Annotated in this window: 43 protein-coding genes (1 of these 43 only partly in view); 19 read left to right on the top strand and 24 right to left on the bottom strand. The window is 40.5% G+C overall.

The window, feature by feature from the left end; translation table 11 throughout:
* Window positions 1-140: 140 nt before the first annotated feature.
* The 3 genes from BUC07_RS06570 to BUC07_RS06560 all read right to left on the bottom strand — a co-directional run bounded on the left by BUC07_RS06570 (window position 141) and on the right by BUC07_RS06560 (window position 2,523).
* Entirely contained in the window at window positions 141-1,052 is a 912-nt protein-coding gene (locus tag BUC07_RS06570) for a dihydroorotate dehydrogenase (protein WP_073167505.1), read from the bottom strand.
* Window positions 1,040-1,822: a dihydroorotate dehydrogenase electron transfer subunit gene (locus BUC07_RS06565; protein ID WP_073167502.1), complete on the bottom strand. Its 783-nt coding sequence runs from the start codon at window positions 1,820-1,822 to the stop codon at window positions 1,040-1,042. Before BUC07_RS06565 ends, BUC07_RS06570 begins: the two co-directional genes overlap by 13 nt.
* Before the next feature lie 335 nt (window positions 1,823-2,157).
* Window positions 2,158-2,523: a helix-turn-helix domain-containing protein gene (locus BUC07_RS06560; RefSeq protein ID WP_175552478.1), complete on the bottom strand. Its 366-nt coding sequence runs from the start codon at window positions 2,521-2,523 to the stop codon at window positions 2,158-2,160.
* A 916-nt stretch (window positions 2,524-3,439) separates the two neighbouring features.
* Here BUC07_RS06560 and BUC07_RS06555 point away from each other — a divergent pair.
* The gene (locus BUC07_RS06555; RefSeq protein ID WP_175552477.1) at window positions 3,440-4,495 is read left to right on the top strand and encodes a metallophosphoesterase; all 1,056 of its coding nucleotides are present in this window, start codon (window positions 3,440-3,442) and stop codon (window positions 4,493-4,495) included.
* On the opposite strand, the gene BUC07_RS06550 is transcribed toward BUC07_RS06555, so the two are convergent.
* Together BUC07_RS06550 and BUC07_RS06545 are read right to left on the bottom strand one after the other, a co-directional pair.
* Complete coding sequence (locus BUC07_RS06550; RefSeq protein WP_073167492.1) at window positions 4,472-7,363, bottom strand: TolB-like translocation protein; 2,892 nt, start codon at window positions 7,361-7,363, stop codon at window positions 4,472-4,474. The two genes, BUC07_RS06555 and BUC07_RS06550, sit on opposite strands and share 24 nt — an antisense overlap.
* Before the next feature lie 97 nt (window positions 7,364-7,460).
* Window positions 7,461-8,162 (bottom strand): DUF975 family protein, encoded by a 702-nt coding sequence (locus tag BUC07_RS06545; RefSeq protein WP_073167488.1) that lies wholly within the window; start codon window positions 8,160-8,162, stop codon window positions 7,461-7,463.
* A 175-nt stretch (window positions 8,163-8,337) separates the two neighbouring features.
* Here BUC07_RS06545 and BUC07_RS06540 point away from each other — a divergent pair, with 175 nt between their 5' ends.
* The gene (locus tag BUC07_RS06540; RefSeq protein WP_073167486.1) at window positions 8,338-9,294 is read left to right on the top strand and encodes a helix-turn-helix domain-containing protein; all 957 of its coding nucleotides are present in this window, start codon (window positions 8,338-8,340) and stop codon (window positions 9,292-9,294) included.
* 7 nt (window positions 9,295-9,301) lie between these two features.
* On the opposite strand, the gene BUC07_RS06535 is transcribed toward BUC07_RS06540, so the two are convergent.
* The 4 genes from BUC07_RS06535 to BUC07_RS06520 form a co-directional block, all read right to left on the bottom strand.
* Window positions 9,302-10,540, bottom strand: a complete 1,239-nt coding sequence (locus BUC07_RS06535; RefSeq protein ID WP_073167483.1) for a tetratricopeptide repeat protein — start codon at window positions 10,538-10,540, stop codon at window positions 9,302-9,304.
* A gap of 111 nt (window positions 10,541-10,651) precedes the next feature.
* Entirely contained in the window at window positions 10,652-12,070 is a 1,419-nt protein-coding gene (locus tag BUC07_RS06530) for a M56 family metallopeptidase (RefSeq protein WP_073167479.1), read from the bottom strand.
* Window positions 12,063-12,449: a BlaI/MecI/CopY family transcriptional regulator gene (locus tag BUC07_RS06525; RefSeq protein ID WP_073167475.1), complete on the bottom strand. Its 387-nt coding sequence runs from the start codon at window positions 12,447-12,449 to the stop codon at window positions 12,063-12,065. Before BUC07_RS06525 ends, BUC07_RS06530 begins: the two co-directional genes overlap by 8 nt.
* Window positions 12,450-12,557: 108 nt before the next feature.
* Window positions 12,558-13,247, bottom strand: coding sequence for an energy transducer TonB (locus BUC07_RS06520; protein WP_073167552.1), 690 nt, complete (start codon window positions 13,245-13,247; stop codon window positions 12,558-12,560).
* Window positions 13,248-13,540: 293 nt separating this feature from the next.
* Here BUC07_RS06520 and BUC07_RS06515 point away from each other — a divergent pair, with 293 nt between their 5' ends.
* Window positions 13,541-14,647, top strand: a complete 1,107-nt coding sequence (locus BUC07_RS06515) for a gamma-glutamyl-gamma-aminobutyrate hydrolase family protein (RefSeq protein ID WP_073167472.1) — start codon at window positions 13,541-13,543, stop codon at window positions 14,645-14,647.
* Between the two features lie 40 nt (window positions 14,648-14,687).
* Here the strand turns inward: BUC07_RS06515 and BUC07_RS06510 are convergent, their stop codons facing one another.
* The 7 genes from BUC07_RS06510 to BUC07_RS06480 all read right to left on the bottom strand — a co-directional run bounded on the left by BUC07_RS06510 (window position 14,688) and on the right by BUC07_RS06480 (window position 26,021).
* The gene (locus tag BUC07_RS06510) at window positions 14,688-17,198 is read right to left on the bottom strand and encodes an AsmA family protein (RefSeq protein ID WP_073167468.1); all 2,511 of its coding nucleotides are present in this window, start codon (window positions 17,196-17,198) and stop codon (window positions 14,688-14,690) included.
* An 85-nt stretch (window positions 17,199-17,283) separates the two neighbouring features.
* Window positions 17,284-17,901: a transposase gene (locus BUC07_RS06505; protein WP_073167465.1), complete on the bottom strand. Its 618-nt coding sequence runs from the start codon at window positions 17,899-17,901 to the stop codon at window positions 17,284-17,286.
* 127 nt (window positions 17,902-18,028) lie between these two features.
* Window positions 18,029-19,270: a competence/damage-inducible protein A gene (locus tag BUC07_RS06500; RefSeq protein ID WP_073167461.1), complete on the bottom strand. Its 1,242-nt coding sequence runs from the start codon at window positions 19,268-19,270 to the stop codon at window positions 18,029-18,031.
* Between the two features lie 55 nt (window positions 19,271-19,325).
* Entirely contained in the window at window positions 19,326-19,730 is a 405-nt protein-coding gene (locus BUC07_RS06495; protein ID WP_073167458.1) for a HEPN domain-containing protein, read from the bottom strand.
* Window positions 19,727-20,044, bottom strand: a complete 318-nt coding sequence (locus BUC07_RS06490; protein ID WP_073167455.1) for a nucleotidyltransferase domain-containing protein — start codon at window positions 20,042-20,044, stop codon at window positions 19,727-19,729. Before BUC07_RS06490 ends, BUC07_RS06495 begins: the two co-directional genes overlap by 4 nt.
* A gap of 103 nt (window positions 20,045-20,147) precedes the next feature.
* Complete coding sequence (locus tag BUC07_RS06485; protein ID WP_073167452.1) at window positions 20,148-21,383, bottom strand: M48 family metallopeptidase; 1,236 nt, start codon at window positions 21,381-21,383, stop codon at window positions 20,148-20,150.
* Between the two features lie 207 nt (window positions 21,384-21,590).
* Entirely contained in the window at window positions 21,591-26,021 is a 4,431-nt protein-coding gene (locus BUC07_RS06480; RefSeq protein WP_073167449.1) for a T9SS type A sorting domain-containing protein, read from the bottom strand.
* Between the two features lie 173 nt (window positions 26,022-26,194).
* Between BUC07_RS06480 and BUC07_RS06475 the strand changes: the two genes are divergently transcribed.
* From BUC07_RS06475 to BUC07_RS06465, 3 genes are all read left to right on the top strand, one after another.
* Complete coding sequence (locus BUC07_RS06475; RefSeq protein ID WP_073167446.1) at window positions 26,195-26,959, top strand: ThuA domain-containing protein; 765 nt, start codon at window positions 26,195-26,197, stop codon at window positions 26,957-26,959.
* Window positions 26,960-27,070: 111 nt separating this feature from the next.
* Complete coding sequence (locus BUC07_RS06470) at window positions 27,071-27,352, top strand: transporter suffix domain-containing protein (protein ID WP_073167442.1); 282 nt, start codon at window positions 27,071-27,073, stop codon at window positions 27,350-27,352.
* Window positions 27,353-27,432: 80 nt separating this feature from the next.
* Window positions 27,433-28,584, top strand: a complete 1,152-nt coding sequence (locus BUC07_RS06465; protein WP_139279495.1) for a formylglycine-generating enzyme family protein — start codon at window positions 27,433-27,435, stop codon at window positions 28,582-28,584.
* A 51-nt stretch (window positions 28,585-28,635) separates the two neighbouring features.
* Here the strand turns inward: BUC07_RS06465 and BUC07_RS06460 are convergent, their stop codons facing one another.
* Window positions 28,636-29,223, bottom strand: a complete 588-nt coding sequence (locus tag BUC07_RS06460) for a porin family protein (protein WP_073167439.1) — start codon at window positions 29,221-29,223, stop codon at window positions 28,636-28,638.
* 219 nt (window positions 29,224-29,442) lie between these two features.
* Here BUC07_RS06460 and BUC07_RS06455 point away from each other — a divergent pair, with 219 nt between their 5' ends.
* The 13 genes from BUC07_RS06455 to BUC07_RS06395 all read left to right on the top strand — a co-directional run bounded on the left by BUC07_RS06455 (window position 29,443) and on the right by BUC07_RS06395 (window position 41,797).
* Window positions 29,443-30,222: an NIPSNAP family protein gene (locus BUC07_RS06455; protein WP_073167436.1), complete on the top strand. Its 780-nt coding sequence runs from the start codon at window positions 29,443-29,445 to the stop codon at window positions 30,220-30,222.
* 248 nt (window positions 30,223-30,470) lie between these two features.
* The gene (locus tag BUC07_RS06450; RefSeq protein WP_073167433.1) at window positions 30,471-31,517 is read left to right on the top strand and encodes a galactitol-1-phosphate 5-dehydrogenase; all 1,047 of its coding nucleotides are present in this window, start codon (window positions 30,471-30,473) and stop codon (window positions 31,515-31,517) included.
* 13 nt (window positions 31,518-31,530) lie between these two features.
* A complete protein-coding gene (locus BUC07_RS06445) occupies window positions 31,531-33,240 on the top strand; it encodes a DUF5060 domain-containing protein (protein ID WP_083578136.1) in 1,710 nt (569 codons plus the stop codon).
* A 168-nt stretch (window positions 33,241-33,408) separates the two neighbouring features.
* On the top strand, window positions 33,409-34,026 hold the full coding sequence (locus BUC07_RS06440; protein ID WP_073167427.1) for a TetR/AcrR family transcriptional regulator: 618 nt from the start codon (window positions 33,409-33,411) through the stop codon (window positions 34,024-34,026).
* A 71-nt stretch (window positions 34,027-34,097) separates the two neighbouring features.
* Window positions 34,098-35,387, top strand: a complete 1,290-nt coding sequence (locus tag BUC07_RS06435) for a TolC family protein (RefSeq protein ID WP_175552476.1) — start codon at window positions 34,098-34,100, stop codon at window positions 35,385-35,387.
* A gap of 126 nt (window positions 35,388-35,513) precedes the next feature.
* Window positions 35,514-36,413, top strand: a complete 900-nt coding sequence (locus tag BUC07_RS06430; protein WP_073167546.1) for an HlyD family secretion protein — start codon at window positions 35,514-35,516, stop codon at window positions 36,411-36,413.
* 71 nt (window positions 36,414-36,484) lie between these two features.
* The gene (locus BUC07_RS06425; protein ID WP_073167422.1) at window positions 36,485-36,859 is read left to right on the top strand and encodes a four helix bundle protein; all 375 of its coding nucleotides are present in this window, start codon (window positions 36,485-36,487) and stop codon (window positions 36,857-36,859) included.
* 63 nt (window positions 36,860-36,922) lie between these two features.
* Window positions 36,923-37,843 (top strand): ABC transporter ATP-binding protein, encoded by a 921-nt coding sequence (locus BUC07_RS06420; RefSeq protein ID WP_217652655.1) that lies wholly within the window; start codon window positions 36,923-36,925, stop codon window positions 37,841-37,843.
* A gap of 34 nt (window positions 37,844-37,877) precedes the next feature.
* The gene (locus BUC07_RS06415) at window positions 37,878-38,252 is read left to right on the top strand and encodes a four helix bundle protein (protein ID WP_073167416.1); all 375 of its coding nucleotides are present in this window, start codon (window positions 37,878-37,880) and stop codon (window positions 38,250-38,252) included.
* A gap of 35 nt (window positions 38,253-38,287) precedes the next feature.
* Window positions 38,288-39,061 (top strand): ABC transporter ATP-binding protein, encoded by a 774-nt coding sequence (locus tag BUC07_RS06410; RefSeq protein WP_073167413.1) that lies wholly within the window; start codon window positions 38,288-38,290, stop codon window positions 39,059-39,061.
* 89 nt (window positions 39,062-39,150) lie between these two features.
* The gene (locus BUC07_RS06405; RefSeq protein ID WP_073167408.1) at window positions 39,151-39,501 is read left to right on the top strand and encodes a four helix bundle protein; all 351 of its coding nucleotides are present in this window, start codon (window positions 39,151-39,153) and stop codon (window positions 39,499-39,501) included.
* Between the two features lie 13 nt (window positions 39,502-39,514).
* Window positions 39,515-40,621 carry an ABC transporter permease gene (locus tag BUC07_RS06400; protein ID WP_073167403.1) on the top strand — a complete coding sequence of 369 codons (1,107 nt, stop codon included), beginning with the start codon at window positions 39,515-39,517 and terminating at the stop codon, window positions 40,619-40,621.
* Window positions 40,622-40,678: 57 nt separating this feature from the next.
* A complete protein-coding gene (locus tag BUC07_RS06395) occupies window positions 40,679-41,797 on the top strand; it encodes an ABC transporter permease (protein WP_073167400.1) in 1,119 nt (372 codons plus the stop codon).
* Between the two features lie 255 nt (window positions 41,798-42,052).
* Here the strand turns inward: BUC07_RS06395 and BUC07_RS06390 are convergent, their stop codons facing one another.
* From BUC07_RS06390 to BUC07_RS06360, 7 genes are all read right to left on the bottom strand, one after another.
* Window positions 42,053-42,547: a YtfJ family protein gene (locus BUC07_RS06390; RefSeq protein WP_073167397.1), complete on the bottom strand. Its 495-nt coding sequence runs from the start codon at window positions 42,545-42,547 to the stop codon at window positions 42,053-42,055.
* A gap of 118 nt (window positions 42,548-42,665) precedes the next feature.
* Complete coding sequence (locus tag BUC07_RS06385; RefSeq protein WP_073167394.1) at window positions 42,666-44,342, bottom strand: hypothetical protein; 1,677 nt, start codon at window positions 44,340-44,342, stop codon at window positions 42,666-42,668.
* An 18-nt stretch (window positions 44,343-44,360) separates the two neighbouring features.
* Window positions 44,361-45,311 carry a CsgG/HfaB family protein gene (locus BUC07_RS06380; protein WP_083578134.1) on the bottom strand — a complete coding sequence of 317 codons (951 nt, stop codon included), beginning with the start codon at window positions 45,309-45,311 and terminating at the stop codon, window positions 44,361-44,363.
* Between the two features lie 36 nt (window positions 45,312-45,347).
* Window positions 45,348-46,076: a hypothetical protein gene (locus BUC07_RS06375; RefSeq protein ID WP_073167387.1), complete on the bottom strand. Its 729-nt coding sequence runs from the start codon at window positions 46,074-46,076 to the stop codon at window positions 45,348-45,350.
* Between the two features lie 56 nt (window positions 46,077-46,132).
* Entirely contained in the window at window positions 46,133-46,762 is a 630-nt protein-coding gene (locus BUC07_RS06370) for a hypothetical protein (RefSeq protein ID WP_139279494.1), read from the bottom strand.
* Between the two features lie 30 nt (window positions 46,763-46,792).
* On the bottom strand, window positions 46,793-47,386 hold the full coding sequence (locus BUC07_RS06365) for a DUF6252 domain-containing protein (RefSeq protein WP_139279493.1): 594 nt from the start codon (window positions 47,384-47,386) through the stop codon (window positions 46,793-46,795).
* A 15-nt stretch (window positions 47,387-47,401) separates the two neighbouring features.
* On the bottom strand, window positions 47,402-47,701 hold the final stretch of the coding sequence (locus tag BUC07_RS06360; protein ID WP_083578133.1) for a T9SS type A sorting domain-containing protein. The gene runs 1,002 nt beyond the window's last position; the window shows 300 of its 1,302 coding nt (coding positions 1,003-1,302); its start codon lies off the right edge, out of view — the gene reads right to left on this strand; its stop codon occupies window positions 47,402-47,404.

Raw genomic sequence — 47,701 nt, 5'->3', positions numbered from 1 at the left:
GAACCAAGCAGCATTTAAAGAAAAGCGTATTAAATTTCTTGAGAATCAACTCGCACAATTAAACAACGTTGCATGATTGTGTATAAGGTAGGTTAAAAAGGTTTGAAGAAAAGAAATGAAGAATCAAAAAAAGAGAATGTTTACATTTGTAAACCGCCAATTAAATCAGTGATATTGTTTAATCTATGCTCTTCGAGGTATTTTTTCATGCCTTCAATGATTTCAAGGGGGATGAACGGATCTTTAAATAATCCGGTTCCAACCTGAACGGCCGATGCACCGGCCAGCAAAAATTCAATGGCATCGGCAGTGTTTATAATTCCGCCAATGCCAATTACCGGAATTTTTACAGCCTGCGCAACCTGCCAAACCATTCGCAGTGCAATTGGTTTAATTGCAGGGCCTGAAAGTCCCCCGGTTATGGTTGAAAGAAGAGGTTTACGTGTAGCCGAATCAATTGCCATTCCCAAAAAAGTATTTACCAGTGACACACTATCGGCTCCCTGGCCTTCAACAGCTTTTGCAATTTCGGAAACATCGGTAACATTTGGCGAAAGCTTGACAATTAAAGTTTTGTCGTACACTCTTCGGACCTCCCTGGTAACAGCTTCCGCCCCCGGGCAGGTAATTCCAAAAGCCATTCCGCCTTCCTTTACATTGGGGCAGGAAATATTTAATTCAATTGCCGGAATTTTGTCCAGTTCGTTAATCTTTTCGGTTAATTCAATGTATTCTTCTACGGTAGAACCATTTACGTTTACAATAAGCGGCGTGTTGTAATCCTTTATTTTGGGGTAAGTAGTTTCAATGAAATAATCAACTCCTTTATTTTGCAGGCCAACAGCATTTAACATCCCTGAGGCTGTTTCAGCCATTCGCGGATATTCGTTGCCATCGCGATTGCGCAGAGTTGTTCCTTTCAGGAAAATCCCTCCCACCTGCGAAACATCATAAAAATCATTAATTTCCTCTGCAAATCCGCACGTTCCAGAAGCGAGCATTACCGGATTTTTTAAATTCAGTTTATGTATTTTTCCACTTAAATCTGCCATTTCAAATCATTAATATTAAACACCGGACCGTCAGTGCATACACATTTGTTACCATGTTGAGTAGGTTCAATACAGCACAAGCAAACGCCAAAGCCACAAGCCATCAGGTTTTCGAGCGATACTTCACAAAAAACACCTGCTGCCTTTGCTTCTTTGGCAACTGCTTTCATCATTGCATCAGGGCCGCAGGCATAAACTTTATCGTAAGCATTCAGTTTTTCCCGGAAAACAGGATGGTGGGTAACAAAACCTTTAGCTCCCAGCGTACCATCTTCAGTTGTAAAATGTAAATTTGCAAATTTTTTATACTCATCAACCTGAATATGGTCTTCAGCACTACGTGCGCCCAGGATTATATCTACATTATCTGTTTTTAACTTCGATTCTTTTGCCAGAAACAGAAGTGGTGCAACTCCGCTACCTCCTCCAACAGCTAGTATTTTCTCATTTGCCGACGGAATAGTAAAACTCTTACCAAGCGGATAAATAAGGCTGATTTTATCTCCTTCGTTAATCTCAGTGAGTACTTTTGAACCTCTGCCCAGAATTTTTACAATAAGTGATAACGTGTTGTTGGAATAATCGACTTCGAAAACCGAAAACGGACGGCGCAGGAATATTTCTTTCGCATTTTTGATGTCAACATTGACAAACTGCCCCGGGGAAATATCGGGTAAAGGCCCGGGAGCGGCCAGCTTTAAAAGAAAATTGGATTGATTTAGTTTTCTATTTGAAATTACAGTAAAATCACCTACTGCCTTTTTGCCCATATCCTAAATATTTACCTGCAAAGATAGCTTTATTTTATTTTCAGAAAATTTGAAATTGAAGAAACTTAATAAAAAAAGGACCGCTAACTGGTAACGGTCCCTCTTCTGTAAATGTAATTAAAAATCTTAGGGCTTGTAAATCGAGAAATCAATATATTTAAATTATCATCTCGTCATTGTTTAAGGACACTACAAATGTAAAACAATATTTTGAAAACTGTTTATTTTTGTAACATTTTGTTTTGTGTTTTACAACATAATATTTCAAATGTAAATAAAAGGTCTCTGTTTCCATGGGTAAAGGAAAGAAATCAAAATATGAATAATTAAGATAATTAATTGGGAGTATAAGATGTAAAAGTTCCGTCAGAATGAAGCAATATCACCTTTTCAATCTTATTTTTAAATTGATTGCCAGTGATTTCAGCATCAATATTATTTGAGGTATTATCATTCCTTGTGGAGGTAGTTTCAATTGAACTGTTAGATGTTCTATTGAGCATGTCTTCTTTGCCTGTAAGCAGCCAGCGGGCGTTTACATCTGGAAATGTAAGCAGAAATCTTTCGATAAAAACAGCCCCTGGTTTATTTCTGCCATTTAATATATGCGAAACATTTGAACGCTGAACATCAAGTAAATCAGCTAATTCGCCAGCTGATATACCTTTGTAATCAATTATTTTTTTTATGCGATCTTTCATTTCTGCATTGCACATTTAACCTATACAAATGTAATTATATATATTTTTATTTCCTAAATTTTTCCTGAATATTTATTTAATGCTGTTTGATTAAATATTTCCCTTTGTTCTTCTCATATTTAAATAAGCTCTTGATATACAATTAGTAAACTTAAAATATCAAAACCTGTAATTAACTTTAATTAAATATTTGTTTTATTCTGGCAACCAATTATTTAAGTTAAGAAAATAAGTGTTTTAAGTGCTGAAAGTAACCACAAATGTATATTATCTATAAACTACTTTAAATAAACAAATTTAATTGGTTGGAATAATGAGTTTTATGATATTAAATTTTGGCAATTGCGTTTAATTGCCTTTCAAATAAAAGTGGAATTGGGCTTTGTACTTGCATGTTTTTCTGAAAGATTAAAAATAATTTTTGTGATGCACATTTGTATCATTCAAACCTGTTACATGCCCACAATAAGTTTACAATTAAACACAGACTCCCATTTGTTTACTTCATATTCTCTTCAAAAATGTTAATACGAAGAATAAAAGAATCAGGATGATTCTTTTATTAATTCAATTTATCCCAAATATCCGGAATGGTCAATTCAGCCCCTTTCATCATTTTTCTTTGGCCTGTTTACGTATATTTGTACGGTTAAATGAAAATATTCAATTCTCGCGAATTTAAAAGTACTCCTATTTGAGTTCAAATAATTGACTTATAACACAATAATAGATTGAAAGGAGATTCGTTCACAAGTAAAATTTAGTTTAAAACAGCATGCGGTCATTTCAAATACTTTATATTCTATTTTTTATCATTTTTTATTTATTGTTGGCCGGAGGATCAATAAAAAATCTAACTGTAATTTTTTTGCAGAATAAAAAAAGATTGCTCAAGCGTTTATTATGGTTTTTGAATGTGATAATTATTTTAGGATTTATTTCATTGTATATCTACCCCAACCAACCCCGAAATGCCACCAACTACCCCATTTATTTTTACTTTAATGCCATCCTGTTTACCATTTTTATTTTCAATATTCCAAATGCGCTGGCTTTTGTACTGCATTGGTTTTTTGAAAAGAAATCAATAATAATTTCGCTGGCAGGTTTCGTAATTTCAGCAGGATTGGGTATTAGTTTACTTTATGGTGTTGTAATTGGAAAACAAAATTTAACTGTAAAAGAAGTTACTTTGACTTATCGAAACCTGCCGAAAAATTTTGATAATTATCGGATCGTCCAGTTTTCGGATTTACACATCGGAGGAATGTTAAAATCGAATACAATCCTGAATAAGACTAAAACAAAATTTGAAAGAATGGATCCTGATCTACTCTTATTTACAGGGGATCTGGTTAACAATTTCCAAACGGAGACCAACGGTTTTCTGCCGGTTTTAAAAGATATGGGTGACCTCAGTCTTTCCTATTCTACATTAGGAAACCACGATTATGGTGACTATACCGATTGGGATTCACCTGAAGAAAAGCTATCCAACCTCGAGGGAATTATTTCGGTTTTGAATGAAACCGGGTTTACGCTTTTAGAGAATCAGCATACAGTAATAAAAAAGGGAAATGATTCCATTTTTCTGGTAGGGGTTGAAAACTGGGGGCATCCGCCGTTTCCGCAGTATGCCAATCTGGAAAAAGCATTACAGGGAGTGCCTGAAGAAGCCTTCACAATTTTAATGACGCACGATCCGGCCCACTGGGAAAGCCAGGTTAAAGGCAAAAAGAGTATTGAATTAACATTGTCGGGGCACACACACGGATTGCAATGGGGCCTAAAGCCAGCAGGTATTTCTTTTAGTCTGGCCTGTCTCACAAGTAAATACTGGGGCGGACTTTACCGAAACGGCGCATCGGTGCTTTATGTAAATACAGGGTTAGGCACAATTGGAATCCCCTGGCGGCTCGATATGCAGCCCGAAATAACGGTTTTCACGTTAAAAAGAGGAGAAATCGATTGAAAAAAGAAAATCGAAATAAACATCTTTCACTTCGGGAATCCATGATGCCCGGAAGCCGATATCTGCCGGCGCATAAAACCTGAAAAAATTAACATCCGAAGTAATTTCGGTACCAAAGGAAGTGATGTCTTTCACAAAGGTTCCGGTAATTTCCCCGTTGTGATAGAAATTTCCTTTCAGCCGCGAGAGGTCGCCAAACAATGCCATTTTTACGCGTCGAACATACAATAATCCTCCCAGGTTCCAATCGGGATAAAAAAGCGGAAATTTATAATCAACACCCAAAGTTGACAAGCCCGTGGTATTTATTTTCCCCCAGTTGCGTGCATACCTGACCATGTCGGAAAACCCAAGCGAGCCGTCATTACTTGTTTTTTGCGTTCCGCCATACAGTTTTATTCCATGTGAATTTAATAATCCCGGTGCATAAATTACCGATTCCAAAGCCCACATATTTCCCGGATTTAGTGAGCCAGCTACTGAATGCCGGTAAGCACCATCGAGCACAAAGCCAAAATCAGGATACATGTCATGGTAACTTTTCCGTAAAAGCTGGTGGTAGTAGAACCGGTAACTTAACGTGTGGAAATTTCCGACGTTAAATTTGTCGGGAGTTGAATTGTGCCTTTTATACGATGTGAAATTGTATTGTAGTTCAGGCTGAAGATACCGGTTATACTTGCCTTTGCTCAAATTAAAAGGAAAGCGAATTCCTGAACCTGCACGCAATTCTCCCCACGTAAATTTCTGAGAGGTTGTATCCTGGCTGATAATATTTCCATTCCTGTCGGTGGTTTGTTCAATTTGTAAGTATTTCGATCGCCTGTTTCCGTTGGTCAGTTCAAAATCAATTTTTGGGTACCAGCCCTTATACGTGTAATTTCCGTAAAACTGACCGGATTCTTCAGCATAATCCCATTTGTAGCCCAAAACCGTTTCGGCAGTTCCCAGTTTATTTTGCGACATCAGGCTGACTCCCGGCGAAATATCGTACGCTCCGGCATCGATAAAAAGCGGGGCCCAACTGTGAAAATTAAACAAATGGGCAGCTTTGCTGTATTTCTTTGAATCATACGAAACCGAATCTGTGGCGCTGAAATCAGGTTTCCCAATCTCCTGTTCCGATAAAGCCTCGGCCAGCTGATATTCACCTTTTTTTACTTCTGAAAGCGGAGTTGCATTTTCGGACTCGGCCGGAATTGAAATCAAACGAAAACCATCAGCAGTGTAATCGCTTACAACTATTTTTGAACTATCTGCCGAAACAGCCGGCGATTCAATCCCAAAACGCGGTTCATAAACTTGTTCAACCACCTGGTTTGAAAAGTTATACCTGTACAAACTGTTCTTCGCAGAAAAAGAACTGACAAAATACAAGTAATCACCCGCAGGAACCAAATGCTTCAAATCGCCCAAATCTTCATCCAGCAGTTGTACCATTTCATTTTTTTGAAAATTGACTTTTGCCAGTCGTTTTCCTTCTGCTGAAAGTGTTACGGCGGCAACTTCATTGTCGTTGATCCACACCGGTGAAAAAAAGTAGTTGTTTTCACTGGTTTGAAAACGCTCAATTAATTCGCCTTGCGGAACCGAATAAACTGAAAGGTAATAGTTGTTTGAAAAATCGGTTTCCACCACCACCAGTTTCTTTTTATTTTTTGAAAGTGCCGGACTGAAACTCTTAAATTCAGGTTTTAATTCGAGTAGCCTGCCTGTTTTTAAATTATACAACCTCAATAACGATTTTCCGCTGTGTTCCCACCTCAAATCCGGTATTTGCTCCGACCAAAGAATCCATTCACCGGAATACGAAACCGATTCATTAAAAATAGGCCCGGGCTTGAAAATTTTTTCTTCATTGCCGTTCAGATCAATTTTGCTGAAAGAAGGAATTTCATCATACGAAGTTTTATAAGAAATCAATGTTGAATCATTTAACCAATGGTTGTAGTTATAGCTTGCAAAATATTTTGGCTGAGAAGTTACAGGCTCAAATTCAGATGGTTCGTAACGCTCATCAGAAACAATCCAATCCGATTGCAGATTGTTGAAAACCGATTTGTAGAGCGTTTTCTTTTTCAATCCGGTTTCTTTTTTAAGTACCTGGTTTACCGGAAAAAGAGAAAACGGCTTATTTCCCACTCTTGTTAAAACTTTCTCCCACAGGTCGGTGCCATATTTGGCGCGTGCACTTCCCACCATGTAGTAACCCAGTTTGTAATGGTTGGGCACAAAATCGCGATACGAACCTAAATAGGCTTTGTCGTAACGAAACACGCCTTTCTCAACTACTTGTGCGCGATGTTCCATCAAAAATGAAGGAAATCGTCCGCGGCCATAATCACTTAATGCTGTTTCAGTAACAACTGCATCGCCTTCAATAATCCACCAGGGCAGGTATCCGCCAAAAATCAGCGCAGTCCCCTGCTGGCCGAGTACAGCTTTTACAATTCCGGGAAGCAAACTGTTCACTTTATCCACCTGAACCACATGGCGGAATTCGTGCAGTGCCAGCTGTTCGAGCCAGTCCTGCGGATAAATTCCCTGATGTGGCGTGGTATAAAATTCAGCGCGTTTGGGTGCCCAGGCTACAAGTCCGTTCGATTTAACCGTTTGTGTGTGTAGTATTACCGATATTTTCCGGGGTTTATGGTTTAGCGAATAAGAACCATAATTGTAAACAGCTTCCAGTTTTCCGGCCAGCTCTTGTGCCTGTTCTTCATAATAATCAGGATAAATGAGCTGAAAATTTTCCGTATTAATCTGGTGCCATTTTATGGAAGCCGGGTCCTGTCCCGTTTGGAAGTACTGGGCAAATGCCAGGTTCGAAATCCAATAAAAAAATATCAGTAATAACGTTTTCTTCATTCCTAAAAATTAGGCTTCCAAAATACGAACAAAGAAATTCACATAAAACAAAAAACCCGGAAAATTCCGGGCTTCTTCATTATAAATATTTCTTTATTTAAACTTCATTCACGCCTAAAATCGGAATTGGATTTTCATCATCGCTCTGGTTTAAAACCGATTGATAAAGTGTGGCAAAAGCCGCATGGTACCACATTATTGAAATAACAACTCCAACAAAAAACGCAATTAACCCAGCAATAACAACAAAGATGGACACAATTGCCATCCAGAATACTTTCCAGCCGTGCCCCCTGGTCATGTGCCAGCTTTTTTCCACTGCCTGCATGGCTTCCAAATCTTTGTCCATTACCAGATACGGCACAAATGCCAGGCGACAGGCAACAATTATACCCGGCACAATTAATAATACTAACCCAATTACTGTTAATGCAGACACAATTAAATTGGCCAACACAATTTGAAGGTATTTGCTTCTAAATCCGTCGAACAAAACTTTAATTTCTGTTTCTTCGTCGCGCATACCTTTTAGAAACAGGTATTTCTCACCGTAAGTAATTACCGGAAGAAAAAGAAACCCGTAGGCTAAGCCAAATATAGCAGCGGGCATTACCCACACAAAGTTCATCCAGTTTGCGTTGTCAACCTGATAATTTACACTCAATGGACCTCTTAAAAGCCCGGTTATAACCACTGCCAGCAAAAGCACCAAAAATGGTTTTCCGAACATGGTGCGCCAGCCGTAACTAAAACTTCCTCCAACCGAAGGGATTAAATTGTAATGTTTTTCTGTTTCCATTTTTTCAAGTTTTAAAATTTTCTGTTTTCATGCATTGTTGATTCAAATGTAGGCCTTCTGTAAAAAAAATCCTTCCTACTTTGGTTGGATTTTAAATATTCACTACTTTGGTAGCCAGCAACAACAGCGGCAATTCGTTAGATTTGTATCCACTACCAAAGTAGTAAACCATAAAATGTTTATTGAGTATTTTTCGTATCTGGCAACTTTTATCGCAACTACCGGATTGGCAGTTATTGGTACGCTTGTTTCGTATCAGTGTTTTCACAGAATGAAAATGCCGGTACTGCAAATTTTGCTGTACCACCAGATTTTTCTTTTCTCTTTTTTTCTTTACGGAATATGGGGCAACCTGGCTATCCGGGAAATTATTACCGATATTGATTTGAGTGCCGAACTAACCCACAAACTTGCATTTTACGTGCCTGTTTTGGGCACCCCGTTTTTAATTGTGAGCTGGTACATGTTGCTGAAATTCGGGTTCAACCTGAATAATTATAAAATTCCGAAACCGGTTGTTTATATTTATTTCATCGGATTTATCGGAACATTGCTTTTGCTCACTTTTGCCATTCAAAATAATTACATTGAGCTTCCGGGAGAGCCCGACATTTCAATTATTTGGGCATTGGCTGGTTTTAATTTTATAGTGCATGCAGTGTTGATTTTACCTTTTGTGAAACCCAACAAGAGTGCAAATGTCCCTTTTCCAAAGAAAGAATTGCAGAAAACTTTTTTCATCTATTTTTCCGGTGTGGTCCTTTATACTTTTTTGCTGGTCTTTTTCGATGCATTTGGTTTTGTTTCAACAAACTTAGCATTGCTGGCATTGTTTGGTGCCAGTGTGGTATTTCCAATCAGGCTGAAATACCTGGCTCATGAAAATGCCAACGAAACCAAAAATATTGATTTTGAATCGTTTTGCTCGAGATATGAAATTTCGAAGCGGGAAGCCGAAATTGTACAGGAAATTTGTACCGGGAAAACCAACAAGGCAATCGCCGAAAAGCTTTTTATAACGCTTCAAACCGTTAAAGATCACACGCATAGAATTTATACGAAAACCGACGTAAAAAGCCGTGTTCAGCTGGCTAACCTGGTGCGCGACAAAACCGGGCTAAACGATTTTTAGCCACGAATCAATCTTCAAAAAACATATCTTCTTTAATGCGTTCAATACGGTTGAGGGCATAGGTCACATTCTTTGCTTCTTCCCCGCCCTCTTTCAAATAAATCTGATAATAATTGAGCGCCAGTGTTTTATTTGAGTTGAATTCCTCGTAAGTTGTGGCAATTTCAAAAAGCACTTCATGTGCAGAAGGATTTAGTTCATAGGTTTTTTTAAGCGCTTCTATCGATTCTTTAAATTTGCGCTGCTGCCCCAGAATCTGCCCCAAATGATGGTACATTTCGGGAAGGTAGGTGGGGTACGACATTTCGATGGCTGCTTCCATATATTCTTCTGCTTTCTCGTAATTTACAAGTTTCTTGTTGCATAAACTCCTATAAAAAAGAACAAAAGAATCATTAGGATTCAGTGAATAGAGGGAGCGCAAAACTTTAAGCGATTGCTTTTCGTAACCGGCAAAATAGCAGCAGATGGCATAATTCAGGTTGATTTTATAAACGGAATCTCCACCCGCCGAGTAGTAGTTTTCAAATTCAGCTTTGGCAGATTCGTAATTTCTGAGCCCGAACTGAAAATTGGCCATCTCCAGATAAAAATCCGGATCACCCGGGAATTGCTTTATTCCTTTATTAAAGAGAGCGACAATTTTATCGTTATTTTTCCGGGCTGCATAAAGTTTCATCAGGTTGAAATAGGATGAATAATCGCGCGGATTTAACTCCAGCACCTTCTCGTACAACCTGGTTGCCTGCTCTTTTTTCCTGATCTGATAGGCACAAAAAGCATATTGTTTGTTCCAGTAAACATTGGAAGAATCGGCCTGGTAAATATTTTCAAAAACAGAAAACGCTTTTCGGTATTTTTTGAGTTGAATGTAGTTTCTGCCCAGTTTTCCGGCGATTGGAAGATTTTCGGGTTGCTCTTCGGTTGCCCTTTGGTAATGCTCCGTGGCATCGTGGTGGTTACCTAATGTGGAAAGTGCATCAGCCAGTTCGATGTTAATTTCCGGGTTGTCTGGCTGCAGTTCCCACGCTTTTGAAAAGGCATTCACTGCTTCCCGGTAATTTTGCATTTGATTGAACACAATTCCCTTTTTCATAAAAAGTCCGGCATCCGGTTTTTCATGAATACGTTTTTCAATTTGCTGCAACGCCTCATTATAGTCGCGTTTCAAAATCAGTAAATCAATTTTTTCCTGCGAAAACACAATTGTGGGGATGAGCAGCAGAATAAGCAGAATTTTATTCATAGCAGAAATATTACCTTCTTTTAAAATGAATTGCCCTTCCTGCGAAAGAGAAAATCTGTTTCAGATGCTGACTCATCACTTTCACGGGAAGGGCAAATCAACCTTTCAACTTTACTGAAGTGCAAAATTTATAGGTACAGTGTAGCTCACATTTACATTTTCTCCCCGCTGTTTTCCAGGCGTCCATTTGGGCAGGCTGTTTACCACGCGCAGTGCTTCTTTGTCAAGCGCAGGATCAACCCCGCGGGCAATTCTGGTATTGGCCACGCTGCCGTCTTTTGAAATCACAAAAGTTACATATACTTTTCCCTGAATACCGTTTTCCTGGGCTGCCAGCGGGTACTCAATATTATTTGCAATGTACTGGCGTAAAGCCAATTCGCCACCCGGAAACTCCGGCATATCTTCCACAATGTAGAATACATCAGCGTCGTGGTCGAGTGTTTTCGGTTCTTCTTTCTGAACCAAAAAGATATTGCCAAGACTATCGGTTTCAATTTTAAAACTGTTTACGTCGGAGTACCGATTTGTAAACTCTTCCATGTCTTCTTCTGTTCCTTCAATTTTCATTCGGCCATCCTCCAGGAGGGTCGATTTTATGGTGACTACATTTTCATCAACACTTGGTTCCTCCAGTTCCATTGTTTCTTTCTGCTCGCAGGCAAAAAACACTATCAGTACAAGGGCGGTAAAAACGCCCAATATAATTTTCACGTTAGCAATTTTCGAAGATTTCATTTTTGACATCATTTTAATTCGGTTTTTAATTAGTGAATAATTGAAATTATTGGTTAACACCAGCTGACCACCGGCAAACTGATTCAGCAAAAGTTTTTTGTAATAGCCGCGGTTTACACCGGAGCCAAGCACTGCCTGATCGGCCAGAAACTCGTGGTTCTCGCGAATGGCGCGGCGCAGCATCCACATAAACGGATTAAACCACTGAAAGGCAGTGAGCAGTTCGAGGATTAAAACATCGAGCGAATGTCCCTGTTTAATGTGTTCCATTTCGTGCGCCATCATGCGGTCGTAGCCTTCGCTGTTTTGCAACGGGCGGCTCACAAAAACATAGTTCATGAAAGAAAACGGGCTGCACTCTTTTTCCAAAATTACCAGTTTAAAACGGTCGTGTTGCTGTACCTGGTTTTTCAGAATGACAAATGCAATTTGAGTCACCCTGAATAAAAACCTGACAAAGAAAAAGGCCACGCCTGCCAGATAAATCCAAATCAGCAAAGTGGTTGAAAGTACGGCCTGTTCAACTGTTACCGATAAATCCTGGCCGTAAACGGTAACTGATTCCAGCACGTTACGATACGGCGTAACTGTTATTTCCGAAAGCATTACCGGCTGTGGCTCATACACCCTGAATTTGAGAAACGGCAACACTACAGAAAATAAAAGTGAGCCCAGCAAAAACAAGCGGTTCAGCCTGAAAAACGTCTCTTTACGCAGAAAAATTACATAAATAGTGGCCAGTAGCGAGAGGCTGATACCGGATTCAAGTATAAAATTAACTGTGCTATTCATCTTTTTCAGGATTTTCGTTTTCCAAATCGCGCTTCACGTCGTCCATCAGTTCATTTAAATCCGAAAGGCTCATGTTATCCTGTTGGGCAAAAAATGAAACCATCTCTTTAAACGAACCGCTGAAATAGTTGCGCATAAAATTTTTCATAAACGAGCGGGTATATTCTTTTTTCGAAACAAGCGGATGATATTCGTGGGTTTTTCCGTAGGCCGTGTGCCCCACAAACCCTTTTTTCTCCAGAATGCGAATAATGGTAGAAACCGTGTTGTATGCCGGCTTTGGCTCGGGCATTTCTTCTATCAAATCTTTTACAAACGCCTTTTCTTTTTGCCAAAGCAACTGCATCACCTGTTCTTCCGCTTTTGTAAGTTCTTTCATTTTATTCTGATTACTAATTTTAAATCTAAACTATTGGCTACAAAAATTGTGCCTGCAAACTAAAAAATTAGTTGACCCGGAAATAATTTTCAATCACTATGTAAATTGTTATTGTAACTGAAAATTAATCACCGCATTGTAATAAACCTTAACCGGTTTTCCACGCTGTTTGCCGGGTTTAAAATTGGGCAAACTGTTTATAACCCGCAGGGCTTCTTTATTCAGTGACTGATCAACTCCCCTCAGAACTTCGGCATTGCTTACGGCACCCTGCTCGTTTACTACAAATTTTACATACACTTTCCCCTGAATGCCGTTCTCCTGGGCTATTATAGGATAGTTTACTGCATCATTAATATATTTGTACAGTGCCCTGTCACCTCCCGGAAATTCTGCCGGATCCTCAGCGAAGTAAAAAATTTCTTCCTCATCTTCCTCCTCCTCTTCATGCGTTTCCAAAACCGGTTGAATATCAATAATTGTTTTATCGTCGGCTTCCGAGTCCTGAATCACAAGCTCATCATCAATTTCCACATCATCTTCCACAATATTCAGCACCTCCACAACTTTTGGCGGCGGCGGTGGTGGCGGTGGCTTCACTTCGGGCGCACGCGTTATTGGTATAATCTCCTCCTCCACTTCATCTGACACCAAAATGCCGAGCGATTCTACTTTGCCGGGGTTAACTTTCCAGTTAAAGGCCAGAAAAGTGAATGACAAGGCAATTACAAGCCCGGTTAAAAAGAAGGTATTCCGCTTGTTTTCGAGGTCTGCTTTGTTCGATTTTTTTGTTTCCATAATTCTTAGTTTTAAAAAATCATTTAAACTGAAGTACATTTCTACTTTCAATGCAATCCGGATTGTTTCTCTCCTCCTTGTGATCAATCAGCTTTTTGTTTCTTGTTTCAAATATAAAACTAATATTTTAGTTTTCAAACTAAATTATTAGTTTATTGATATATTTTATCACAAATGACTTATTATCAGATTAAAACAAAACTAAGTTTTTAGTTTAAATAAAATGTTTCAGGTTCATTATTGTAATGTTTTATGCATAAATCTATATTTGAAGTGTCATTCAATTTTTGATTATGAAGAAGTTTAGTTGGTTTCTTCTTTTTATTGCAATTGCAATCCACCTTTCGGGTCAAAATTTTTTCAGGGAAAATTTTGATACCGATAAAAAATACATCCTGCTCGCAAATCCAACCACAGCCAACTTAACAACAGTTAATTATCTTGTTAACAATGGATTGCTTAAACTCAATCTTGATGAAATTCATTTTGTGGGAGTTTATTATGAAAACCAAAAATACGATTTTGCAAAAACCCGGGAATTCATCGAAAAAAATGGCTACCATCATTTCAAACTGCATGAATTCAGAGGCAACCTGAATGAAAACAGGTTGTTCGAGAACAATATTTTTTCGGAAGAGTTAAAATTTGTTTTTCAAAATTCATCGGGAATAATTTTTTTCGGCGGCCCGGATATTCCACCGGCTGTTTACGAGGAGCAAAATTCGCTTTCGGTGGTTACTGATACTGAAAGGCATTACTTTGAAACCACTTTCCTTTTTCATTTGCTGGGGGGATTTCAAAATGAAAATTTCACGCCTTTTCTGGAAGAAAACCCGGAATATTTTATCACCGGTTTTTGCCTGGGCATGCAAACCATGAATGTGGCCACTGGTGGCACACTTGTTCAGGATATTCCGGCAGAAATTTACGGTGCCCAAACCGATGAAAATATCCTGCAAACCGGCAAAGAAAATCTACACCGCAATTACTGGCAGAATGTTTCAAACGACTCCAAACTGATGGGCATCAATTTTCACTCTATCCGGTTTACTGAACACCCGTTTTTTACCCGCAAAGTAAATATCAGGAAATCATCTACCCCGAAGGTTTGCAGCAGTCATCACCAGGCTGTCAAAAAACTGGGAAAAGGAATGGAGGTTACAGCTGTTTCACCCGACGGAAAAATTGTAGAGGCCCTTGCCCACAGTACTTACCCACACGTTTTTGCCGTGCAATTTCATCCCGAGGTACCTGCCCTACACGAGAACCGCGAAAAATTAAAATTCAATCCCGATGATGAACCCCGGACTTATCACAAAATCATCGGAAAAGAAGGCAGAAAATTTCATAAAAAATACTGGAAATATATTTCAAAAACGATAAAGAAAGCCGGAAGATAAACAGGCTTAGCAGAAGCCGGCAAACCAATGCGATGCCTGGTTATTTGAACAGATCCTTAAGTCCTTCGCCTATCTTATTCAACGATTTCTGCAAATCATCCTTTGTAGATTTTCGAACCTCTTCAGTAATCTTTTTCCGGGCATCATCCAGGTTGATTTTAACTTCCGGTTTTCCCACAGGGCCACTCAAAAGCACTGATGCGGGCAGTAATTGTATGCGCTCCTCGCCGGGCAACACTTTAAGTATATTTTCAATATCGGGGCCGAATGCCTCGCGCTGCACATTAAAATCCAACCTCAAATCGAGTAGATTCTGTGTGTTAAGGTTTCCGGCGATGGTTGTCTCCTGCCCTGCCACGCGTGTTGTAAAAGGTTTCAACTGAATGGTTCCGTCATTTACTTCAACAGAAGCCTGGAAATCATCAACCTTTACATTCTGAAGACGTTCCGATTTGAGCAATCCTTTTAATTGATCAAACATGGGAGATTCAACAATCTGCAGATTTTCAGTACTGAACAATCCGCTACCGTCGATTGTAGGCGCAATCAAACCAAAGCCAGAACTAAGCTGACCGTTTACTTTCAGGTTGGTGTTGAATTTTCCCTGGCTTTGCCGGGCAACGGGAAACATTTTTTGCACACTGGTAAGCGTTTGAAACGCAACAGGAATATCAATATCAGCCAAATCGAAACCAAAATCAAATAGCGGTTGGTTTTCCGGTGTATTTTCATAAGAACCGGTTAATTGGAGCTGGCCGTCGAGCATGTGCATGTTCAGACCGTCGAGGATAAGCTTTCCGTTGCGGGCTGTTATCAGGCCATTTACGTCGGTAATGGGCAGCTGTTCAAAAATTACCCGCTGAATGTTGGACTGAAAAGTGAAGTCAATATTTTTGGGCACATCAAAAACCAAAACTTCCTCATCATCCTCAACTGTATTCTCATTTGATTCAACAGTTTGGGGAACTTCTTCCGTTCTGGAATCATCAGCTACCTGCAGACGAAGCAGTTCGTTCAAATTAACCAGCGAAGAATTCAGTTGCAGGTTTCCGGCCAGGGTTCCGTCTTTCAAAACATAATTCAGGTAATTGGATACATTCCCTGCCAGCCGGAAATCGCTCTGTCCGATATTCATGTTTAATCCGTTTAGCGTGACGGCTTGGGGTGTGAAATCAAGCTTACCTTCCGGCACCAAAATTCTCTGGGTAAGTGAAGGCGATTCATACACAAACTGATTGAGCAAAACAGATCCGTCAGACCGGATTTTATCGTACTGCTCGTTTTCAATGGCCGAATAGTTGCCTTTCACCACCAAATTGGCGTCGATCAATCCGGCAATATTTACGCTGTCAAGCGGCAAAGCATCTTTCAATTCATCAAAATTGACTTTCCCGATGAAGTTCCCGTCGAAATAGGGATCGCTAACCAAATTTTTCAAAACAAGTGACAAATCCACCGGGCTGTTTTTCACTTCAGCATGTGCTTTTTTAATGTTCACCTCGGTTAAATCAAGCACTCCCTGCGGTTTTACAATTGACACATCTGCCGAAATATTTTTGATTTCTTCGGGAAGGTCGGCATAGTGCACGTTGCCATCCGCCACATCCATTTTAATGTCGAGAGCAGGATAATCGTCACCCAGGTAGAAACCTTTTACCGTTCCCGATATTGCTGCCGTTCCGCTGGTTTCAATATCTTCCAGGTACGATTCGTAATCGGGCGGCACCAGTGCCAGGAAGTTATCAAATCCCGACTCTTTTGTTTTCAGCTGCAAATCGAAAAACATGCTGTCGTTGGGCATCTGAATCAGGCCAAGCACTTCCAGCGGAAGGCGATTAACAAGCAGTTCATTCTCCTGGATTTCGATATCCATCACTTCGTAATCCACATTCAGCACAGTGCGGGTTTCAATGGCCAGGTTAGAAATATAATTCGAGCCTTCATAATTCAGCGAAAGTCGGTCGGATGTTCCCTCGGCAAGCAGTTGGGCTGCTGTTCCGTACATTTCTCCTGAAATATTGATGTCAATGTTTTCGAGCTGCAGAAGCATATTCAGGTCGCGGTCGTCGTAAATAAAATTGGCACCGGTAATTTCAATCATTTCAAGCTGAAGTTCCATTCCACTATCTTCAGCAGGTTCTGGTGCTTCTCCGGTTTCTTTGGCAATATCCCAGTTGGCATTTCCGGTTTCCCCCACAACAAGTTTCATCTGCGGGTTCACCAAAATAATTTCTTCAATGCCTATTTGTTCCCGGTTAAATAAACTTCCCAGTGGAGTATTTGCCTGTAACGATGATATAGCAAGCAATGTATCGGTTTGAAATTCACCTTTTCCGGTAACCAGAACATCTTTCAATTCGAGTGTGAGTTTTGGAAAATTGCGGAATAAAGAAAGTTTAAGGTCCGCAAATTCTACTTCAGCATTTACATTTTTATTGATGGTGGTTTTGGTTTTCTCCATCAGTGTTCCTTTAAAAAACAATGGGATGGCAGCCAATGCGGCAATTAACAAAACCACTACTATTCCGATAATTATAAGTGTTTTTTTCATGTTCTATTTTTAATTATAATAAACTCGTCACACAACTCGTGGAACCACTTTGAGTGGTGCCACGAGATGGTAACAAAAGTTTCAATCAGCTTTCAAATAAATCAATTAAACGTTCATCAATGAAATAATTTGTTTGATTTTTAATTTCATCGACGTTCAAATCTAAAATCTCCAGAGTTAGTTTTTTGTTCACCAAAGTCCCGTTTCTTTTACCAATATAATCGTTGTATGATGAAAATTCCCATTCTTCAGGATTTGCCACAAAACCTGCCACAACTGGATTTTGATGGATATAATGGAAGCAATAAAAATCATAACCTAAACTGGTTGGCAAAGAAATATGATCACTTTTAATCTCGGTTAGATTTTTCATTTTTGTGTTTTGCCTGAACAACGAACCAGACTTGTTTTCCTGTTTATTTATTGCTCGTGTATAACTGCTGAGCATAATCCGCAAATTATCAGAAAAAACAGATACTTCAGCATCATTCTGATATCTGGTAACCAACTCCGATTTTTCTGTCGTGTATATCATTAAGTGAAAATGATTAGGCATCAAACAATAAGCCAAAATTTCACAATATGGGAAAATGTGCTTTCGAATTTTATGCAGGAAAAAGAGGTAGTTATCACGATTAAAGAATATTTTCTGGCGATTATTTCCCTGATTATAAACATGATAAATTTGATCTCTTTCGGGCATAAAAAAGTATTTTGAATTTTTCTGTCGAAGTTAGGGAATATTTCTTAAAACTCGTTCTTAAAACTCGTGGCACCACTCGCAGTGGTTCCACGAATTCACGAATTCACGAATTCACGAGTTCACGAGTTCACGAATTTAAAACCAACCTGCGCAACATTTGCAAAGCCGTTTGGCTGGAACGGATAATATTCCGTTCACGGTTGTCGCCAAACACAAATTTTTCGGCAACTGTTTTATCCGGGCCTGCAACTGCAATCCATACTGTACCTACTGGTTTTTCTTTGGTTCCGCCTGTTGGGCCGGCAATACCACTGGTGGCAACTGAAAAGTGTGCATTCAGCTTGCGACTGACGCCTTCGGCCATTTTACGAACAGCCTGTTCGCTTACAGCACCATTAACATCGAGCACCTCTTTCGAAACATCTAACAAATTTTGCTTCATTTCATTGGAATAGGCAGTTACACCTCCTTTGTACCACTCCGAGCTACCTGCCACCGAAGTGATAAGGTGCGAAATAAAACCACCGGTACAACTTTCAGCAATGGCCAAAGTTTTACCTTTCTTTTTCAGAATTTCACCAATTACTCCGGCCAAAGTTTCGTTATCGTACCCGAAAATATTTTCAGGAATAATTTTCTGCAATTTTTCAATTTCCGTTTCTACCTGCTTTTTCAGCAACTCTTTATCTTTTCCAATTGCTGAAAGTCGCAACCTGACAGCCATTGGGTTGGGAAGATAAGCAAGTTTTATATTTTCAGGTAGAGCATCTTCCCATTTTTCAATCATTTGGGCAAGCATCGATTCCGGCAACCCTTGTGTTAAAACCGTTTTGTGGTAAATGGCTTTTGCTTTCCCGTTATTTTCCAGCCTTGGTAAAATTTCAGATTCTACCAGGTTTTTCATCTCGAAAGGCACTCCGGGAACAGAGACCAAAATGGTATCGTTTTTTTCGAACCACATTCCGGGTGCAGTGCCTGCTTTATTGGGTATTACAGTACAATTTTCAGGAACCAGCGCCTGGTCGTGGTTTAGTTTATTCAGATCGATATTGCGGTTTTTGAAACGCTGTTTGATATGCTCAAATGTCGGTTCATGAAAAACCAGTTTTGTGTTGAAATATTCGCACAACACATTTTTGGTAATGTCATCTTTTGTCGGCCCCAGTCCGCCGGTGAGAATTACCAGGTCAACCTTTTCTTCTGCATTTTTTAATGCTTCCAGAATGTGATTCTTATCATCGTGAACCGATGTAATCTGGTAGATTTCGATTCCGTGCAGGTTAAATTGTTCGGCAATCCAGGCCGAATTGGTATCAACAATCTGGCCAATCAGAATTTCATCACCAATAGTTATTATTTCTGCTTTCATTTATTTTAGTTTCTCAAAATATTAGTTTCCAGGGATATGCGTTCACAATTGGATTTCACGAATCATTTTCCATAAATTGTATAATTTCATCAATATATGATTGAGCTGAAATTATCATAGGTTGTACATCTTCCTCTGCTAAATTAAAAAGATCATCGTAATCACCCGTTTGCCTTAATTCATATAATTTTGAGTAGAATTTACCGGCATCTTTTGAAATCATTCCTTTTTTTATAAAATGTAATCCGAGAAGATGAATGACTCCGCGATGGGTTTGGGCTGCATATTCATTTTTAACCAGAAGGGCACTTGTTACATAATAACATGCATAATAGAGTCTGTTAGCAACGGCATTCCAATACCCTAAAGTAGCAATTCCTTTAGCCTCATCAAGCGTATCTTTACTTTTCTGAATCCGAAAAGCTACAATAGCATGTCTTTCATCTTCTGATAAACTCATAAAATAACCGCCTCTCTTTCAACATTTTTATAAAATGGGGTAAAACTGCGTTTTTTCCACTCAGCTTTTGAATAGAGTTTTACTGAAAATTGTTCACCTATTTCCCAACCTAATTCGTAAATGGGATATGAAATTAATTCATAATCTGACGGCTCTATTTTTTCCTTATTTAATATTACAAGCAAATCCCAATCAGAATCGGATTTTGCATCTCCCCGCGCACGTGATCCGTATAATAAAATCCGGGCATTCGGTGCAACAGTTTCCAGAATCTGTTTTACTTTGCTTTTGATATGTTCATTACTTCTTTTCACTACTATTCAAAGATATAAAATTTCAAAGAAGCGTTAATAATTACATTTTTGCGAACAAACAAAATAATCAATAAGCGCTGTTGACAAATTTGCCTGATTTTGATTATTCAAATTTCCTCAAATGTCTTAGTCGCTGTAACAGCGGAGGATGGGAATAGTTGAAAAACACGTAACGCGGATGCGGCGTAAGGTTGCTCAGGTTTTTTACCGAAAGTTTTTTCAGGGCAGAAGCAAGTGCTTCAGGTTTGTAGTTTTTAGCGGCAAAAGCATCGGCCTGGTACTCATTTTTTCGGGAAAGTTTGTTCATGAAAATCCCCAAAACAAATGATACCGGCGAGTACAAAATTCCAAAAGCAATCAACCCAATGTGGAAATTAGGTTCTTCCACTCCAAGTGCGCGGCTCAACAACGGACTGTCAATCAGCAATGAAAAAATGAAAAGCACAATCCCCGTTTGAATCAGTGAAATAATCAATCCCTGGATGATATGGTTCTTTTTGTAGTGTCCTATTTCGTGTGCCAGAACAGCCACCAGTTCATCGGTTTCCATGTCGTTGATTAATGTGTCGTACAAAACAATACGCTTTTTTGGTCCGAGGCCAGTAAAATAGGCATTGGCTTTTGCCGAACGTTTTGAGCCGTCGATCACAAAAATATTGTCGAGTTTGAAGCCAACTTTCTGCGCAAACTCTTCGATGGCAGTTCTCAGTTCACCTTCTTTCAGTGGTGTTTGTTTATTAAAAAGCGGGACAATCAGGTTGGAATAAAACATCGACATAAAAATGCTGAAAACTGCCACCACCAGCCAGGCATAAATCCAGAACATATTTTGGGTCTTCTGGTAAATAAAAATTACGAGTGCCAGCAAACCGCCGCCAATAATGGCACCCAAAAGCCAGCCTTTTAGCTGGTCAAATACAAATGTTTTGGGCGTGGTTTTGTTGAAACCGTACTTCTCTTCAATCACAAACGTATCGTAAATGGAGAATGGAATATTCAAAATATCGGATGCAAACATCAAGATTCCGAAAAATAGTAATGCTGCCAAAATGGAATTTGAAGTTATGCCCCCCACCAAACTATCTACGTAAGCAAAACCATAAAAAAGAAACATAACCAGAATCAGCACAAAACTGAAAGTTCCGGTTATCATTCCAAACCGCTGGTTTTCTTTCTGGTAGGCCTGCTGTTTTTTATATTTTTCTTCGTCGTAAATATCTTTCACCTCGTCCGGTAGTTTTTTGCTCATCCGGGTAGTATTCAGGTAATCGAGGTAATTCTCGAACAGAAAGTCGAGAACAATGATGGCGATGATGCTCCAAAAAATAATTTCGTGCATGTTGTTATTTTATTGAAGTGCAAAGATAATATTTGGGTGACGCAATTACCTGTGAAGTGATTACTTTTTCGCTCATTATCCGTCAAGCGGATTCGAACAGCTGGACGGATTTATGTAAAAAAAAGATGGCACCTCATCATTGAAATGCCATCCTTTTTATGAACCAGTCAAAGCTTCACATTGAGTGAGACTATGGCGAAACTTATTCTACCGGTCGATCACCACCGATTTACTGCGGACTTTTCCTTCCGAGTAAAGGAAAACCCGGTAAACACCGCCTGCCAAATCACGGACATCGATGTCGGTGTTGTGAACCCCGGGGAAATTATCTTTCGGATTCAGCACTTTAATAATTTGCCCCAGCGGATTTACCAGCCTGATTTCCACATCCTGCTGATTGCCGGTGGCATAAGTCACCCGGAATGAACCATCCGATGGATTCGGATAAAGGTTGATGAACTCAAACATGGAAGCTGACTTCTCACCTGGAATTTCTACAGACGAGATGACCGAATCAGGATTGGCTAAATCGATTTCTCCATCGAACACCACGTTGCCCTCTTCACTAATCAGCGCCATACCCAATTGTGGCAGTCCGCCTTTCAGTACAAGATTGAAAGTAGGCGCTTGTCCTGAACCCGGCCTGTATGGGCACGTCAATTCAAAGAATGCATTGTGCCTTGACATATAACTTTCTGTGCCGTCGGAAATGCCGTCGTCGTCAGAATCCGGATCAATGGCGCCGGGAGTTACTCCAGGGTCACCATCGTCACAATCACCTGTGCCGCCAATGGCAAAGAATTCTGCATCACCATTCAAATCCTCTTCATCTGCAAATCCAAATGAAACATACTTAATGCTTTCGTCCAACTGCTCAGCCATTTCGGGACTGACAGAAACAGCCACCAATTTGCTTTCTACACCAACTTGCACCGGGTCCCACGGACTTACCACAATGGGTTTTCCGTTCCAGTTAAACTCGTAGCAACATTCCGTACCGTCACATTTAGTAACACAGACAGTTATTTTTCCCTTGTAGTTGAATGCAGTCAGGGTGAACAACATATTATTTACAGCCTGCGGGCTAAGTGTTCCCGATGCCGGAATTGATGTTGAGTTCCAACTCTGGCCGGATGCAGTTCCGTCAATAGTTAAAGTGCCGGTATTAAAATTACCCGCCGGTGAGGAACTGATTTCAACCGAACATATCGGGTTGGAAGGATCGGGATTAATAATCTCGAAAGTACCGACATATTTGCTGAAGTATGGCCATGAACGACGCAATTTAAAATCGATAACAGGACAGCAGTCTGAAGTTGGTTCCGCCGCTTCACAATCCATTTCAACGCGTCTTTCACATTTTTCGCCGTTTGCGAAGTAAGCTACATAACTCACAACCACAACGCCTGTTGAATCAGGGGTCACGCAGGTAATCAAATCTGCAGATGTTGAATTTGTATCAAAAGTGAAGCTGCTCTGTCCTGCAAATCCTGATGAAAGAGAAGTGCCGTTTAAGGTAGCAGTTGCAAATATTCCGTTGTGGATGTTCACAACAACTGAATCGGTTTCGCACTTGGAAACAAATTGGGCGCAACATTCACCAGCTAAATCAGGATCCTGGAAAATATCTACTGTAACAGATTCGCAGCATTCAGAAGTGGTAGCTTCGCAGTCCATTTCAACACGCTTCTCACATTTTTCGCCGTTTGCGAAGTAAGCTACATAACTCACAACCACAACGCCTGTTGAATCAGGGGTCACGCAGGTAATCAAATCTGCAGATGTTGAATTTGTATCAAAAGTGAAGCTGCTCTGTCCTGCAAATCCAGACGAAAGCGAATTGCCGTTTAAGGTGGCCGATGTAAAGGTTCCGTTAGTGATGTTCACTACCACTGAATCGGTTTCACATTCTGAGACAAACTGTGCGCAACATTCTCCCAAATCAGGATCCTGGAATACCTCCACTTTCACGTTTTCGCAGCATTCAGAAACCTGAAGCGAATCTGCTGTAATACAAACCGGGGGTGCAGCTATTGGCGTCAGCGCAACAGATTGGGCTGTACCATCCAGCAGGAAATTTGCAGTGGAAATGGCTGCAAAATCGTTGCAGGAAGTCTCCTGAAGTGTGGCATCTGCAGGCACTGTAACATCAAAATCTTCGCGCAGGGTAACACCCGGAGCCAGTGCAAATGTTCCATAGTCCATTCGTATGTTTTGTCCGGAAGAACCGCCTGCCCAGCCCGAAGTAGTGCAGCCTGCATTTAGTCCAAAGTCGGGCAAACAAATATTTTGCCCGGCTGCATAACTGAAAGATGCAGATGGAGAAGTACCTGAAGGGGACAAAGAAGTTGTATGTGTGCCGGAATTAACATAACCGACTCCAAACTGACTTCCACGCGAAGTGTTTCTGTTCAAAATCAGCCAGTCGTTAGCGCCATCGTTCATCGCAAGCAGGTCAACAAGACTGACGGAAGTTACAGGTACATTCGATGTGTTTTTGTAATTCAACCGGTAACGGGCTGTGCCTCCTGCGCCAACGGTAGCCGACGAAGCGAAGTTGTTGCCATTGTCGCTGCTCACCTGTTTTTCCACTTCCTGACCGAAATTGGCAACTACCAGCACGTTTGCCGTATTGGAAGTTACAGCAGAAACCAGGTTTCCGCCCGAAATTTCGTATTTATTTGGCGTTACGCCCGGCATGGCCATACTGTCAACCATCACATCGAATTCAATATAGTGGTAAGGCAATGTCCAGGTTCCGTAATAGCCACAGTAACCAACGTAAAACAACTGACAATCGGATGCAATGTCGGGCAATTGCCATTCAAGATTGTTCCCGCTGTGATTAGGCGTTACGCCTGTCCATGCCGTCGCTCCTGAAGGCAAATTCCCACTACCCGAGCAGTCGGGATTATAATTACTGGCTACATAATAAGTTTCATTTCCCACATAAGAAAAATTACTGTGCAACGCATCCTGGATGAAAGCTCCTGAAATATCGGCGCTGCCAATATTCTGCACACGCATTCTGAAACGTAAAATATCGCCCGGCTCATAACTGTCTTCCGGTGAACAAACTTCTTTCAGAATACAGGGTTTGGGTTCGCCCTCGCCAACTGTAAACGAAACACAGGCATCATCCAGTGTCAGATTGTTTGACAAACCATCGAAAGATGCACAGTTTTCAATCACAGTGCCCGGCGGGTTGGCATCCACTGTAAAATAAATGTACAGGTTAATCCAGTTATCGACGGGAAGCGAACCTGTCATTTTCCACTGCAGGTCATTCACGGTAATACTGAGTGGCCCCGAATTATAAAAATTTGAAACAATACTGGAATTGATAACATCGTTTCCTGAATTCGCAGTTAGCGACATGGATGTGGTTGCACTGCCACCAAAAACACGAACACTGTTAACGGTTATGCCTGAAGGAATAGCATCATCAATATCAAATGCAGACAGAGACACATTCCCGTTGTTCTTAAAAGCAATACGATAATAACCATCGCAACCGGGAACCCGGTTGGTCATGTAAATAAATTTCTGAAAATATGCATCAGGATTAGGCTGAATAGTCGCCACTTCTATGCAGGTTTCGTTACTGACATGCGAAACCTGTGCATTACACATATCGCCATCGAGTGTGGCATCGTTGGTAATTTGTGTCCCGTTGGGAAAAGTAGCCGCCGGATAATACACGGTGATATCGCAATAATAATATGCATAAGGTGTTGCAGCATTGAGCGTTCCGCCGTTAGGCTGCCAGGTAAATGTATTTCCCGATGCAGTTGCTCCGCAACTACTGCTGACAAAAACCGCTCCGGCAGGCAAAACATCGGTAACCACTGCATTATTCATATTTTGCTGACCGGTTACATTGCCGTAAAAAGGACTGTTTTTCAAAACCGAAAGGCGGTAAGTCACCGTATCTCCGGCTCCCATCAAATAGCCACAGCTTCCGCCGTTTGGATTTACAATGGCACCTGAAACGATTGATTTTGTGACACGCCAGGGATCTTCTGCGGTGGCTGTAGTACTCACATGAGGAGTGTTATACATTTTGTCGTTGATACGAATTCCGGCCTGATTACGCACACTTGTTCCGTCGCAGGTTACTCCTTCAGGAAATTTAACAACAATTGTAAACGACCCCGATGAAGCACTTCCTGAGGGAAGCGAACTTAGTGAATAAGTTACCGTTTGTCCTGAAATGTTTACCGAAGGGGTTACTCCATTCACATTGGAAACAGGTGCAACTGATACCACTTCGAGGCTTGCGGGGACATCGTCCTGGATAAAAACATCAGTCGCTCCGGCAGGGGCCGAAAACATAATGGTATAACTGAAATTTACTCCGCTCTGAATTGAGGTGTTGCTCACAATTTTTTTTAGCGAATAGCCGCCCTGACCATTCCATTCGGCTTCATTGGGGTTACCGGTTTGTGCATTGACATCTGCACTTCCAAACAAAATCAGGAGTAAAGCAAAAAAACCACTAAATAGTAATTTTAATTTGTTTGCAGAGTGAACTGAAAAACCGGAATTATGTAATTCCCTTTCGGCTTTTTCATTTTTCTTAATTTTTTTACAGATTGATTTTGAATTAAATAACTGGGAGAAGTAAAAATTTTTCATAAAATAAGAGATTTATAATGATTATGTTTTGTCCATTTCTGTCAGCCAAATATATTAAATATTCATACTAAAAGGTATTTTTATATTGATAATTTAAATAAAAACTCCCCAAGAGCCTATTCGCTGAAAGGATTTTCTTAAAATTGTAGTCAAATTCTAAATCAATAAATTCAATGAAAGCATTGCTATCTTTTTTATTTGCAACACTCTTTTTAGCAACAATTAGCTGTTCAGCCCAGGAAAGTGCAGAACAAAATGAACCACTTAACATCTTGGTATTTTCAAAAACAAACGGATTTCGTCATGCCTCCATTTCATCGGGCCTGAAGATGCTGTATGATTTAAGCCGGGAGCAAAACTGGGTAATTACTACAACTGAAAATCCTTCTCTTTTTGGAAAAGATTTTCTGGATAATTTCGATTTGGCTGTTTTTCTGAATCCTACCGGAGATGCAATTGACGATGCAGGACAAGATGCCTTTGAGAAGTTTATGAAATCGGGCAAAGGGTTTGTGGGCATTCACGCCGCTGCCGACCATGAATATGAATGGCTCTTTTATGGCAACCTGGTAGGAGGTTATTTCAAAACGCATCCACCTGCACAGGAAGCCACAGTGGTTTTTGAGAATTACGATCACCCGGCCATGGAACCATTTAAAGGAATGGATACTTACACTACTTTCGACGAGTGGTACACATTCAAAAGAAACCCACGCCCGAATGTTAATGTGCTGGCAACTGTTGATGAAAACAGTATTAAAAAATCAAAAAATGATGACTGGAAAATGGGAGACCACCCCATCATCTGGTGGCACGAAGATAACGGAATCCGCTCTTTTTATACCGGATTCGGACATACTCACGAGGCTTTTCAAGACGAATTAATTATTGAGCATATTAAAAATGCCATAAACTGGGCAGGCAAACGCATTGATTAATCTTTTTACAAACTCATAAAATATTCAGGCATCCGTTCTTTTGGATGCCTTTTTATTTTTTAACAAGAACAAAATTAATTTTATCCGGTTAATATCAGAAATTCGGGTAAAATGAAAAAGAAGAAAAACTGGCAGATAAAACTGGGAATTTCCATGATGGTGTTTTCAGGCGTATTTTTCGCAGCCACATTTGTTATTCCAATGCTTGACCTACCGGCAAAAACGAAGATAATCGCATCAACTGCAAGTTTAATTGTCATGGAAATTGTTTTCTGGTCGGGCGGATTACTGGTTGGAAAAGAATTATTTACCCGTTACAAAAAACAAATAAATCCCAAAAACTGGTTCAAAAAGAAAGTGATTGAACCAGAAAAATCTTCCAAACATTCCTGAACCTCTTTTCATTTCCATAAGTTTTTTGTTTTTTTGAACTGGTAAAAGAATAAAATATATTTATCTCTACGACCTTAGCAATGAAAATTAAGAATTTATTACTGTGCCTAATTTTTGTTATAGGAGTGAGCTGCAACAACCCAAACAAGAAATCAATTACTGAGAAAAATAAAATTAATTCTGAAATTGCAGTCACTGATATTATTCCTCGACAACAAAACAGCAGGTCAGATAAAAAAAATTCAGAATTGACTCCGATTATTGATTCCTTAAAAGCCACCAATTCCAAACTTAAAAATATGGTTTTTGTTCCCGGCGGAGTTTTCAACATGGGGGCACGCGATGCGCAATTTGCACGGGAAGACGAGTATCCTGTTCACCCGGTAAAAGTAAACAGCTTTTTAATGGATCCACACCCGGTTACCAATGCCCAGTTTCAAAAATTTGTGGAGGAGACAGGATATATTACAACAGCTGAGCAGGATATCGACTGGAAAGAATTAAAAAAGCAGCTGCCTCCTGAAACCCCAAAACCAGCCGACAGTCTTCTGGAAGCATCATCATTGGTATTTACTCCCACCGACCAGCGCGTTAACCTTAACGATGTGTCGCAATGGTGGACCTGGGTTCGGGGTGCCAGCTGGAAGCATCCGCAGGGACCGGGAAGCAGCATCGAAGGAATGGAGAATCATCCAGTAGTGCATGTGAGCTGGGAAGATGCCACTGCGTATGCAAAATGGGCCGGGAAAAGGCTCCCTACCGAAGCCGAGTGGGAATACGCAGCGCGGGGTGGCAACGACGATCGTATTTACTCCTGGGGTTTTGAAAGAATAAATGAAGGCGCACCAAAGGCGAATAGCTGGGACGGAGAATTTCCTTTCTACAATTCGCAAGATGATGGGTTTAAATTACTGGCTCCTGTCGGACAATTTCCACCAAATGATTTCGGATTATACGACATGGCCGGAAACGTGTGGGAGTGGTGTGCCGATTTGTATCATCATGACTATTACAAAACATTTGACACGAAAAAGATTGCGGACAATCCTCAGGGCCCCGCTGAAAGTTACGACCCAATGGAACCGAATGTAGCCAAAAGGGTCATCCGTGGTGGTTCATTTTTATGCAATGATTCCTATTGTTCGGGTTACCGGGCAGCAGCCCGTATGAAAAGCAGCGAAGACACCGGCATGTCGCACATTGGATTTCGATGTGTGGTTTCGGTGAAATAAAAAACGCTCCTGCAGATGAGAAGCGTTTAAAGGCAATTATTTCAAGGGCTCCTAAAAAATTTTATACCCAAGCGAAATCATAAAAGTGCTGTTTTTGCCATCCAAATCGGAATTTACCTGGTGCTTGTAAATATTTGCACCGTTTTCCATCCTGAAATCAATGGTAAACCCCATTAAATCGGCTCCAATTCCATACTGAAAAGCAACGTAGTTATCTTTGTAATACTCGGGCTCCAACAAGTCGTCGCCATCAATTTCATTGGATGTGAGCACACTAAAAACCGGCCCACCCATTAAACGTACATTGGCTCTTTCACCATCAATAATTTTAAGACCTAACAGCAGCGGAACATCTACCGAATTGAAATTAAAACTGGAAGCAATATCAAGTGCTTCACCCTCCAGTTCTCCACCTTTAGCGCTAAAATAGGCTTCGGGCTGAACAAAAATTCGACCAAACCCGATACGTCCAAAAGCACCAACATGGTATTTTATTATCGATTCAGAATTAATTTCGCTTTTTTTGAAGGTTACCTTCGAATTGTTCAACCCGGCTTTTAAGCCTAAATCAAACGTAGGCTGAGCAATTACTGACGCAGAAAAAACAATAAATAATAAAGAAAAAATAATTCTTTTCATGGCATTTATATTTTAATGTTTCACATTGATAAACGAATATAGTTAAGAACAAGTATATCTTTTTAAATCAAAATGCAATTTTATTGCCACAAAAACCGGGCAATTTATTACAAATCAAGAATACTATTCATTTGTTTCCCTTGCTATTGCTATATAATTGTAAGATTTACTATATTGGCAGTTACAAATTAAAAATCAATAACTTTAATCAAATTGATAATGAAAAGAAGATCGTTCCTGAAAAAATCAGCTGTAGTTGCCGGAAGTGCATTCACTGCAAGTTCGCTGCACGCGTCAGCATCAGTTCCTCCGGCAGAAAAAGATTTTTACGAATTGAAAGTTTTCCGGTTGACCGGTGGCGGAGCCAGAAATCAGCTAAAAAAATATTACAACGAGGCCGTTATTCCATTTCTGGACAAGAGAGGTGCCAAAGTGGGTGCCTTCAATGAATACAGTCTGGAAGATCCTCCAACAATGTATATTCTGCACGCCCATAAAAGTCCGCAGGAATACTGGGAAGCAGTTCAGGAAATGAAATCAGATAAAAAATTTCTTGATGCTGCACAGGAATATTTTAAATTGCCTGCCGACCAACCGGTTTACGAACGTTACGAAACCTTTCTGATGGAAGCTTTCGATGGCATCCCGCACTTTAAAATGCCCGATAAAAACCGTGGCTTGTTTGAACTGAGGACATACGAGAGTTATAATGAGGATGCCGGTCACCGGAAAGTTAAAATGTTCAATAAAGAAGAATTGCCGTTATTTGAAAAAGTAGGTTTGCATCCGGTTTTTTTCGGGCAACTTTTGGCCGGACGCTTCATGCCGGCACTCACCTACATGCTCTGGTTTAAAGACATGGAACAACGCGAAACCAACTGGGGCAAATTTGGATCAAGCAACGAATGGAAAGAAATGAAGGATAAACCGGAATACGCCAACACCGTTAGTAAAGTGCGAAAAAAATTCCTGCTGCCGGCGGATTTCAGCCAGATTTAAGCTCTATTGATATCAAAAAAAAAGAAATCTCAAATCCAATTTATTGAAATGCGCTGTTACAACATTTTGGAATACAGTTTTTAACTGAAAAAATAGAAGAAGTAACTTTTGAATTTGGATCTCGTAAAGCAAAAAATATCACTACGTCTGTTAAACTATAAATTCTGTTTAATTATTAAAAAGGAGTGCTTCCCGTACTCCTTTTTGATTTTCTCATTTTGAAAACAACCTTTTTTAAATTGTTAAGCATGAAAGCACTTGTACTTGATGAATACAACCAGTTAAATTACCGCGACTTTCCTGAGCCAAAAATTCAGTCTGATGAAGTTTTGATAAAAGTGAAAGCCTGCGGAATATGCGGAAGCGATGTGCACGGGATGGACGGCAGCACCGGCCGCAGACAACCTCCGTTGGTCATGGGGCACGAAGCCTCCGGCGAAATTATTGAAACAGGCAGTGAAGTTGCCAAATGGAAAAAAAGCGACCGTGTAACTTTCGATTCAACGGTTTACCCGCTAAACGACTGGTACACTCTGAAGGGTCACTACAACCTGAGCGACAACCGCCAGGTAATGGGCGTTTCGCCAAAAGAATTCAAACGCCACGGTGCTTTTGCCGATTTGGTGGCCGTACCGCAACACATCCTGCATAAAATTCCTGACTATGTTTCATTTACCGAAGCCGCCATGGTTGAACCTATTGCTGTGGCAGCCCATGCAATCAACGTTTCAGGGCTGAAACCGGGTGACAGCACGGTGGTTGTGGGCACCGGAATGGTGGGTACATTTGTAGTGAAACTGCTGAAAATTTTTGGTACAACCCCGGTTATTGCTGTCGATATCGATGAACAAAAATTGCAGCTTGCCAAGGAATTCGGTGCAGATTACACTTTCAATTCCGACGATAAAAATCTTCCTAATAAAATTGAAGGACTCACAAAAAACCGGGGGGCCGATTTGGCTTTTGAAGTGGTAGGAATCACCGATTCGGTTAATACAGCGATTAATTCCATCCGGAAAGGCGGCGCGGTTGTTCTGGTAGGAAATCTTTCACCCGAAATTCAGTTTCCATTGCAAAAAGTGGTCACACAGGAAGTTAAAGTTCAGGGCAGTTGCGCCATAAATGGCGAATACGAACTGGTGCTCGATTTGCTCGCTTCCAAAAAAGTGGATGTCAGCAAAATGATTTCGGCTGTTGCCCCGCTCTCCGAAGGTGCCGACTGGTTCAATCGCCTTTACAACAAAGAGGCCGGGCTGAACAAAGTGATTTTAGTGCCCGACAACAATTCAAAATGAAACAAACAACACCATGAATTCAAATTTTTATCTTTCCGGGAAATCAATAGCTATCATGTTGGTTTCTGGCCTCTTTTCCTTGTCCGCATTTGCGCAGGATACCGAAATCATTCTGCCCGAAATTTCTGTTTCAAAAACCAATACATCAACCGTAAAGAAATACGAGAAATTTGAAGTGAACATCGAACTTGAAAATGTCAGTTACGAAAATCCTTTCGATCCGGAAGAAATTGATGTGTATGCCATTTTCAGTGCACCGTCAGGCAAAAGCTACCGGATAAACGGTTTTTACGATAATTTCAACAATGCCAACCAGTGGAAACTGCGTTTTTCGCCAAACGAAACAGGCGTTTACAATTACCGTTTATTTGTTTTCAACCAAAACAAAACAGGAGCATCGGACTATGGATCTTTCCGGGCGGTGGAATCAGAACACCGCGGCTGGATAAAACCATCGGACAATAATCCGCACTACTTTGAATACGACGACGGCAGCTCATATTTTGCAGTGGGTGTTTATTCTCCCTGGAGAAACGATCAGGAGCGTTTTGAAACTTTTGCAAAATACGATGCCAACCTTTTTGCTATCTGGGACATTGGATACGGCGGTTTTGTAAACGGCACCGGAATTATTGAGGAAGAACTGGGCAAATACAATCAGGAGAAATTGGGCCGGATTGATTCACTTTTGACCATTCTTGAAAAAAACGACATTAAACTGATGTACGCCATCTGGCCACACGATCTGTTTTCGGAGACTGTGTGGGCTGCCGAATGGGACAAAAATCCGTACCGCCACTTAATCGATGTGGAAGATGTGTACAGCGATTCACTGGTTTGGGAATATCAGAAAAAGAAGTACCGCTACCTGATTGCCCGTTTTGCGCACAGCCGCAGCTGGGGAATATGGGAGCTGATAAATGAAATGAACGGAACCGACGGCTGGCAGAAGGGTCGCCACGAAGAGGCGTACGAATGGGTGGCCAAAAGCGATAAATATTTCGAAGAGCATGATCCGTACAATCACCCCACCACCGCCTCTTTTAGCGGGGGATTTAACGAATACCGCGAACCGCTTTACGAGCGGAATGATATTCCCAATATCCATTTTTATCCGGAACAGGGCTGGCCGCTCAAATATCCGAAAGACTCGCTGCGAAGTGCCATGTACAACTACGCCTGGGCCACTCAGCGATTCTGGAACAAATTTGAAAAACCAGCCATTTTTGGCGAAGCTGGTGCAGATCTGGCCTATTTTGAAAACGACCGCGAAGAATACCACACCACCTATCACAATGCAATCTGGGTCTCCCTGTCGAACGGACTGGCCGGAATTCCGGTTTGGTGGCAATACACACATTTAAACGAACAGGACTGGCAACACCTTCAACATTTGTCAGGTTTTGTTTCCGATATCGATTTTGCAAACCTGCCGTACCAACCGGTAAAAGCAACGGCTGACGGAACCGATGTTTACGTGATGGATGCCGGCGACCACGCATTTGGATGGGCGCGTTCATACCAAGAAAGTACTATCAGCGGTGTTCAAATTCAAATAGAAAAACCTCAAAACGGAGAATTTGAAATTGAATGGTTCAACACCTGGACGAGTGAAACAATAAAAACAGATAAAATAACCGCTGAAAACGGCATACTGGAAATTAAAGTTCCGGAAATGAATCCCGCAAAACCAGATGTAGCTTTCAAAATTTCCGCCAATTAATTACATTCCATTTCATTGCTAAAATCGTCTGCCAATGAAACAATATTTTTACGTTACATAAAACTTAACCATTTGGTTAAACTTTTTACTTAAATTATTTGGTCAATTCAATTACATGATCTAATTTTGACCATCTGGTTAAACAAAATAGTTAAATTTCAGACAATAATGAATAACATAAAAAAAGACAACACCGAAGAAAAAATCCTGGATGCCGCACAAACTGTGTTTATCAGAAAAGGAATGGACGGCGCACGCATGCAGGAAATTGCGAATGAAGCCGGAATCAACAAAGCACTGCTTCATTACTATTTCAGATCGAAACAAAAACTGTTTGAGGCCATTTTCAAACAGGTTTTCAAACAGATTTTTCCTGATATCAAAGCATTTATCCACGCTGAAATACCCATCGAGAAGAAGCTTGGAATTTTTGTAGAAAAATACATTGATTTATTGATGAAGAACCCGTATTTGCCCTCATTCATTCTGCAAGAGATTCACCGCGATCCTGAGTTCCTCGCTTCCGTAATTAAAGGGCAGGGAATTGATCTGCACGAGCTTTTCACCATGCTTGGAAAAGAGATGGAAGCGGGCAACATCCGGAAAATGGATCCGCGTGAATTAATGATCAACATCCTTGGGTTGAGCATTTTTCCATTTGCTGCCAAACCGCTCATGCAACTCATATTTTTCGATAACGATAAAAAGGCGTACAAAGAATTTCTGAAACAACGAAAAGAAACAGTGAAAGATTTTATTCTGAATTCAATATTGCTGAAAGCTTGAAGCTTGCGACTTGAAGCTAAATGAGTCACAGTATCAGTCGCAGTTTCCAGTAAATGAAAAAATATTCAACAATGAAAAAACTACTTATCCTATTATTTCTTCCGGTGCAATTGGCATTTGCCCAGCAACCTGTCACGCTGGAAGAATGTTACCAACTGACGCGGGAAAATTACCCGAACCTGAAAAAGGCAGAACTGTTTCAGGAAATTTCGATGTTGAACAAGGAAAACATCAGCACGAATCACCTGCCCCAGGTTTCACTCAACGGACAGGCAACTTACCAGTCGGATGTGACGAAAGTGGATATCTCCATGCCGAATGTATCTGTTCCGTCGGTTTCCAAAGATCAGTACAAAGCGTACGCAGAATTCCGGCAGTCGATTTGGGACGGCGGCCTGACTGCGGCTAATCAACAACTGGAAGATGCTGTTCTGAAGAGTAACCTCAGCGAACTGGAAGTAGAATTGTACAAACTGAACGAACAGGTGACGCAGGCTTTTTTCACAATTCTGGCAATGAAACAGCAAAACGAAGTGCTGGAAGCGCAGAAAAAAGTGTTGCAGGAAAAACTGAGAATGGTGCAGTCGGGCATCCGCAATCAAACAGTCGAGAAATCGGCGGCGTTCTCCATTGAGGCAGAAATTATAACACTGGAGCAAAACGAATTGCAACTGGAAACCGGAAAGGACGCTGCCCTGAAAATGCTTTCCATCCTCACTGGAGAAGAAATTACGTCTGTGGCGGAATCCAAACTTCAAAAGACGGAAACAGGGGATAATGCAAAAATTGTGCGTCCGGAACTGCAGTTGTTCTCCAATCAAATGGCGCAGATGGAAACGCAAAAGAATCTGCTCGATAAAAAGCGAAACCCGAAAATGTTTGGATTCGGCCAGGCGGGTTATGGCAAACCGGGGTTAAATATGCTGAGTGATAAATTTGATACGTATTACCTGGTTGGCGTTGGCGTTTCATGGAATCCGTTCGACTGGAAACAGACCGAACGCCAAAAACAGGTGTTACAACTCCGTCAGGAAATGGTACAGCAACAGGAAAATACATTCAGCCAAAACATTCAACTGCTTCTGGCACAGCAATCAGGGCAGATTGAGAAACTAAAAAAAATGCTCGAAAAAGACGAAAAACTGGTGGAGCTGAAAACAGCAATCACAAAAGCCACTGCCTCAAAATTGAAAAACGGAACAATAAACTCTGCGGATTTCGTCCGCGATGTGCAGGCTGAAACTATTGCCAAGTTGAATCGCGAACTGCATGATATTCAGTTGAAGGAAGCAATAGAGAAACAAAGAATAATTCAGGGAAAAGTGGCAGAGGCAAAAGTGATCAGTGATCAGTCACAGTAGGCAGTAGAGACGCACAATTGTGCGTCTCCACCAACCCAATTCACCTGGTGACTCAAAGTTCACCTGGTGAATGAAAATAAAAGAAAACGCGCTAAGCGCATAAAAACAAAACATAAAACAGTAACAATGAAATACAATTATCTAATTATCGCAATCACCATCCTGTTTTTAGGATGCGAAAACAACGAGGAAAAATCAGATGCTTTCGGGAACTTTGAAGCCGACCCGGTAATCGTTTCTTCGGAATCATCCGGAAAAGTGTTTCAGTTAAATGTGGAAAAAGGACAGAAAATTGATGAAGGTTTTGTGGCGGCGGTTATCGATTCCACACAACTTCATTTAAAACTGAAACAGTTGGAAGCGCAGCAGAAAGCGGTGCAGTCGAAACGGCAAAGTATCCGGGCGCAAATCGATGTGCTGAAACAGCAAAAAGAAAACTTGCTGGATGACAAACAACGTGTGGAAGATATGCTGCAGGACGGTGCTGCCACAAAAAAGCAACTGGACGACATCACTGGTCAAATTGCAGTAATAGACCGCCAGATTGAAAGCACGCAAACTCAGTTCACCTCTGTTAACAGCGAATTGAATGTGCTGAAAACGCAAATGGCATCAACACGCGATTTAATTGACCGTTGTACGGTTGAATCGCCTGCAAATGGCACCGTCCTGGAGACTTATATTGAACAGGGTGAATTGGCCGGACCAGGCAAACCACTCTTTAAAGTTGCCGACATGGATGATCTGATTCTGAAAGTTTACGTCAGCGGCGCGCAACTTCCTGATGTAAAAATCGGAAAGCAAGTGGAAGTGCTCGTGGACAAAAACGCAAATGAAAACCAGTCGTTTGCCGGCGAAGTGGTCTGGATTTCATCGGAAGCCGAATTCACACCCAAGATCATTCAAACCAAAGAAGAACGGGTAAAATTGGTGTATGCAGTAAAAGTTAAAGTACAAAACGACGGCACGCTGAAGATTGGGATGCCGGGGGAGATTAATATTAGTCGCAGTGATCAGTCACAGTAAACAGTCGCAGTGAGCAGTCGCAGTCACAGTTTTCAGATAAAAAGAAACAAAATAATTTAAAAATAGAGATAATGGATTTCAAAAAATTAATTGTTTATCAAAAAGCATTCAAACTGGCAATGAAGATTTACAAAATCTCAATTTCATTCCCCAAAGAAGAAAAGTATTCTTTAATCGATCAAATAAGAAGATCCTCGCGTTCTACCTGCACTAACGTAGCCGAAGCTTATCGGAAAAGAATTTACCCAAAGCATTTTATCAATAAACTCACGGATTCAGATGGTGAAAACAGTGAAACAGTGGTGTGGCTGGATTTTGCTTTAGAATGTAAATACTTACCAAAAGAAACATACAATTCTCTGCATTCTGAATGTGTGGAAATAGGAAAACTGCTGAATTACATGATTAATAATCCGGATAAATTCGGAAGCAGTAAAGCTTTTTAACTGAGACTGAAAACTGAGACTGCGACTAAATTAATAAAATACAAGACATTAAATAAAATAAAAGTGATCATAATTAATGAAATAACAAAGTCCTACAACGAAACACAGGCGCTAAAATCCATTTCGCTGAAAGTTGAGAAAAACGAACTCTTCGGTCTGATTGGTCCTGATGGCGCTGGAAAAACTACATTAATGCGGATTCTAACAACGTTGCTGCTGGCGGATTCCGGTGAGGCCAAAATGGACGGTCTGGATGTGGTGAAAAATTTCAAAAAAATCAGGCACATCGTGGGTTACATGCCGGGGCGGTTTTCGCTGTACCAGGATTTGAGCGTGGAGGAAAACCTGCATTTTTTCGCCACTGTTTTTGGAACCACGGTGGATGAAAACTACGATCTCATCCGTGATATCTACCACCAGATTGAGCCATTCAAAACCCGCCGTGCCGGACAACTTTCCGGCGGAATGAAGCAGAAACTCGCCTTATCGTGCGCGCTTATTCACAAGCCCAAAATCCTGGTTCTGGATGAGCCAACCACCGGTGTGGACGCAGTTTCGCGGAAGGAATTCTGGGAAATGCTGAAAAAGTTGCAACAAAAAGGAATTACCATCCTGGTTTCCACGCCTTACATGGACGAAGCCGATTTGTGTGATCGTGTGGCGCTGATTCAAAAGGGTGAAATACTGGACGTGGATTCGCCACAACGCATTACCGAAAAATATCCGCACCGCATCATTCGCGCCCGCTCAGATGAAATCTACCGGTTGATTCAGGATTTGCGGGCATACGAAAAAGCGGAATCGGTATTTGCATTTGGTGAATTTGTCCATTTCACCGGCACCGATGACGATGTGGAACCCAGCGAACTGGATGATTATCTCCACAAAAAGAATCATAAAAATGTACTGGTGGAAGAGATAAATCCTGGGATAGAGGATGTATTTATGGGACTTATGAGGAGTGAGCAGTCGCAGTCGCAGTGAGTAGAAAGTAACTAATCAACAAAAAAATAGAATTATGGATTTTAAAGAATTACTTGCATACAAAAAAGCATTTGCACTGGCAATGAAAATTTATTCGATTTCAAAATCATTTCCAAAAGAAGAAAGATATTCTTTAACAGACCAAATCAGACGTTCCTCCAGATCCACTTGTGCAAATCTTGCCGAAGCTTACAGAAAACGAATATATCCTAAACACTTTATTACAAAACTTACTGATTCTGATGGTGAAAATAGTGAAACAGCAGTCTGGCTGGATTTTGCATTAGCCTGCAATTATTTACAAAAAGAAGAACATGAATCACTTTATGCAGAGAGTCTGGAAATTGGTAAACTTCTTAACTACATGATGAATAATCCGGATAAATTCGGAAGCAGCAAAGATTTTTAACTGCGACTGTGACTGCGACTGTAAACTTTTTAATTATGAAAGAAGAAATTATCAGAGTAAAAAACCTCGTCAAAAAATTCGGCTCGTTCACGGCCAACGATAACCTCACGTTTGATGTGTACAAGGGCGAGGTGTTTGGTTTTCTGGGGGCGAACGGTGCAGGCAAAACCACGGCCATTCGTATTCTTAGCGGACTCTCCTCTCCTACTTCGGGGAAACTGAATGTGGCCGGGTTCGATGTCTATACCGAAACGGAGAAAATCAAGAAGAATATCGGTTACATGAGCCAAAAGTTTTCGCTTTACGAGGACTTGACGGTGGCCGAAAACATTCGGTTTTATGCGGGGATTTATGGGATTTCGCCCAAACGTAGAAAGGAAAAAATGGGTGAACTGCTTAAAAAGCTGGAAATGGAAAAAGCTAAAAACAAGCTGATTGCCGGACTGCCGCTGGGGTGGAAACAAAAACTGGCATTTTCGGTAGCAGTTTTTCACGAGCCCAAAATTGTGTTTCTCGATGAACCCACCGGAGGAGTTGACCCTGTTACACGCCGCAAATTCTGGGACATGATTTACGAAGCCGCTAACGATGGAATTACGGTATTTGTTACCACCCACTACATGGACGAAGCCGAGTACTGCGACCGCGTTTCAATTATGGATGCCGGCAAAATAGAAGCGCTTGACACACCGGCAAAACTGAAAGAAAAGTACAATGCCAAGGATATGGATGAGGTGTTTTTGAGGATAGCGAGAGCCTCCCCTAACCCCTCCGAAGGAGGGGGACAGGAAACAATCACTAATGAATGAGTAGTGAGTAGTTAGTCAATAGTCTTTAGTAAAAAGAGCAAGTGTAAATATTATCAAATTAATTTATTGTTTAATCAAAATTTAAAATCATGAACAAATTTAAAGAACTAAAAGTGTGGCAGAAATCAATTCAACTTGTAACAAACATTTATTCAGCCACTATTAACTTTCCCAAAAAAGAGATTTATGGAATTACTTCACAAATCAGGAGGTGTGCTGTTTCTATTCCTTCCAATATTGCTGAAGGAGCCGGAAGGGGAACAAAAAAAGATTTTTCGCATTTCTTAGATATTGCCAAAGATTCCTCTTTTGAACTTGAAACACAACTAATTATTTCCAAAGAACTTGGATTTATCGACCACAACATTTACGTATCAATATTTTCTGAGTTAGAGAAAATTCAAAAAATGATTACCGGATTACAAAAAAGCTTAAACTAAAAACTAACTACTAATGGCTCAATTACTTTCCTTCATCAAAAAAGAATTCTTCCACATTTTTCGCGATCCGCGGACGATGCTGATTTTGTTCGGAATTCCGGTGGCGCAGCTACTGATTTTCGGAACGGTCATCAAAAACGAAATCAAAGATGTGCGGATTGCCATTTACGACCAATCTAAGGATGAAACCACGCAGCAGATTACCAACAAACTGCTTTCGTCGGGGTACTTTGTTTTGGTCGACGATCTGCAAAACACCAGCGGAATAGAGGAAACCTTCCGAAAAGGTGAAGTGAAGGAGATTATCGTTTTTGAAAGTAATTTTGGCGAGAAACTAATAAAAGAAGGGACAGCAAACGTGCAGTTGATTGCCGATGCATCGGACCCGAACATGGCGCGGCTGGCCGTTTCCTATACCCGCGGCATCATCAACGACTACGTACAAAAAATGAATCCCAATCAAGAGCTGCCAATGCAGATTCAGCCGGAAGTGCGGATGTATTTTAACGAGGAGATGAAAAGTGCCTACATGTTTGTGCCGGGAACGATGGCGCTGATTTTGATGCTCATTTCGGCAATGATGACTTCCATCTCCATCACCCGCGAAAAAGAGCTGGGAACCATGGAAATATTGCTGGTATCGCCGCTGAAACCGGCGCAGATCATCATCGGAAAAGTATTACCATACCTGCTGCTGTCGATTGTCAATGCTTTTGTAATTGTGCTTATCGGATTGTTTGTTTTTGGCGTTCCCATTACCGGAAGCTTTATTTTGCTGATGCTCGAAACCATCCTTTTCATTTTGATGGCTCTCTGCTTGGGCATCCTAATTTCCACCATGGCAAAAAGCCAGATGACCGCCATGTTTATTTCGATGATTGTACTGATGCTGCCAACCATTCTGTTGTCGGGTTTTATTTTTCCCATCGAGAACATGCCCGAGATTCTGCAGTGGCTGAGCCACATCATGCCCGCCCGCTGGTTCATTTCCATCATCCGCGGCATCATGCTCAAGGGAGTCGGAATGGCCTTTATCTGGAAAGAGACGCTAATATTGATTGGAATGACTTTGTTTTTTGTGGCGGTGAGTGTGAGGAAGTTTAAGATACGATTGGAGTGAGAGCCCCTCTAACTCCCCCAAAGGGGGAGAAAACGTGCAACCTGTAACTTGTAACAAATGAAAACAATAAAATACCTTCTCCAAAAAGAATTCCTCCAAATTTTCAGGAACAAAACCATGCTGCCGATGATTATTGGGGTGCCGTTGATGCAAATGCTGATTTTGGTTTTCGCAGCTACCTACGATTTGAAAAAAATCGATATGGTGGTGGTTGACTACGATTTGTCTTCTGCTTCGCGAGAGCTGATAGCCAAATTTGACGGCATTCCGTTTTACAACGTAACATCGATTGTGCCCGATGAACAATTTGGCGAGGAAATGATGCTGACCGACGAGGCAGATGCTGTGCTTGTAATCCCGGCCAACATGGAACGCGAACTGGTGCGCGAAAACGAGCAAAAACTGCAACTGCTTGTCAATGCCATCGACGGAAATACGGCTCAACTCATCTATTCCTATTCGGCGCGAATCTTCGGCGGGTTCAATCAAAATCTAATTGCGGAATGGCGGGGCATCCCTAATCTCACGCCACCAAACGAAATAAAGATCACAGAAAGTTACTGGTTTAACAATGAACTGGATTACAAGTGGTACATGGCGCCAGGAATTCTGGCGATTCTGGTCACCATCATCGGAATGTTCATGTCGGGGATGAACCTGGTGCGCGAAAAAGAAATCGGCACCATCGAGCAACTTAATGTTACACCCATTCGCAAACATCACTTCATCATCGGCAAACTGGTTCCGTTTTGGATAATTGCATTGTTCGACCTCGCATTCGGGTTGTTTATTGCCTGGCTGGTTTTCAATTTGCCGGTTGTGGGAAGCCTGTGGCTGCTGTTCGGTTTTGCCGGACTTTACCTGTTGGGCGTGCTCGGTCTCGGGTTGTTTATTTCCACGGTTGCCGACACCCAGCAGCAGGTGATGTTCATCAGCTTCTTTTTTATGATGATCTTTATTCTGATGGGCGGCATTTTCACACCCGTTGAAAGCATGCCCGAGTGGGCGCAGACTTTCAACCACCTCAACCCAATTTACTATTTCATGAAAATCATGCGCAACATCCTGCTCAAGGGTTCCGGTTTTTTCGATTTACTGGAAGAATTCTTCTCACTCGTGGTGTTGGGGATTATCTTTTTGAGCCTTGCGATTTGGCGGTACCGGAAAACGACTTAGAAAGTGGAGACAATCAGAGTTCAGTAGCGTCCGAAGTCACAGTTTCCAGTTCTTTTCCGGTACCGCACATAGTAAATGTTTTGCAATTGTTGTCCCAAATGTTCAGTTAATTTCTGGGATCCAATGAGTGGAGTGATATGGCAAGAAAAATTCTACACAAAATGGAGTAAAGGATGTTACACAATGCAAATAATTTACCCAAGATCAAATAAATACCAAATAAATGAGCCTTCGACTCTTGCAACTTAATTGGGTTTATATTTTAAAAGTAACACCCAATTTTCCGCCGGAATATGTTCCTCCGCCAAATTCAACGTTAATAGCAAAGTTATCGCTCACAAAATAGCGAGCACCTACCTGCCCGGTAAAATAGACTCCGGATCCCCTGAACCATGAATAACTATACCTGTCATTGTCTGACCAAATGGAATACCCAAGCGACAAGCCTGCATATATATCATACTCCGGCGGCACATCAAACAATTCATTAAAATGGTAATTTCCAATTCCGGCAATCGTAATTATCGAAGGGCTGTAAACTGAATATTTACCCCACTTTCGGTAACTAAACTCGCCGCCTACTGAAATGTTCTCTGCCACACCAAATTCTATTCCGCCGTAAAAAGGTAAACCATAGGTAGAAAGGCCAATCCCAACATTAACTTGAGATTCACCTTCTTCAATAGGTTGGGCGTTTGATGCAAAAGCAAAAAAAAGAATTGTACTAAATAGTAATGCAAATTTTTTCATGAAATTCGTTTTATAAAGTTAATAACTAAAGTTTTATATTAATATTCAAAAAAAAATGTTTCTACTCGAAAAATTAAGCCGTTTGTTTGGTATCATAACTTTCTATAAAAAATGTTTTTTAATTTTCCATACATGATTCAGTCATCATTTTGAATGCGGTTTCCAGCTTACGTGCCTGTTCTAAGTCTTTTGCCTTAATTTGAAATTCATCTGTAAAATCGTCTGCTTCGCCGTTTTCATAAACTTGTACCAAATCATTTTCCCCTTTAATTTGAATGGTAACCAACGCCTCGGCGCCATCGGTTTCAAAATGAATTTTGTTGACATCCACGTCTTTCAGGTTAAATTCATAAACATATCTCGTATCGTCACTTACATCGGTTAAATTGTATTTAAGAAGGCATTCGCTGCTTCCTTTTTCAAGCGATTGCTGGTACGTATCGGTTTCCACCACAACATCTGCAACAGCACTAAGCACATAATTTTCTGCTTCGGAAACATCAGGAAAAGCAACTGACTTTTCCATTTTTTCCAAAGCCAGTTGGTTAAAACGGGAAAAAACAGCAGCCACTTCACGAGCAGTTTCCACATCCGGACTTCTGATTTTCATTTCGCTTTCATAGTCCACATCTTCGTTATTTTCGGTAACCCGTATCAATTCACGATCACCTGCTGTCTTTAATTCAATCAACACGCTGTTTTTGTCCGTATCAAAATTTACCGGAACCTTACCAAAATCGGCCGCGTTAACAACGTATTCATATTTTTCACCTTCCGAAACATCGTTCAGTGTATAAATAAATACGAGGTCGTTATCGGGAGAAATCTCAAATTCCTGATCATACGCATCCTGGTTAATCACAACCTGTCCGATATTATTCTGAAGAATATCAAGACACTGCTGGTAAGAAAAGCTTGAATAATCTACGGTTTCCTCTTTTTCGGCCAGTGCAACAAGTGCTTCAAGCTGAGCTTCAAGCATGCGGGCTTCTTCAATTGAATTTACTTTTAATTCCAGTTCGTTTGTATAATTACCGGTTTCGCCATTCTCGGTATAGGCAATCAAATCGCGCTCGCCTTTGGTTACAACGGGAATGACCACTTCTTCCCTATCAGTCTCAAAATCAATTTTATGCAAGTTCAAGTCTGCAATATTAACTGTAAACTGTTCTACTTCATCACCGGTGGCATTGCTTATTTTAAAGGTTACAATGTTGTTGTTTTCCGAATCAAAACTAAATTCCTGAACATAAACGTCATCGTTAACTTTAACTTCCTGAATTGCATTGTCGATTTCATTCAGTAAGGTTTGCTTGTCGTTGCTGACACTTATTAATGATTCTGAATTGTCTTTTGCGTATTCGGCAACTGCCTTCAACGCATCGGCCAGTTGCCGCGCTTCTTCAATTCCTGAGGCATAAAAAACCAGCTCGTCATCGTAATTCTGAATTTCACCATCCTCTACAACCTTAACCAAATCCCTCCCTCCGTTTGTGCCGGCTGTAATTTCCACGACTTCTTTACTGGGTTCAAATTTTACCAGGAAAGGGTTAATGTCAATCGCATTTACCGACATAATAATTTCTTCTCCTTTACGGGAATCAACAATACTGATTGACAGCAACAGGTAGTTCTCGGGATCATAGCTGAAAGTCTGCCGGTATTCGGTTCTTTTGTCTTTCACCGGAACTGTGTTCTCCTTAAGAAAATCCAGTTTTTCCTCTAGTTCCTGATCTTGTGCAAGCAAGTTAGCTATCAGGAAAATTGCGGTAATTGTTAGGTATGTAATTTTCATTAATTTGATTATGAAAGTTTACTTTGATTTCATAGCAATCTCACCCGATTGAACACCGGTAATTTCAAATTGGCCTCCGTACTTCCTGTCAATAATGGTTGCAAGTTCATCGGTACTTCCAACATGTCTGACCGAATATATCGCTGTATTATCAGCAAATTTTGAAAGTTCAGCCTTTTTTACTTCAGAATGGCTTTCTATCAAATTTAGCAATGTACTTTTTTCAGAAAAAGAGACATCATTAACGATTAGCATCGTAAGGTTGGAACCCAGTTCATCTTCTGAAGGCAGCGGAATATTATCCATTTCATCTGTAAGATATTCAGTTGCCTCAATTATTCCTTTTTCCAGAGCATCAGCAACCGCAGGATCAGTATCAGAACTGTGAGCTAAAAAACTCACTCTAAAAGATTTAGCTGTTGTACTTTCAGTATTGATGCTTTTTGATTTTAGAATTTCACGAGTTTGCGGATTTATTATTTTTAAAATGAATCCAATTTTCGCTTTTTTCACAGCCCCACCAATTCCCAAAACTCTGGTTCCTGTAGATGAAGAATTATATTCGGTAACTTCACCTGTAACAACAATCTGTGCAAGTTTCAATTTCCCTTTTTCCAGTCCAGTGGCTGAATTAAAATATTCGGAGTTTGAAGCGTCGATTTCTGAGGTAACATCCGCCATGTTTTTTTGCTCCTCCAGCACGTTAAAACAGTTGACCTCACTGAGTGCATTAGTGAGCATTGTGCTCATATTCTCGCCCAGAACAGATGGTGCATTTGATGCTGTTGCAGAAAAGCGTGCAACGGTTATGCGAATTCGCTCATCCAGCGGAATATCTTTACATTTTTCTTTTATGGCTTCGAATGTTGTATTCACATCCGATCTTTTGTCTTTGTTGTTTTGCGCAACTGCATTTTGAACAGATACATACATGCAGCAAACCAAAATTATTGCTAATGTCTTTTTCATTTTTTTTTGCTTTAAATGATTAATACATATTTTGATTCATAATTCCCGACCTTTCTTTTTATCCGACTCTACCATTCCACGTCTGCTATCTTCCTCTGAAATATCCTGTTGCATTTTTTTTTGAATTGATTTAAATTCTTCGGTACGCTCGGAAATAGCATCTTCATCGTAAAGCACCCGGCTGTCTCCAATTTCAATATATTGATTGTTCGGATCTCCAAAATCATTTAACATGACCACGGCAACATGCAAATCTTCAATTCCTTCCTCTCCGATAGTGCCTGTGAAAATAATTGTATTTAAGGCCGAATCGTTATCGAATGTGTCATATGTCATATTTTTGGCAAACACTGAAAAATCATTTCCCTCTCCTACAAGGAAGCTTCCATAACCTTCTCCTTCCTGAGATGCATCTTCTTCTACATATTGAGTTGTTATGGTAAGTTCATCATTATTTTGTTCGAAGAATGAAATCAGTAATTCATTAAATTCAAAACCGATAATATCTGTTTCAATATTGCTCGACATTAAAATTGATGGATTCATTAGAAATGTCCCTTCGATATTCGCCGGATTTCCGCCGGTATTAATGGGCATATCCAGCGAATCAAGAATATCCAAAATATCCTGTGGAATAAAATCATTTATATCTCGCGATAAACCATTTTCTTCGATTAAATCATTCATCTCATCTTTTTTGCAATTAGTGGCGATTATCCCAACAAGGAATAATGTTGCTAAAATGTGATTAATATTTGTTTTCATATCATAAAATTTTAATTTTCACTTACTAAACAGATGCAATTAAAATCTCCATTTTACTATTCATTATCTATTTTTTTAGAGAATCCATCCTTATCAAAAATCAATCGTGCACTCCCCACGTCAATATAACTGCCATCAGGATTATTGTAATTGTCCAACATAACCACAGCCATGTGTAAATCCGTTAATCCATCTGAACTCCATGTACCTGAATAAATTTGGGCAGAAAAGGCAGAATCTTTACCGGTGCTGTTCAATGTTTTTATTTTCGAAAAAACGGAAAAATCATTCCCATTTCCTGAAATAAAACTCTCCTGCCAGTCTGCTTGTGATGAATCCTGTGAAAATTTTGCCATTAACTTCAGCTCCTCGTTGTTCTTACCGGAAAACAAAATCCGAATACCTTCAAATTCGTAACCAACAGAATCATCCTTAAGATTACTAGATAACAAGACAGGCTGCGAAACAAGAAAGGTGCCTTCAATATTTGCCGGATTCCCCCCGGTATGAATGGGCATTCCCAGCGAATCGAGGATATTGAAAATATCAGATGAAATCAAGTTGTTGATTTCATACGAAAGACCGTTTTCTTCAATCAAGTAACTGGGTTCATCTGTTTTACAACTAGTGCAAACAATTCCCAGAAAGAATATTCCAACAAATAAGAAATAAAATTGTGTTTTCATATTTAAGCCATTAAATATTTTTGCTACTAACTACTCACCTAAAATTGCAAAGTCAAAAGTTCCACTGCTAACCTCTATTTGTTCTCCGTTTGGATTATCTGTTGATGTATCGATGCCAGTTGCTGTAAACTCAAACGTGCCTTTTACCCTTGATTCGGAAAGCTCGGTAATTGATACCGTTCCCGCTCCAACTTCCTCACCGACAATGTAAATATTCTCACCATCGTCAACGCCATATTGTCCATCCGCAATTTCGAAAGTTCCGGTTTCAGGATTTAATATATTCAGTGTGATGGAAGCCGCCGGATTGGCGTTGGAAAATAATCCAACAATTGTTAACTGTGTTGCATTTGTTTTTATTAAAAGGGCCGAGCCAAGATCAGTACATATTTGATCACCATTGACTTTGGCACTCATAATATTACCTGTCCGGCTTTCACAAGGTGAGTTCTCTAATTCCGAATCATTTTTACTACAGCCGGATAAAACAAGCAAGCCAAATATCAGCATTAAACTGGCTGAAATTTTTACTGTTGCTAAATATCTTTTGAAACGATTTTCAATTTCATATTTATTTTTGATTCGGGCAGAATCGTTTTGCTTATTTATTTTATTCTTCATCATGATATCCTTTTAAAATCATTCGATTATAACCGTTTTCCTAATTGTAAATTCATCGTTTTGCAGAACAATAAAATAGATACCCCCGGAATATTCCCGCAGGTCGAGTTGATGTTCACTTTCAGCTACTTGCTTTTTAATGAATAGCTGCCCTGTAGTATTTAAAAGTCCCAGCGTGTAACCGTTTTGCGAATAATCATTCCATCTTATAGTAAGGTAATCCCTGGCCGGATTCGGATAAATATTGAACTTTGTTTCTGCCGGCTGATCATCAATCCCTGTTGAACCGGTTACAGCTAAAGCAACCTGAATACTATC

The sequence above is a fragment of the Tangfeifania diversioriginum genome (genome assembly GCF_900141875.1).
GTDB classification, from domain to species: domain Bacteria; phylum Bacteroidota; class Bacteroidia; order Bacteroidales; family Prolixibacteraceae; genus Tangfeifania; species Tangfeifania diversioriginum.
The sequence above is the reverse complement of the archived record's forward strand: the minus strand, read 5'-3'. Positions and strand labels throughout refer to the sequence as shown.

What these genes read in the sequence shown, in the direction of transcription:
- BUC07_RS06545 (WP_073167488.1), bottom strand. Translation starts at nt 8,162, where the DNA reads ATGGAAACAGAAAAACATTACAATTTAATCCCTTCGGTTGGAGGAAGT.
- BUC07_RS06485 (WP_073167452.1), bottom strand. Translation starts at nt 21,383, where the DNA reads ATGCACGAAATTATTTTTTGGAGCATCATCGCCATCATTGTTCTCGAC.
- BUC07_RS06475 (WP_073167446.1), top strand. Translation starts at nt 26,195, where the DNA reads ATGAAAGCATTGCTATCTTTTTTATTTGCAACACTCTTTTTAGCAACA.
- BUC07_RS06550 (WP_073167492.1), bottom strand. Translation starts at nt 7,363, where the DNA reads ATGAAGAAAACGTTATTACTGATATTTTTTTATTGGATTTCGAACCTG.
- BUC07_RS06525 (WP_073167475.1), bottom strand. Translation starts at nt 12,449, where the DNA reads ATGAAAGAACTTACAAAAGCGGAAGAACAGGTGATGCAGTTGCTTTGG.
- BUC07_RS06385 (WP_073167394.1), bottom strand. Translation starts at nt 44,342, where the DNA reads ATGAAAATTACATACCTAACAATTACCGCAATTTTCCTGATAGCTAAC.
- BUC07_RS06400 (WP_073167403.1), top strand. Translation starts at nt 39,515, where the DNA reads ATGGCTCAATTACTTTCCTTCATCAAAAAAGAATTCTTCCACATTTTT.
- BUC07_RS06395 (WP_073167400.1), top strand. Translation starts at nt 40,679, where the DNA reads ATGAAAACAATAAAATACCTTCTCCAAAAAGAATTCCTCCAAATTTTC.
- BUC07_RS06500 (WP_073167461.1), bottom strand. Translation starts at nt 19,270, where the DNA reads ATGAAAGCAGAAATAATAACTATTGGTGATGAAATTCTGATTGGCCAG.
- BUC07_RS06445 (WP_083578136.1), top strand. Translation starts at nt 31,531, where the DNA reads ATGAATTCAAATTTTTATCTTTCCGGGAAATCAATAGCTATCATGTTG.
- BUC07_RS06410 (WP_073167413.1), top strand. Translation starts at nt 38,288, where the DNA reads ATGAAAGAAGAAATTATCAGAGTAAAAAACCTCGTCAAAAAATTCGGC.
- BUC07_RS06560 (WP_175552478.1), bottom strand. Translation starts at nt 2,523, where the DNA reads ATGAAAGATCGCATAAAAAAAATAATTGATTACAAAGGTATATCAGCT.
- BUC07_RS06535 (WP_073167483.1), bottom strand. Translation starts at nt 10,540, where the DNA reads ATGAATAAAATTCTGCTTATTCTGCTGCTCATCCCCACAATTGTGTTT.
- BUC07_RS06440 (WP_073167427.1), top strand. Translation starts at nt 33,409, where the DNA reads ATGAATAACATAAAAAAAGACAACACCGAAGAAAAAATCCTGGATGCC.
- BUC07_RS06480 (WP_073167449.1), bottom strand. Translation starts at nt 26,021, where the DNA reads ATGAAAAATTTTTACTTCTCCCAGTTATTTAATTCAAAATCAATCTGT.
- BUC07_RS06380 (WP_083578134.1), bottom strand. Translation starts at nt 45,311, where the DNA reads ATGAAAAAGACATTAGCAATAATTTTGGTTTGCTGCATGTATGTATCT.
- BUC07_RS06425 (WP_073167422.1), top strand. Translation starts at nt 36,485, where the DNA reads ATGGATTTCAAAAAATTAATTGTTTATCAAAAAGCATTCAAACTGGCA.
- BUC07_RS06495 (WP_073167458.1), bottom strand. Translation starts at nt 19,730, where the DNA reads ATGAGTTTATCAGAAGATGAAAGACATGCTATTGTAGCTTTTCGGATT.
- BUC07_RS06450 (WP_073167433.1), top strand. Translation starts at nt 30,471, where the DNA reads ATGAAAGCACTTGTACTTGATGAATACAACCAGTTAAATTACCGCGAC.
- BUC07_RS06540 (WP_073167486.1), top strand. Translation starts at nt 8,338, where the DNA reads ATGTTTATTGAGTATTTTTCGTATCTGGCAACTTTTATCGCAACTACC.
- BUC07_RS06390 (WP_073167397.1), bottom strand. Translation starts at nt 42,547, where the DNA reads ATGAAAAAATTTGCATTACTATTTAGTACAATTCTTTTTTTTGCTTTT.
- BUC07_RS06530 (WP_073167479.1), bottom strand. Translation starts at nt 12,070, where the DNA reads ATGAATAGCACAGTTAATTTTATACTTGAATCCGGTATCAGCCTCTCG.
- BUC07_RS06505 (WP_073167465.1), bottom strand. Translation starts at nt 17,901, where the DNA reads ATGCCCGAAAGAGATCAAATTTATCATGTTTATAATCAGGGAAATAAT.
- BUC07_RS06365 (WP_139279493.1), bottom strand. Translation starts at nt 47,386, where the DNA reads ATGATGAAGAATAAAATAAATAAGCAAAACGATTCTGCCCGAATCAAA.
- BUC07_RS06460 (WP_073167439.1), bottom strand. Translation starts at nt 29,223, where the DNA reads ATGAAAAGAATTATTTTTTCTTTATTATTTATTGTTTTTTCTGCGTCA.
- BUC07_RS06415 (WP_073167416.1), top strand. Translation starts at nt 37,878, where the DNA reads ATGGATTTTAAAGAATTACTTGCATACAAAAAAGCATTTGCACTGGCA.
- BUC07_RS06465 (WP_139279495.1), top strand. Translation starts at nt 27,433, where the DNA reads ATGAAAATTAAGAATTTATTACTGTGCCTAATTTTTGTTATAGGAGTG.
- BUC07_RS06515 (WP_073167472.1), top strand. Translation starts at nt 13,541, where the DNA reads ATGAAGAAGTTTAGTTGGTTTCTTCTTTTTATTGCAATTGCAATCCAC.
- BUC07_RS06405 (WP_073167408.1), top strand. Translation starts at nt 39,151, where the DNA reads ATGAACAAATTTAAAGAACTAAAAGTGTGGCAGAAATCAATTCAACTT.
- BUC07_RS06510 (WP_073167468.1), bottom strand. Translation starts at nt 17,198, where the DNA reads ATGAAAAAAACACTTATAATTATCGGAATAGTAGTGGTTTTGTTAATT.
- BUC07_RS06375 (WP_073167387.1), bottom strand. Translation starts at nt 46,076, where the DNA reads ATGAAAACAAATATTAATCACATTTTAGCAACATTATTCCTTGTTGGG.
- BUC07_RS06570 (WP_073167505.1), bottom strand. Translation starts at nt 1,052, where the DNA reads ATGGCAGATTTAAGTGGAAAAATACATAAACTGAATTTAAAAAATCCG.
- BUC07_RS06565 (WP_073167502.1), bottom strand. Translation starts at nt 1,822, where the DNA reads ATGGGCAAAAAGGCAGTAGGTGATTTTACTGTAATTTCAAATAGAAAA.
- BUC07_RS06370 (WP_139279494.1), bottom strand. Translation starts at nt 46,762, where the DNA reads ATGAAAACACAATTTTATTTCTTATTTGTTGGAATATTCTTTCTGGGA.
- BUC07_RS06455 (WP_073167436.1), top strand. Translation starts at nt 29,443, where the DNA reads ATGAAAAGAAGATCGTTCCTGAAAAAATCAGCTGTAGTTGCCGGAAGT.
- BUC07_RS06470 (WP_073167442.1), top strand. Translation starts at nt 27,071, where the DNA reads ATGAAAAAGAAGAAAAACTGGCAGATAAAACTGGGAATTTCCATGATG.
- BUC07_RS06435 (WP_175552476.1), top strand. Translation starts at nt 34,098, where the DNA reads ATGAAAAAACTACTTATCCTATTATTTCTTCCGGTGCAATTGGCATTT.
- BUC07_RS06430 (WP_073167546.1), top strand. Translation starts at nt 35,514, where the DNA reads ATGAAATACAATTATCTAATTATCGCAATCACCATCCTGTTTTTAGGA.
- BUC07_RS06520 (WP_073167552.1), bottom strand. Translation starts at nt 13,247, where the DNA reads ATGGAAACAAAAAAATCGAACAAAGCAGACCTCGAAAACAAGCGGAAT.